The organism is Psychrobacter sp. Pi2-52, from assembly GCF_904846705.1.
Lineage (GTDB): Bacteria > Pseudomonadota > Gammaproteobacteria > Pseudomonadales > Moraxellaceae > Psychrobacter.
The window spans coordinates 57,672-115,342 of record NZ_CAJHBS010000002.1 but is presented as its reverse complement, the minus strand read 5'-3'; the positions used below and the strand labels follow the sequence as shown (position 1 = coordinate 115,342).

General features: G+C 40.7%; 45 protein-coding genes (1 of these 45 only partly in view). 10 read left to right on the top strand and 35 right to left on the bottom strand.

The annotated features are described in order from the left end of the window. A protein-coding gene (gene bamE, locus JMY00_RS01730; RefSeq protein WP_057758247.1) for an outer membrane protein assembly factor BamE crosses the window boundary here: on the top strand, nucleotides 1-325 show its 3' portion. 95 nt of this gene lie to the left of the window's left edge; the window shows 325 of its 420 coding nt (coding positions 96-420); its start codon lies beyond the left edge, outside the window; the stop codon is at nucleotides 323-325. Between the two features lie 33 nt (nucleotides 326-358). Here the strand turns inward: bamE and JMY00_RS01725 are convergent, their stop codons facing one another. The 4 genes from JMY00_RS01725 to JMY00_RS01710 all read right to left on the bottom strand — a co-directional run bounded on the left by JMY00_RS01725 (nucleotide 359) and on the right by JMY00_RS01710 (nucleotide 3,532). Further along, a complete protein-coding gene (locus tag JMY00_RS01725; RefSeq protein ID WP_228707032.1) occupies nucleotides 359-730 on the bottom strand; it encodes an RnfH family protein in 372 nt (123 codons plus the stop codon). Further along, nucleotides 718-1,851 (bottom strand): hypothetical protein, encoded by a 1,134-nt coding sequence (locus JMY00_RS01720; protein ID WP_201578892.1) that lies wholly within the window; start codon nucleotides 1,849-1,851, stop codon nucleotides 718-720. The genes JMY00_RS01725 and JMY00_RS01720 overlap by 13 nt, the downstream gene beginning before the upstream one ends. A 358-nt stretch (nucleotides 1,852-2,209) precedes the next feature. After that, entirely contained in the window at nucleotides 2,210-2,878 is a 669-nt protein-coding gene (locus JMY00_RS01715; protein WP_101205531.1) for a c-type cytochrome, read from the bottom strand. 318 nt (nucleotides 2,879-3,196) lie between these two features. Continuing rightward, entirely contained in the window at nucleotides 3,197-3,532 is a 336-nt protein-coding gene (locus tag JMY00_RS01710) for a c-type cytochrome (RefSeq protein WP_201578891.1), read from the bottom strand. 404 nt (nucleotides 3,533-3,936) lie between these two features. Between JMY00_RS01710 and yihA the strand changes: the two genes are divergently transcribed. Further along, a complete protein-coding gene (yihA, locus tag JMY00_RS01705; RefSeq protein WP_201578890.1) occupies nucleotides 3,937-4,722 on the top strand; it encodes a ribosome biogenesis GTP-binding protein YihA/YsxC in 786 nt (261 codons plus the stop codon). Nucleotides 4,723-4,846: 124 nt separating this feature from the next. Here yihA and JMY00_RS01700 read toward each other — a convergent pair whose 3' ends face one another. After that, on the bottom strand, nucleotides 4,847-5,554 hold the full coding sequence (locus tag JMY00_RS01700) for an HAD-IA family hydrolase (RefSeq protein WP_201578889.1): 708 nt from the start codon (nucleotides 5,552-5,554) through the stop codon (nucleotides 4,847-4,849). A gap of 133 nt (nucleotides 5,555-5,687) precedes the next feature. Beyond that, the gene (locus JMY00_RS01695) at nucleotides 5,688-6,698 is read right to left on the bottom strand and encodes an RluA family pseudouridine synthase (RefSeq protein WP_201578888.1); all 1,011 of its coding nucleotides are present in this window, start codon (nucleotides 6,696-6,698) and stop codon (nucleotides 5,688-5,690) included. Nucleotides 6,699-7,888: 1,190 nt separating this feature from the next. Between JMY00_RS01695 and JMY00_RS01690 the strand changes: the two genes are divergently transcribed. After that, on the top strand, nucleotides 7,889-12,055 hold the full coding sequence (locus JMY00_RS01690) for an Rne/Rng family ribonuclease (protein ID WP_201578887.1): 4,167 nt from the start codon (nucleotides 7,889-7,891) through the stop codon (nucleotides 12,053-12,055). Between the two features lie 116 nt (nucleotides 12,056-12,171). Here JMY00_RS01690 and JMY00_RS01685 read toward each other — a convergent pair whose 3' ends face one another. Further along, nucleotides 12,172-13,113, bottom strand: coding sequence for a DUF808 domain-containing protein (locus tag JMY00_RS01685; protein WP_102090795.1), 942 nt, complete (start codon nucleotides 13,111-13,113; stop codon nucleotides 12,172-12,174). 403 nt (nucleotides 13,114-13,516) lie between these two features. On the opposite strand from JMY00_RS01685, the gene JMY00_RS01680 reads away from it, so the two are divergent. The 5 genes from JMY00_RS01680 (at nucleotide 13,517) to JMY00_RS01660 (ending at nucleotide 19,481) form a co-directional block, all read left to right on the top strand. Beyond that, on the top strand, nucleotides 13,517-14,371 hold the full coding sequence (locus JMY00_RS01680) for a DsbC family protein (RefSeq protein WP_201578886.1): 855 nt from the start codon (nucleotides 13,517-13,519) through the stop codon (nucleotides 14,369-14,371). A gap of 418 nt (nucleotides 14,372-14,789) precedes the next feature. Further along, the gene (locus JMY00_RS01675; protein WP_101205523.1) at nucleotides 14,790-16,130 is read left to right on the top strand and encodes a homoserine dehydrogenase; all 1,341 of its coding nucleotides are present in this window, start codon (nucleotides 14,790-14,792) and stop codon (nucleotides 16,128-16,130) included. 109 nt (nucleotides 16,131-16,239) lie between these two features. Next, nucleotides 16,240-17,421, top strand: a complete 1,182-nt coding sequence (locus tag JMY00_RS01670; protein ID WP_201578885.1) for a thiolase family protein — start codon at nucleotides 16,240-16,242, stop codon at nucleotides 17,419-17,421. A 398-nt stretch (nucleotides 17,422-17,819) separates the two neighbouring features. Beyond that, nucleotides 17,820-18,668, top strand: coding sequence for a PRC and DUF2382 domain-containing protein (locus tag JMY00_RS01665; protein ID WP_201578884.1), 849 nt, complete (start codon nucleotides 17,820-17,822; stop codon nucleotides 18,666-18,668). A 246-nt stretch (nucleotides 18,669-18,914) separates the two neighbouring features. After that, entirely contained in the window at nucleotides 18,915-19,481 is a 567-nt protein-coding gene (locus tag JMY00_RS01660; RefSeq protein ID WP_201578883.1) for a DUF2382 domain-containing protein, read from the top strand. Between the two features lie 124 nt (nucleotides 19,482-19,605). On the opposite strand, the gene JMY00_RS01655 is transcribed toward JMY00_RS01660, so the two are convergent. Together JMY00_RS01655 and secA are read right to left on the bottom strand one after the other, a co-directional pair. Next, the gene (locus tag JMY00_RS01655) at nucleotides 19,606-20,139 is read right to left on the bottom strand and encodes a hypothetical protein (RefSeq protein WP_201578882.1); all 534 of its coding nucleotides are present in this window, start codon (nucleotides 20,137-20,139) and stop codon (nucleotides 19,606-19,608) included. A gap of 240 nt (nucleotides 20,140-20,379) precedes the next feature. Next, entirely contained in the window at nucleotides 20,380-23,181 is a 2,802-nt protein-coding gene (gene secA / locus JMY00_RS01650; protein ID WP_201578881.1) for a preprotein translocase subunit SecA, read from the bottom strand. A gap of 461 nt (nucleotides 23,182-23,642) precedes the next feature. Between secA and mutS the strand changes: the two genes are divergently transcribed. Continuing rightward, a complete protein-coding gene (gene mutS, locus JMY00_RS01645; protein WP_201578880.1) occupies nucleotides 23,643-26,750 on the top strand; it encodes a DNA mismatch repair protein MutS in 3,108 nt (1,035 codons plus the stop codon). Between the two features lie 97 nt (nucleotides 26,751-26,847). Next, nucleotides 26,848-27,171: a ferredoxin FdxA gene (fdxA, locus tag JMY00_RS01640; protein WP_010195798.1), complete on the top strand. Its 324-nt coding sequence runs from the start codon at nucleotides 26,848-26,850 to the stop codon at nucleotides 27,169-27,171. A gap of 110 nt (nucleotides 27,172-27,281) precedes the next feature. On the opposite strand, the gene JMY00_RS01635 is transcribed toward fdxA, so the two are convergent. The 26 genes from JMY00_RS01635 to JMY00_RS01510 all read right to left on the bottom strand — a co-directional run bounded on the left by JMY00_RS01635 (nucleotide 27,282) and on the right by JMY00_RS01510 (nucleotide 57,537). Beyond that, a complete protein-coding gene (locus JMY00_RS01635) occupies nucleotides 27,282-28,175 on the bottom strand; it encodes a glycosyltransferase family 2 protein (RefSeq protein WP_201578879.1) in 894 nt (297 codons plus the stop codon). Between the two features lie 7 nt (nucleotides 28,176-28,182). Then, nucleotides 28,183-29,166: a glycosyltransferase family 2 protein gene (locus JMY00_RS01630; RefSeq protein WP_201578878.1), complete on the bottom strand. Its 984-nt coding sequence runs from the start codon at nucleotides 29,164-29,166 to the stop codon at nucleotides 28,183-28,185. Further along, nucleotides 29,129-30,289, bottom strand: coding sequence for a UDP-galactopyranose mutase (glf, locus tag JMY00_RS01625; RefSeq protein ID WP_201578877.1), 1,161 nt, complete (start codon nucleotides 30,287-30,289; stop codon nucleotides 29,129-29,131). Before glf ends, JMY00_RS01630 begins: the two co-directional genes overlap by 38 nt. Next, the gene (locus JMY00_RS01620) at nucleotides 30,273-31,346 is read right to left on the bottom strand and encodes a glycosyltransferase (RefSeq protein ID WP_201578876.1); all 1,074 of its coding nucleotides are present in this window, start codon (nucleotides 31,344-31,346) and stop codon (nucleotides 30,273-30,275) included. The genes glf and JMY00_RS01620 overlap by 17 nt, the downstream gene beginning before the upstream one ends. 4 nt (nucleotides 31,347-31,350) lie before the next feature. Next, nucleotides 31,351-32,145, bottom strand: coding sequence for a glycosyltransferase family 25 protein (locus JMY00_RS01615; RefSeq protein ID WP_201578875.1), 795 nt, complete (start codon nucleotides 32,143-32,145; stop codon nucleotides 31,351-31,353). 30 nt (nucleotides 32,146-32,175) lie between these two features. After that, nucleotides 32,176-32,925 carry a glycosyltransferase gene (locus JMY00_RS01610; RefSeq protein ID WP_201578874.1) on the bottom strand — a complete coding sequence of 250 codons (750 nt, stop codon included), beginning with the start codon at nucleotides 32,923-32,925 and terminating at the stop codon, nucleotides 32,176-32,178. Then, nucleotides 32,915-33,835 carry a glycosyltransferase family 2 protein gene (locus JMY00_RS01605; protein WP_201578873.1) on the bottom strand — a complete coding sequence of 307 codons (921 nt, stop codon included), beginning with the start codon at nucleotides 33,833-33,835 and terminating at the stop codon, nucleotides 32,915-32,917. The genes JMY00_RS01610 and JMY00_RS01605 overlap by 11 nt, the downstream gene beginning before the upstream one ends. Nucleotides 33,836-33,894: 59 nt before the next feature. Continuing rightward, complete coding sequence (locus JMY00_RS01600) at nucleotides 33,895-35,694, bottom strand: ABC transporter ATP-binding protein (RefSeq protein WP_201578872.1); 1,800 nt, start codon at nucleotides 35,692-35,694, stop codon at nucleotides 33,895-33,897. A 43-nt stretch (nucleotides 35,695-35,737) separates the two neighbouring features. Next, a complete protein-coding gene (locus tag JMY00_RS01595; protein ID WP_201578871.1) occupies nucleotides 35,738-37,006 on the bottom strand; it encodes a sugar transferase in 1,269 nt (422 codons plus the stop codon). Nucleotides 37,007-37,137: 131 nt separating this feature from the next. Next, complete coding sequence (locus JMY00_RS13660; protein ID WP_201578870.1) at nucleotides 37,138-37,512, bottom strand: prepilin-type N-terminal cleavage/methylation domain-containing protein; 375 nt, start codon at nucleotides 37,510-37,512, stop codon at nucleotides 37,138-37,140. A 181-nt stretch (nucleotides 37,513-37,693) separates the two neighbouring features. Beyond that, on the bottom strand, nucleotides 37,694-39,559 hold the full coding sequence (locus tag JMY00_RS01585; RefSeq protein ID WP_201578869.1) for an O-antigen ligase family protein: 1,866 nt from the start codon (nucleotides 39,557-39,559) through the stop codon (nucleotides 37,694-37,696). A 76-nt stretch (nucleotides 39,560-39,635) separates the two neighbouring features. After that, complete coding sequence (locus JMY00_RS13725) at nucleotides 39,636-39,992, bottom strand: prepilin-type N-terminal cleavage/methylation domain-containing protein (RefSeq protein WP_201578868.1); 357 nt, start codon at nucleotides 39,990-39,992, stop codon at nucleotides 39,636-39,638. A gap of 264 nt (nucleotides 39,993-40,256) precedes the next feature. After that, complete coding sequence (locus tag JMY00_RS01575; protein ID WP_201578867.1) at nucleotides 40,257-40,718, bottom strand: type IV pilin protein; 462 nt, start codon at nucleotides 40,716-40,718, stop codon at nucleotides 40,257-40,259. Then, a complete protein-coding gene (locus JMY00_RS01570; RefSeq protein WP_277350408.1) occupies nucleotides 40,712-41,230 on the bottom strand; it encodes a type IV pilin protein in 519 nt (172 codons plus the stop codon). Before JMY00_RS01570 ends, JMY00_RS01575 begins: the two co-directional genes overlap by 7 nt. Further along, a complete protein-coding gene (locus JMY00_RS01565) occupies nucleotides 41,231-45,232 on the bottom strand; it encodes a hypothetical protein (protein ID WP_201578866.1) in 4,002 nt (1,333 codons plus the stop codon). 22 nt (nucleotides 45,233-45,254) lie between these two features. Continuing rightward, entirely contained in the window at nucleotides 45,255-46,094 is an 840-nt protein-coding gene (locus JMY00_RS01560) for a PilX N-terminal domain-containing pilus assembly protein (RefSeq protein WP_201578865.1), read from the bottom strand. Then, nucleotides 46,091-47,128, bottom strand: coding sequence for a PilW family protein (locus tag JMY00_RS01555; RefSeq protein WP_201578864.1), 1,038 nt, complete (start codon nucleotides 47,126-47,128; stop codon nucleotides 46,091-46,093). The genes JMY00_RS01560 and JMY00_RS01555 overlap by 4 nt, the downstream gene beginning before the upstream one ends. Further along, nucleotides 47,128-47,697 (bottom strand): type IV pilus modification protein PilV, encoded by a 570-nt coding sequence (pilV, locus tag JMY00_RS01550; protein WP_201578863.1) that lies wholly within the window; start codon nucleotides 47,695-47,697, stop codon nucleotides 47,128-47,130. Before pilV ends, JMY00_RS01555 begins: the two co-directional genes overlap by 1 nt. Beyond that, a complete protein-coding gene (locus tag JMY00_RS01545; RefSeq protein ID WP_201578862.1) occupies nucleotides 47,697-48,197 on the bottom strand; it encodes a prepilin-type N-terminal cleavage/methylation domain-containing protein in 501 nt (166 codons plus the stop codon). The genes pilV and JMY00_RS01545 overlap by 1 nt, the downstream gene beginning before the upstream one ends. A gap of 324 nt (nucleotides 48,198-48,521) precedes the next feature. After that, complete coding sequence (locus JMY00_RS13570) at nucleotides 48,522-49,358, bottom strand: ComF family protein (RefSeq protein ID WP_240990616.1); 837 nt, start codon at nucleotides 49,356-49,358, stop codon at nucleotides 48,522-48,524. Nucleotides 49,359-49,433: 75 nt separating this feature from the next. Beyond that, on the bottom strand, nucleotides 49,434-50,882 hold the full coding sequence (locus JMY00_RS01535; RefSeq protein WP_201578861.1) for a phospholipase A: 1,449 nt from the start codon (nucleotides 50,880-50,882) through the stop codon (nucleotides 49,434-49,436). Between the two features lie 385 nt (nucleotides 50,883-51,267). After that, on the bottom strand, nucleotides 51,268-53,391 hold the full coding sequence (gene dsbD / locus JMY00_RS01530; protein ID WP_201578860.1) for a protein-disulfide reductase DsbD: 2,124 nt from the start codon (nucleotides 53,389-53,391) through the stop codon (nucleotides 51,268-51,270). 47 nt (nucleotides 53,392-53,438) lie between these two features. Beyond that, nucleotides 53,439-53,987 (bottom strand): protein-disulfide reductase DsbD N-terminal domain-containing protein, encoded by a 549-nt coding sequence (locus JMY00_RS01525; RefSeq protein ID WP_201578859.1) that lies wholly within the window; start codon nucleotides 53,985-53,987, stop codon nucleotides 53,439-53,441. Nucleotides 53,988-54,232: 245 nt separating this feature from the next. Further along, nucleotides 54,233-54,670, bottom strand: coding sequence for a type II secretion system major pseudopilin GspG (gene gspG, locus JMY00_RS01520; protein WP_102078113.1), 438 nt, complete (start codon nucleotides 54,668-54,670; stop codon nucleotides 54,233-54,235). 519 nt (nucleotides 54,671-55,189) lie between these two features. After that, nucleotides 55,190-56,392, bottom strand: a complete 1,203-nt coding sequence (gspF, locus tag JMY00_RS01515; RefSeq protein WP_201578858.1) for a type II secretion system inner membrane protein GspF — start codon at nucleotides 56,390-56,392, stop codon at nucleotides 55,190-55,192. An 83-nt stretch (nucleotides 56,393-56,475) separates the two neighbouring features. Next, nucleotides 56,476-57,537, bottom strand: coding sequence for a hypothetical protein (locus JMY00_RS01510; protein ID WP_201578857.1), 1,062 nt, complete (start codon nucleotides 57,535-57,537; stop codon nucleotides 56,476-56,478). Nucleotides 57,538-57,671: the final 134 nt, after the last annotated feature.

The following is a 57,671-nucleotide window of genomic DNA, read 5'->3' as shown; positions in this document are numbered from 1 at the left end:
TACTGTTGCTATGTCTGGCTGCTCATTATTGAGTGTTTATAAGATTGATTTGCCACAAGGCACAGCGATTACGCAAACCCAAGCCCAGAAGCTAAAAGTGGGGATGAATCAAAACCAAGTTCTTTATACTCTTGGTAGCCCTGCGATTCGAGATACTCTTGAGCCTAAACGCTGGGATTATATTTATGACTACAAAGCAGGCACTGAAGGTAGCCGTAAAGGCATCGCAGATGTTAAAAACGCCAGCCAGCATTTAGTTGTTTATTTTGATGATAATGGTTTGGTCACGCGCATCGAAGGTATTGAGAGTCTGCCAGCATCATAGTTAGCGAAACCTATTGGCTTAGATAGTTAACGGTTAGCTACGAGATTTATTTTTGCGCTGAGACATAGGATCAGCGCTTAAACTGCGATATACCTCGATACGGTCAAAAGGCTGTAACAAATAGCTTAGTGGCTGTTTCTGTGCATAAATCCCTACATGCCAACGTTTCGCAGTTGGCGTGGTGATATCTATTACTTGCTCACACCACTTTGCCAGTTCTGCAAACTTTTCAAGCCATCCCGCTTGTGCCAATGCTTCATGCAAACTAGTACCTTGTCTAACCTGCAAAGCTAGATAATGCTGGCGCTGCTCATTTTCAGCATACGCCAGATATACGGTCATTAGATTGGCTTGCGTAGACTGTGGCACACTGTTGTCACGACCTTCGACTGTTAGCTCAACCACTGCATCACCCAACCTATCAGTGCTAGCAGTAATGCTAATGGTACGACTAAACGTATCGCCACTCGCCACAAGTTATAAACTGCTTCATTACTAAAATTTAGTGACTTGCGTAGATGGCTAATCTTCATCTGCCAACCCGCAAATACTGATAATAATAGTACAGCAATGCTACTAATAATGACCAAGATGCCAACTAACCATGCTGTCGGAATCGCAACCACTAATAATAACGCTACAGCAAAAGTGATTATCAAACTAACCAATAATCCAAACTTATGTGTTAACTGTTGCGTGCTGTAATGTAGTAAGTAACTGGCCACAAATAACACCCCGCCCCAATATAACAGCTGTCCAATTGGTGGTAGCGACATACCATTAGTAAATAAAGCCACTACTCCTATCAGCAGTTGCAACACCCAAATCGGTAACACTAACTTGGTTGCACGGTACTCACGAGTAGCAGCTCTATTGTTTGCTTGCTGATTGGTTGCTTCTACCGCTGTGACTGTCTGCTTACTCACCAAGTTCTGACCGAACCAGTATAGTCCTGTACCCGCACCAACACTGACTAATGCTAACGCGACGGCGCGAGCCCATTCAGTCAAACTGATATCAGTCATAGCAAAACCAGCATTGGGTACACCGTTTGCGAACCCTAGCAGCAATCCTATTACCATCAATCCTAAACCAATGGGTAAAGGCGCAACACCCAGCAAGCTTAAGAGTACCGCGATGACCATCAGGCCTGCAGCAACTGCGAAGCTAGGTACATCGGGTACGCTATTTAGCTCAGTTAATGCAGACAATATACCCGTACTTGCGCCAGATATAACCAATGCTGCAATCACAATAGAGACTAATGCCGCTAACCAACCAAAGCTACGCCAGATCGGACTGACATCTGCTTCACGAGTGAGCTTTTGCATACCCGCTAGAGGGCCTTCAACGCTACGATAGGCCAATGCTATCTCAGCGTAAACAACTGGCAGCGCAACCAATACCATGGCTAATAGCCATAGTAACCAAAAGTCAATCTCACCAATTGACGCAGGTGCAAACCAACGAAATAGCAATAACGGCAGTAGCGCCGCGATAAAATAAGAAGCATAACGGATCATCATAATTTCAATCCAAACGATCTAATTAATACCATTCACAAAAACTGGATTGGCAAACAAAACAAGTGCCATTACCATGCATGGTAGACTGAACATGTTTGACAAGGCTAATCGTATTTTGAAAATCGGTATAAAGTGAATAACGATAATTTATAATTATACAGAGCAACGACTGGCTTCTGTAAATGAATTCAGCTAAATACTGTCTTAATATAAGGGACAAACAGTTATAAAAAAACCCCGAAATCGGGGTTTAGTCATTCAGATATAATCAATATGCGATTCAGTACTTAGTGACTTTACTTAATAGTCTTCTATGCAAAGCAAAGTATGTATCAGATACTGAATTAGTGCGACTCAATTAGTGAATAGCACTTACATAGTCTGACAGGATACGAATGTCACGATCTGATAGTTTCGATGCAACCGTTTGCATCATACCCATCTCGCCTTCTTTGGCTGCATCATTGACTCGTTTTTGATCATCGCTATCGATATCATCAACACGTCCAGCGGCACGGAATAATTTTAGCTGAGTAGCAATATACTGAGCGTGCTGTCCGCCTAGCTTTGGAAATGCAGCCCAAGTATTACCTGCAGCATCTGGACCATGACAGCCGGCACAACCAATAACACCGCGCGACTTATCACCGCCCAAGAATAGCTTAGTCGCTTCTTGGTTGGTTGCAGGATTGCCGTAGCCAACGCCCCAAGGCGCTTGACTGGCGTAATAGCCTGCTACGTTTGCTAGGTCTTGTTGAGACAGATTAGCAACTTGTGACTGCATGATACCGTTTTTGCGATAACCTGCTTTAAAGTTGACTAGCTGTTTATATAGGTACTTTACGTTTTGGCCGCCAAGGTTTGGCTGTGCAGGAACAATGCTGACGCCATTAAGACCATGACAAGCGGCACAAACGGTTTCTGCAACTTTTTGACCTGCATTGACGTCATATTCAGGAACAATAATAGCAGCTTGTACGCTGAAACTTGCAACGCATAAGCTGGCAGCAGCGATTAACTTTTTCATTGATACAAATCCTACTAGCTCGGCGTAAGCATTATTTAGAGTGATTGCACTGGTAAGATACCTGATATAGCCGCCTCTTTAATCATGAGAATGGCGTATATTTTGAGGTCTTGGACACAAGCAGTCTGAAAGTACTTACTAACATCAGGGTTTATTTTCGATTATTATAGCAAGACTTTGTATCATTTGCCTACTTAATCATAGTATCCATCAGTTTTCTGGCAACACAATATATAATATGCCGCAAAAACAAAAAGCGCAGATAGGTTGTTAACCCAGCGCTTTATTTTATATGTTCAAATGATATCTATAAGTCGATTATTTGCTCATATATTCGATAAGTTTACGATAATCGTCATCACTACATTTGTCGCAAAGACCACCTGCTGGCATCTGCGGCATACCACCTTTGACAGACTTAATGAGTGTCGGCATACTTTTTTGTTTAATCAGCTGTTGCCATTTGGCACTATCACCTTTTTTGATGGCATTTAACGCCCCACTATCGTGACAGGCTGCACATGAGTTATTATAGGTAGTGGCGATATCCGCCGCACTTGCGCTGCTAAACATAATGCCAATTAATAATAGTGCAGCACTGCTAGCCGTTATAGCGCGATAACTCGTGCTAAGAAGTTTACTGATTGAAAACATAGAGCACCTCCTCGTGATATTTCACGTGTCTCATCAATCGTTCTATTAAACGTCTCTCGTTAAACATTGTAACAATATATGTCATATAAACATAGGGAATTTGGATATGGCTTTGTTAAAGCTGAGAACTTGTCTTAATGACTGGCCAACTTTAATGTTATCCTACTATTTATATGATGCTAATCGCAGTTATTTCAATAAGTAAGACACGGAATAGTATAGAATAGCCAGTAATATTAAATAGCTACTTTTATGATTTGCACATAACTGTATTGATAAAGAACAGCGTTTTAACTTGATTTACCTATTGCCTTACCAATTATCTGACTGTATCGATGACTTGAGTCATCAGCTAACTAAAATTTTATAATCGCATCCAATTTTTTAAGATTAATGAGCCATTTATGAGTACCCCGTTTAACGATGTCGCCGCTGAACATGCCTTGTTCAATACCAAATCTCGTCAGAAAATTCAGCAAACTGAATTTATGATGTCAGCACCTACCTTTCGTCTCTGTCCGCCTGACATGGGATTGGAAGTCGCTTTTGCAGGTCGCTCAAACGCTGGCAAATCATCAGCCATCAACGCCTTAACCAATCAGCGTCAATTGGCTCGCTCGTCTAAGACACCTGGACGCACGCAGATGATTAACTTTTTTAGTATCGGTGATACTGACAGACGTTTGGTCGATTTGCCTGGTTACGGTTATGCAGCTGTTCCGCTAGAGATGAAAAAAGAATGGCAAGTTGAGCTAGAAGAATACCTGGTATCACGCTCAAGCCTTGCAGGTCTGGTACTGATGACAGACATTCGTCATCCACTTAAGTTTTTTGATGAGCAAATGCTACACTGGGCAAACGATGGTGAGCTACCAGTACATATTTTGCTGACCAAAGCAGATAAACTGAAGTACGGTGCTTCTAAGAACGCCCTCCTTGAGACTCGTAAACGCCTGAAAAAACTGGGCTTAAACTGTACCATTCAGTTGTTTTCAGCCCTTCGAAAAGAAGGTCTCGATGAGTTGGCTGGGATAATGGGCAACTGGTATGAGTATCAGCTTGATGCAGACAAAATCATCGAGTCTTCTTTTGCATTGCTAGAAGGCGCTGAGTTAGAAGATGCTATTGAAAAAGAAAGCGTTGAAAAAGAAAGCGGTGAAAAAGAGAGCATTGATAAAGAAAACAAATAAATATCGTTGTCTTTAGCAAAAAAGGGTTTATCGCTATTACGATAAACCCTTTTTTATTCCCTGTTTATTCACTCATTATTATTATCGGTATACTATAAAAACAACGAGAATGATAAAAGTAGCTCTACCCGCATAACAAGTCTACTAGCGCTTGTGGAGTATCAACTTGATAGGTTGGATTTTGTGCAGCAAGCTCTGCACTCGTTGCCGTACCATAGTTCACCGCTATACTGGTCATGCCCAATGCTGTTGCCATTTGAATGTCATAGATACTGTCGCCGATAAACACAGCATCAGAAACCTGCTGCTGCGTATAATCCAAGATATCGGTCAACATCTGCGGATCAGGTTTTGAGCCTGACTCATCAGCACAACGCGTAATCGCAAAATAATCATGGCTATCTGAGGCATCTAGTACACGATCTAGCCCTTTTCTTTTTTTACCAGTTGCTACGGCGAGCGTTTTGCCTTGCTGCTGCAAAGTTTGCAACATATGCTCTATCAGCTCAAATAGCGGCGTACTGTGACTATTGGCAATATAGTACTCTGCATAGGTTTGCTGAATCTCAAGCAACTGCGCATCGTTTGCCTGCGGATATAAAATCTTAATCCCATTCATTAAACTCAGACCAATGATATCTTTTACGGCTTTATCAGTCGTTTTAAACCCGTGTGCTTCGCCAGCTACATGCATAGAATCAACAATCAGGCCGATTGAATCCATTAGGGTGCCGTCCCAATCAAAAATAATCAACGTCTTATCAGACAGATTGTGTTCTGCTGATGGTTGAGTATTTATGATGCTTTCTGAAATTGTAGCTGGTTTGGTCATGGAGTCACCTTAATGAATATCAATAATAAATAGCAGATACTAAAACGTCACGGTGGCTTATTCGCAAAAATAAGATATCGTGACGTTTAGGGAAATACAAAAATAGTTGGGCTTAAAAATTTATTCTGAAAAACTATTCAGGTAGTTTCGTTGCTTCTGGTAGCCAATCTGCCATATCGTCTGGCAATGGCGCAGTAATGGTCTTGTAGCCTGGAATATCTAAGCGCCATGCATGTAGACACAGACGATGGACACCTGATTTATCATGGACGTTATATTTGTCATCACCCAAAATGGCATGACCGATATGTGCCAAATGCACACGGATTTGATGAGTGCGACCCGTCAATGGCTTGGCTTCAATTAAGCTGACTGGCTGACTATTAATCATAAAGCGATCATGGACAATGATATCAGTCTGGCTTTCTTTCGCTTGTGGATCTTGGCTATCTACTTTTACTCGGCGCTCACCACTGGCAAGTGTATAACGTAGCAATGGCGCATTGATACGATGCTCATTAAGCGCAGGTTGACCTTTGGCAAGACATAGATAGTGCTTTTGAATGGTCTTGTCTACCAAATGCTGCTGCAATACTTTGAGCGTTGAGCGTTTTTTGGAAATCATCAGTAGCCCTGATGTGTCTTTATCAATGCGATGGATTAGCTCTAGGTATTTTTTACCCGTCACTTCACGCATCGCTTCGATAACCCCAAAGTCCAAGCCGCTACCGCCATGCACAGCGATACCAGAGGGCTTGTTTAGCACTAACAAACCGTCATCTTCATAGACCACACGAGCCAGCAAGCTTTTGGCAAATTCGGTACTAATAATTGGTTTTTCACGCGTTGCTAGCTCTACAGGGGCGATACGTACCACATCTTCACGCTGCACTCTATCGTGTGCTTTACAGCGCTTATTATTGACGCGTATCTCATCTGAGCGAATCATTTTATAGATATGTGATTTTGGCAAACCTTTTAGACGGTTTAACAAAAAGTTATCCAAACGCTGGTCATGTTGATGGCGCGTTACTTCGAGGTAGTTCACCTTACCGAAGTTGCTAATCTCATCGTCAGCGCTTTGTGGGCGTGTTTTGCTATTAAAAATAGCAGGGGCTTCATGGGTAGTAGCGTCGTCAGTCATTTTTGAGTTTGTCATTTTTAGTTAGGTATTTACACAAAGATTTGCTATAGTTTAGCATGTTGAGCGACAATTAAGCAGAGGCGACAGCAATAATCATTGTTGTTACAAATAGTTGACCACCATTTTATTGCTTGTTAGTTTTCCACTACTTGCCAGTAAAGAGGTTGACGCTATTTATCCTGCTGACCTGACACGTTTCATCTGATTTTAGGGCGCGTTATTTATTTAGAGGTATTACTTACCAAATATAGCCCTACAAATTAAAAATACTGTACTGAATGTTATTCGGTACCATAAAATAAATAGTGACACTAAATACCTTCGCGTTAATAACGCTGATAATAAATCAGCTTATTAACCGATTACAACACAACACTGACTCACCAATTGCATGACAACGACCGTAATCGATAACCAATCATTATTTAATGACTATTTATCTGATGGTTCTTTATGCCAGCATAGTTGAGCAAGTATGGGTAGCTTAGCGTTAGGATCGAAAAGTATATCGATAGCTGCCTAAGTATTGGTGGTCAAACAGATGACGATAACAATGTAAATACGATACCACGCTGACAAGCTGGTCCATTACTCTGTTTGCCAAGTACGCCCCGCTGATAACAAAAGCTGCGACACCTAACCTTGAGACACCCAAGATATTATTGACGTTAGACAAAGAACGATAAACAAAGAGTAACCAATTGCTTCGCCTGAACAAACAACCGCTGAATGACGCCACTATATAGTAGCAATCATGACCGCGATATTATTGTTAGACTTTGATGGATGAATGGCAACAGCACCACGCCTTTTTAATATCAGTATTTTTTAGAGATGTAACTGACCCTCGCCCACGCTTACAACGTGCGCTGAAATCACTACCAATAGAACGTACTGAAAATAAGAGCGCTTTGACTCGCTGACCCAATCATATATGTACCAAGTTTACTGATGATAAAGTATAAGTACCATAGCCTTACACCCTATATTACTGATATTAACGTGAGCGCCGCTCATTACTTCAGGTAAAAAAAGAAGCCATTGAAAAAGCCCATGTGCTTTATGAAACCCACGATTTACGTTCTACCGTTAATGAACATCTACACACGCTAATCACAATATTAGCCACACTTGCCACTATGTCCTAAAGACTGTCTTATCGTTGTTATGCGTACTCATAGGATACAAATATGAAACGCATTTTGATCAACGCCACTCAAAACGAAGAGATTCGTGTCGCCTTATGTAAAGGCAATCATCTGTACGATTTCGACCTAGAAAACCGTACTCGCGAGCAAAAAAAATCTAATATCTATAAAGGCCATGTGACCCGTGTCGAGCCATCGCTCGAAGCAGTATTCGTCGAATACGGTTCTCAGCGCCAAGGATTTTTGCCAATTCGTGAAATCTCTGCTGAATACCTAAGCGGCAACCCGCGTGACGAAAACATCAAAAAGCTGATCAAAGAAGGCGACGAGCTAATCGTCCAAGTCGAAAAAGAAGAGCGCGGTAATAAAGGCGCTGCCCTATCGACGTATGTGTCTCTTGCTGGTCGCTATCTAGTATTAATGCCAAACAACCCTCGCGGCGGTGGTATCTCACGTCAAATCTCGGGCAAGCTGCGCGAAGACATGAAACGCATGCTGAGCAACCTTGATTTACCAAAGGGCATGAGTGTTATCATCCGTACTGCTGGTATTGGTAAAACTCAAGAAGATTTGCAGCACGATTTAAATCACTTGCTTAACATTTGGCAAGCCATTCAAGAACAAAACCAAAAATATCCTTCGCCGCGCTTGGTTCACCAAGAAGCGGGCGTTGTCACACGTGCTGTTCGCGATTATTTGCGTGACGATATTGCTGAGATTTGGATTGATAACGAAAATGCTTATATTGAAGCGGCTGGGTTTATTGATGCGGTAATGCCAAAACAAGCTGAAAAGCTACGCAAATATACTGATTATGAGCCGATGTTTTCGCGCTTTAATATCGAAAAGCAAATCGAAACCGCTTATCAACGTGAAGTTCGTCTGCCATCAGGTGGCTCAATCGTTATTGACCAAACAGAAGCACTGGTCTCTATTGATATTAACTCAGCTAAGTCAACCAAAGGTTCAGACGTTGCTGAGACCGCTTACCATACCAACTTAGAAGCAGCTGACGAGATTGCTCGTCAGCTTCGTTTGCGTGATATGGGTGGTTTGATCGTTATTGATTTTATTGACATGAATGACAGCAAGCACCAAAAAGAAGTAGAAAAACGCCTAATCGACGCGACCAAATATGACCGTGCGCGCGTTCAGTTTGGTGATATCTCTAAATTTGGTCTAATGGAAATGAGCCGTCAGCGTCTACGTCCTTCGTTAGAAGAGTCAACAGGCTATATCTGCCCACGTTGTCACGGCAACGGTATGATTCGTGACTTGCGTTCATTGTCGCTATCTATCATGCGTCAAATTGAGCAAATCGCTCTTAAAGAACGCCAAGGTGAAGTACAAGCAGAAGTCCCAACAGACATCGCAGCATTCTTATTAAATGAAAAGCGCGATAGCTTGGTTTACCTTGAGCAAGACAGTGGCACGCGTATCACTATTTTGCCACACGCGCATTTAGAATCACCAAATTTCAAGCTTCATTTCAACCGTGATGGCTTTGCACCATCGAGCTATGAACGTATCACTGACACTCAGCAGCAAGAGCACAGTGACCTTGGCTACAACGTTGACTGGCAGACTGCTGAAAAAGAGCGTCCTGAACAACAGCCTACTCGTCAGCCTCGTAAAAATACAGATGATAAGCAGAACCGCTCAAACACTCAGCCGAATGCAGCCACGCAAGCACAGAACGATACGGTAAATCATAGCAATGATCGTCGTAATCATAAAAACACCAACGACATGTCGCTTGCACATGCACCGCAAGCTAATAAAACTGCTAGTGTTGCCGCTCCAGTAGCGCCGCAGACACAGAGTGTCGAAGCTACTGCTCAACCAAAAGCCGTTGCGTGGTTATCAAACCTATTTGCTCAAGCACCGCAAGCCACTACGACGCCTAGTGTCAGTAGTCGAGATGCCGCTGAAGCAATCGAAGCGCTAGTAAACACTGGCGCGCAAAGCTTAGGCTCGTTTGGTCAAATTGATAGCAATGCATTGAATAGTGCCGCTGCAACTGGCGAGCAGCCAACTCAACAAAGCAACAGTCAGAAAAACGACGGCCAACAGTCAGATAACAACGCTAATCGTCAACAGGCGCGTCGCAATGACAGCGATACTGACGACAGCAGCAATGAAGACAGAAGAAGACGCAAGCCGCGTAAGTCTAGATCTTCTAAGCCGCGTCAAAGAAAAGAGACAGCTGACGAGAATACTGGCAACGTAAACAGTAGCTCAGAAAATACTAGCTCAAACAATGCTGATGACAAATCGTCTGATACTCAAGACCAAAGACAGCAAGACAAGCGTCAGAACGATAACAGACGCACGAACGATCGCAATCGTAATAACCGCCAAGATAGCAGTCAACAGAACAGCAATCGTAACGCAAGCGAGCGCAGTGATGCTGATAACGAAAACAGCTCTAAAGCAGATGAGCAAACTCGGACTAAGCGTAAATCGCATAGCCAACGCGGCTCACGCGGTAAGCTAGAGCGCGGTGAGACACTAACGGCTGACAGCGTTAAGCAGGGCAAACAGCAGAACGCTAGAAACAACGATGCTGCCAGTAGCAAAAATCAACATAGTGCACGTCGCAATCAGGACCCTAACGAGGTCGTGCTACAGGTCAATGAAGCGCCAACTGAGCTAAAAGCGCCTGAAGTGGTTCATCTATCTTTAGATGATAGCAAAGCTACACAGGCTAAAAATCAGCCTAGTGAGAAACAAAGCGCAACAAATAACGTAGCAAAAGATGAGCGTTCAAACGAAACCGCTGCTCAAAAACCTACTGATAAGCATAGTAGCAATGAGCAGAACACTGATAAGCAAAACACCAGTGCTTCGAATGCTGTTAAGAAAAATGATAACGCAAAAAGTACGGTGGAAACCCATGCTAATCAGGTAAATGACGATAAGCGTGAATCTACCGAACAAGCTAAGGTTCAAAACGATGCTCCTAAGCATGAGCAGGCTGCTGAAGAAAATAAAGCACCTGTGACGGCGGAATTACAGTCGCCTTCTACGAGTAACACCGAAAGTAAAGCAGAAGCTCTAACGTCAGTAACTACTGACGTAGAAGAAGCTAAAGAAACTCAGGCTCCAAAACAGCAGGAAACCAAGACTGCTGAAAATGTGAGTAAGAGTGATGAAGCTCAAAATACTCAGGCTGATAGTAATAGTGCAAGCACAAGTAGTGTGAGTAACTCAGCACTTGAGCTAACCCATGAAGCACTATTTGGCGCACGTTACGTGACTGCTGAGAAATTTGGTCAAGCGAGTAACGATCCACGTGTAGTACTTGCTAAGCAAGCCGCTCAAGCGGACAAGCCAGCTGCTACTAATGTGTCAGCAATACGTGGTACGGTTGGTGAGTTTATTCGTACCACGCTACCAGAAGCTCAAACGCGCTTAGCAGAAGAAGGTATTATCAACTGCTTTATCGCGACTATTGCGTTGCATAATGAGCAATCTCAGAATGCTAATAATAGTTCTGATGCTGCTAGCCAGAGCTTTGACTTTAGCAACTATGGCTATCAACCATTGGCTGCCGACTACCTCGCACGCTTTGAAGTGATGACCAAAGCTGTCAGTCAATTCGCAGCGGCACAAGGTAAGACAGACGTTGAACCACGTGCTATCACTAAGCGCGCTAGCAATGATCCACGCGGACAGCACCCTGATTATCAGGAACCCGCTGTATTGAGCATACCTGCTGAACAAGCTACCGTCGAGCAAACCGATAGCGAAGTCGATGCGCATGACGTTGAAGCAACTGCCCTCGCCAATCAGACACAGACAGAAAACGTCAGTGCTGATAGTGAGCAATTGCTAGAAGTCGAGCGTGCTCAGTCAGAAGCTAAGGATGCAGAAGTCGAAACTCCTGTAGAACAAACTGTCAATGAGGTAGAAGATGCTGCAGAAAACATAGCTGCAGAGACTGAACAGACGATTGAATCGGTAGTAGTAGAAGCTACTAAAGAGGCTAGCAAAGAAGACAGTCAAGCAGCTAAGTCTAAGACGACCATAGCCAGCTATAAAAACATGATCGAAAATGTGGCTGAGCAATTGCTGCCACAGACCGGTATGTTTAATCTGACTACGCCAAAAGTACCAAAGGCGCGCAGTCGTAAGCCTAAGACGGAGCATAAGAAGCCGACGCAGGCTGAAAAGCTCGCATCTGATGATACAGATAGCGATAGCTAGTTACATAAGCTCAAATGTAAAAGCCCCAAAGCTATTCGTAGCTTTGGGGCTTTTTATTCTAATACAGTCAAACTTACTTGCTAATTCAAACGAGAGACAATAAAAAGCAAATAAGCTTAATGTGCAGAAGACGCTGTGTCATCTTTACCACGCATTTTGCCAATAGTAGTAACAATAGCTACCACAATAGCGCCAACAATCAGTCCGACCAATCCATTTAACAATGACGCGGTTAACCCTTCAAATACCCCAGTAAGATGGGCAATGTCTTCTACACTGTGATGCAAAAAGCCGATACCGTGAACGATAATACCGCCGCCCACCAAGAACATCGCAATCGTGCCCGCTATAGATAAAAACTTCATAAGCTTTGGCGCAGCCGCAAGCATAAACTCGCCAAACTTGCGCTTACTATCACCTGCTTGTGAGTTTTCAATCAAATGCAGACCCGCATCATCGATCTTTACGATGCCTGCAACTAAGCCGTAAATACCGACGGTCACGACAGCAGCCACTATCGAAAGTACGATGCCTTTTTGGACAATATCGCCACCAGCTGCTGTAATTGCGCCTAAAGAGATAACAATAATCTCAGCTGATAAGATAAAGTCTGTACGTATGGCACCTTTGATTTTATCCTTTTCAAACGCGACCAAATCTACCGACTCATCTGCGTTGGCTTTTAAACGAGCATTTTGCTCTTCATCATGAGGCAACAACTTTGGCCAAAACTTGTGAATGACCTTCTCAGCCCCTTCATAACTCAGGTATAACCCTCCGATCATCAATAGCGGAGTAATTAACCACGGTATAAAATAACTGATCAATAGTGCCGCTGGTACTAAAATCACTTTGTTTACGGCAGAGCCTTTGGCAACTGCCCAAATGACGGGGAGCTCACGATTTGGCTTAACCCCTGTGACCTGCTCGGCATTGAGTGCTAAATCATCACCAACTAAGCCCGCGGTTTTTTTGGCAGCGACTTTGGTCATGACGCTCACATCATCCATTAAGACGCTGATGTCATCGAGTAAGGTTAATAAACTGGCACCTGCCATGTGTGCTCCTTAAAGCAAATTTGTTAAAGTAAGTCGTTCTCAAATAGTTTATACACGCATTTTATATAGATTTTTATAGAAACAATGCGATTAGTCCTAGATTACAAGTTCAAGCAACTATGTTACATAGCACAAATGTATCTTATTTTTTGAATTTATGTTGATAGCCATTCTTCAAAGTTGGCTCTACTGTTACTTCTTGGCTGCCTTCCCTTTGCTATTATTTGGCGTAAATATGGTAATATGAAGGCTGTTATTACCTATCTTTTATTATCAATAAGTTATAAAAACTTCTTCAATGTTAGACCTTTAAAACACTGCCAAGACACATTACTATATAGAAAAGTTTATAGCGTTTTTATAACGAACTCATGATTAGGCGCGACGCCTATAGGAAACCCGTATGCCGTTCCCCACTATCAAGAATACCACCTTGCGTAATCCTCTTTCTCGTACCGTTCTATCTCGTTTTATGATGAGTGCGCTGTTAGTTGGTATCGCTGCTGGCTGCTCAAACAATGCCGCTGATGCAACCAGCAATACCAGTGTTGTAAACGCTGCACAGACAAATGCCACTGCTACTAAGCCTTCAGCTGGTAATGATGCAACCGTGGTGAAAGCGTTACAGGCAAACCTAAAAAGCTCTGGTATCGAGGAAACTATCGTTTCAGCTGTACCGACAGATATGGATGGTATTTATTGGGTGACCGCTGAAGGTCTACCTTCTTTCTTTACTGATAAAGCTGGCAAGCATATTATTCAAGGTCAGATCATCGCTGTGGGTGATGCCGCTCCAGTTGATATCAGTGCTGCCCTAGTTGCTACGACAGCACAAGAAGCGCTAAAAGCAGTCGATAAAAAAGACATGGTGATTTATCCAGCAAAAGGCGAAACCAAGGCCGTTATTTATGCCTTTACCGACGCAGACTGTGGCTACTGTCGCAAACTACATTCAGAAATGGATGATATCAATGCGCGCGGTATCGAGGTTCGTTATCTGGCATGGCCACGCAGTCAAGAGTCTGTACCAAAGATGGAAGCGATCTGGTGTAGTCAGGATCGCAAAGCTGCAATGGATCAAGCAAAAATCGGTGCCAATGTACAAGCCCCTAGCTGTGCCAACCCTGTACAAGAACATATGGCTCTAGGCTCAAGACTTGGTGTGCGCGGTACGCCTGCGGTATTTACCGAAACAGGACAACAAGTAGGTGGCTACTTGCCTGCAGCAGAATTGGCACAAGCAGTAGGCGCTAACTAATCATTTGAGTTATCAGTATTAGTCACTCATATTAGAGCGACTAATATGAGTAACCAAGCATAAATAACATATACATATGCCAAACAAGATTGAAGCTACCGCTTTTTTATAATCGTCAGCTGATATAACCTTGATGATGTTGTCTTTATAATCTTAGCCTTTATGACATGAACCTTCAGAACATTGGCTTTTATGAGATTGTATAGACGTCACAATGCCTTGTCGGTATGATACGATAAAGCGCGATGCAAAATGAGCAACACCCTTTTTATTTGAGCTTTTTTTATTCAACTATGATGAAGTAGATAGGCAGGCAGTACTAGACAATGCGCACAGACATTCTGTTTGATGTCGCAGACTCATTTGACACTGTCACCGCTTATACTGACTTCATTGTATTTAACCTCTTGAGGATACTGTGAGTAATTCCATCAAACTAGCGATACTTGGTCTGGGCACCGTCGGAACGGGCGTGATCAATCTGATCAATGACAATTTAAATGAGCTAAAACGCCGTAGCGGACGCGACATTATTATTACCGAAGTCGGTACGCGTCGTCAGCGTGATGATATTGATACCAATATCATGCAAAACAGCGATCTGATGGCAATTGCCGCAAGCGATAACGTCGATATTGTTATCGAAGTGATTGGTGGTACCACCTTAGCCAAAGACGTCATTATGCAGGCCATTAAAAACGGCAAGCATGTGGTTACGGCAAACAAGGCTCTACTCGCTGAACACGGTAATGAGATTTTTGCTTTCGCTGAAGAAAACAATGTGCATGTTGCTTATGAAGCAGCGGTAGCAGGCGGTATTCCCATTATCAAGGTAATGCGTGAAGCACTTGCTGCTAACAAAATCGACTGGCTCGCGGGTATCATTAATGGTACTGGTAACTTTATCATGACCGAAATGCGTGATAAGGGTCGTCCTTTTGCTGACGTATTGAGCGAAGCGCAAGAGCTAGGTTATGCAGAAGCAGATCCTACTTTCGATGTTGAAGGTATTGATGCCGCTCATAAATTGGCGCTACTCGCCTCTATCGCTTTTGGTATTCCGCTACAGTTTGATAAAGTCTACTGTGAAGGCATCACTGGCATTACTCTACAAGACGTGAACTATGCCGAAGAGCTTGGCTACCGTATCAAGCATTTAGGGTTTGCCGTACGCCGCGATAGCGAAAACGATGGTGACGCAGGGGTTGAGCTACGCGTACATCCAACACTTATTCCACAAGATGCGCTATTGGCTAACGTCAATGGTGTGAAAAACGCAGTACTGGTCAACTCACATCCACTTGGTCAGACGCTCTATTGCGGCGATGGTGCTGGTGCTGGTGCAACCGCTTCTGCAGTGATGGCCGACGTCATGGATTTGGTTCGTGTACTGGGTAGCAAAGACCGCGACGATCAGAGCAACACTGGACATCATGTCCCGCATTTAGCATTTATCCCTGACCAGCTATCAGACACGCCTATATTGCGTGCCGATCAGATGGTAACTGGATACTATTTGCGTGTGCATGCCTATGATAGCCCAGGTGTATTGGCAGATATCACACGCATCCTAAGTGATGCTGGTATCAACATCGATGCAATCCTGCAAAAGCCAGCACATAAAGTAGGTCAAGTGCCGGTGATTATTCTGACGCTACCTGTGGTCGAGAGTCAGATGAATCTTGCTATCGAAAAAATTGAAAAGTTAGAGACCATTACTGATAAAGTAGTACGCATACGATTAGATGAGCTAGCATAAACCACATACTGAAGAAGACAGATGCTTATAATATAAGCAAAAGCTAGCCAATCGGCATCTGATTTCTTGGTAGATACTTAATCAAAACACACAACAAGGAATAATAACGATGTCAAATGATGCAATTGTAATTCTAAACGGCGCACGTACACCAATGGGCGGCTTCCAAGGCGCCCTAAAAGATATGAGTGCTACCGAGCTGGGCGCCGCCGCTATCAAAGCTGCTGTCGAACGCTCAGGTGTTAGCGCTGACAGTGTTGATGAAGTCATTATGGGTTGTATCTTAACGGCAGGTCTAGGTCAAGGCCCTGCTCGTCAAGCCATGCGTAAAGCAGGTCTACCGGATGCGACTGGTGCTGTCACGATCAATAAGCTTTGTGGTTCAGGCCTAAAAGCCGTCATGCAAGCACACGAGGGTATCAAAGCGGGCAGCTTCAACGTCGCTGTTGCGGGTGGCATGGAGTCAATGACGAATGCACCGTATATCATGCCAGGTTCACGTGGCGGCTATCGTATGGGTCATAAAGAAGTCAAAGATCATATGTTCTTAGATGGTCTAGAAGATGCCGATACTGGTAAGCTTATGGGTATGTTTGCTCAAGAAATGGCTGATGAAAAAGGCTATACACGCGAGCAAATGGATGAGTTTGCTATTGAGTCATTAAACCGTGCGCTGACTGCTATCAAAGACAACCACTTTAAAGATGAGATCGAGCCTGTTACGTTTGCAACGCGCAAAGGCGAGCAAACTGTTGATACCGATGAGCAACCTGCCCTTGCTAATGCTGATCGTATCCCTACTTTGCGCCCAGCATTTGCTAAAGACGGTACGATTACTGCCGCAAACGCTAGCTCAATCTCAGACGGTGCTGCAGCTGTTGTCGTTATGAAAGAGTCTCAAGCGAAAGCCGAAGGACTTGATTATCAAGCTCGCATTGTTGCTACTGCCTCAAACTCACGTCACCCAAGCGAATTTACTATTGCGCCAATCGGTGCCATCGAAAAAGTATTAGCAGGTGCTGGCTGGTCAGTAGATGATGTAGATCTGTGGGAAATTAACGAAGCCTTTGCGATGGTTACTATGGCTGCGATGGACGAGTTAAAACTTGACCATGCTAAAGTAAATATCGAAGGCGGTGCATGTGCCCTTGGTCATCCAGTAGGTTGTTCAGGTGCTCGTATTCTAATTACACTTATCAACTCTCTAAAACGTACTGGCGGCAAAAAAGGTATCGCAACGCTATGTATTGGTGGTGGTGAAGCGGTAGCCGTTGCTATTGAACTTGCTTAAATAAAGCAGGTCTAACTGACTTAAAGTAAGTTAGCTAAATAATATTTTGATAGACATTCGTTATCGGGAAACCGCATTGCTAATGGTAATGCGGTTTTTTTGTGTCTGCTTTCTTTCGATGAATGTTGAATATTACTCTGTGTAAAGTCTCGTTAACTTCTACCCCCTACTATGTTATGCCACTTACAGCCTATTACACGCAATTACTGCAAGTGCACATTTTGCTACCTTGCTCATATATCTCATCAAAAATCACGGTGCTAGGATAGCTACAAGTTGATAGGGAAGCTATTCACTTGGTTTACCGTTAACTGTAATAGATATGGTTTTACTAAAAACTAATAACAACACCAACCATTACATTATAAAAAATAAACTCGCAAAAAAGGAATATAACAATGAGTCAACTAATTCGTTTAAAAGATATTCAAGCTACTCATCAAGACTTAATTGGTGATGACTATTATGACCCAACGCACAAAACTGCTTACGGTATCAATGAAGAAAAAATCGGTAAAATCGAAGGTGCCTTAGTAGAAGACACTACTGGTCGTATTCGTTACTTAATCGTAGATGCAGGCGGCTGGTTTAGTTCAAAAGAAGTACTGGTACCAGCAGGTTTAGCCCGTATCGTTGGTGATGATGTCTTCTTTGATAGCTTGACCAAAACACAAGTAGAAGCCATGGAAGTATACGATCACGATTACCAGTACAGCTATAAAGAGCAGTACGAAAGAGATCGTCAAGCATTTACTGCTGATACACTCCCTGTAGAAGATCGCGTTGATATTGCAGATCACTCTTACGACGCACCAAATACGCTAGAGCTATTAGAAGAGCGTCTGACAGTCAACAAAGACCGTATCGTTGCTGGGTTAGTAAAAGTAGGTAAGCATGTTGTCACTGAAGAACGTAATGTCGATGTAGATCTAGAAGAAGAGCATGCCAATATCCAACGTACTAGTGTAGATCGTCCAACCGACCGTCGCATTGGTGACCTCGATGCTACCGAAACAGTTGAAGTCGAACTGCAAGCTGAACGTGCTCGTGTTAGCAAAGAGACCTATGTTTCTGAAGAAGTAAATGTCGGTAAGACGACCGACCATCACACTGAGACTTTGATTGAGACCATTCAACGCGAAGAGCTAGATGTTGATGGCGACGGCAACGTGGTTGACCGTGAAGGCAACTTAGTAGACCGTGATGGTATCACAGCAGAAGATGTACGCCATGCTCGTGGCATGTAATATGCTAATACGTCATAGTTTAATAATGTAAGTTTCCTATATCGTCATTAAACTATGATAGTAACAAGTAGCTAAGCTCATCTGTTTAGCCATTAAGATCAGAGCATGTCTCTGGTCTTTTTTGTATTCATAACATGAGTGAATGGTTTATAGTATTCAATGTAGCTACTTAATATATGTGGTTAATTAACATATATGTTTTAAATTATTAGAAATTCATCATTTTATAATTATAAAGGAATAACAATGACTACTGAAAATGGAAACAGCCTTTACCAAGATAACTTGGACAAAGAACAAAATATCTCAACGAAGCAAGCAAATAATACCGTCAATGTTGGACACTTAGAGCTATTAGAAGAACGCCCTGTGATTAACAAAGAACGCTTGGATGTGGGTAAAGTAACCGTCACCAAGCATTCACGTACTAAAACTGTCGAAGTGCCAATCGAGTTGGTAGAAGAATACATCACCATTCGTACTGAGTACCATGACGCAGAGAGCCAAGATTTACTCTCTGGTAACTACGATGAAAAAGACATATTGCGCCACGTCGAGCCTTCTTTGGATAGCAAAGCCGTAGTGACCATTAATGGTAAGCAAATAGAGATTGGCGATGCACCGATTGATATTGTGCTATCTCGCCAAGTGGCTACTATTACCAAAGACACCTACGCTATTCAAGATATCGAAATTAACAAAAGCACCCATGTGCATACTGATAGCATTCAAGTAGAGCTCAAGCATGAAGAGTTAGATGTGACTGAAGAAGGTCTGTTGGCTCATGGTTCTGATACAACTCCGTTAAAATAAGCGTTGATAGTTTAACCACTACGAACTTGTATGATTGATAGAGATTATGTCACAACATAAAAAAGCAACGCTATCTTAGCGTTGCTTTTTTGATGCCTATCACTTACTCAGTATTGAAGACCAACTATGAGGCTTCATTACACTCGAATGTATTAACATTTGACTCATCTGCACCCGCAGTACGCATGACGCCAGTTTTACGAGCTTCATGCCCTACACGCCACTGTGTGAATCCTTGACCACCATCAATTGCGGTCGCCACTTCAAACACTTCAGGATTACTACCTTCATTGGTTTGGTTCAACGTTACTGTACCCATATCGGTTGCGACAACAACTTGATTGGCATCTTCTTTATAAGTCGCCTCAACTTTCAATTCAGGTGTACATAGATATGACATTTGCATCACACCGCTGTTTACTGAAGCAGTGGTATCACCTTCTACTTCGTTAAGTGAAGCGTCTTCGGTATCGACGACGACATCACTAGGTTCAGCAGGCTCCGCTGACATTGGAACAGACTCTTCTGTATTAGCACCGTCTTCCATGCCCGACTCTGGCTCTGACTGTTGCTGACAAGCACTGACCGTCAAGGCACCAGCCAACAAACCTGATAAAACTACTGAGCTGCGTACTTTTTTTAAGAATTCTACACTCATGACACTCTCCCAAATAAATATGTTAAACACTATAGCGTGTCCATAAATTCACGCCTATGCTGAATTTGTAAGTAATCAATACAAAGTGTTTGTTGGTCTTAGTCTAGCAAGTTTTAAGTTTGCATGAGTTATCTAACAGATATAAAAAAGCCCCTATCTACTTAAGATAAGGGCTTTTCAGATGAAGGCTTGCTTTAACAGCCTTTCAATACATAGCTATTAAATTATTATGACTAACGACTAGATTTTACCATGACACTGCTTGTACTTAAGACCTGAGCCACAAGGACACGCTGCATTACGACTGATATTCATGCCTGCATATGGGTTTGGTTCATTAGCATTACTACCGTTACCTGCGATAGCAGCACCAACGCCAGCTGCCGCAGCACCGCTGTTTAGATTGCGGCTTTGTGGTTGCGGCTGAGCAGCTGAACCACTCGCATTGCTATCCAAGTTATCTATATCGTCATGCTCAAACTGCATTTGCATATGGGCAGCGTTCTCACGTTGCTGAATTTCTAATGCTTCTAGTTCTTCCTTGGTTGGGATATGAACACGTGATAAGTCTTGTACAGTCTCAGACTTAATCGCACCAAGCATCATTTGGAACAATTCAAACGACTCACGCTTATATTCCTGCTCAGGGTTTTTCTGTGCATAACCACGTAAATGAATCCCTTTACGTAGCTGATCCATCTGAGTTAAATGCTCTTTCCAATGCTTATCTAGACTCTGTAGCATGAAATGACGCTCAAGCTGAGCGGCGTCTTTTTCACCCATCTGCTCACGGCGACTGTGATAACGATCTATCGCTGTTTGAACGATTTTCTCACGCAGACCTTCTTCATCTAGACGACGATCCTCATCTAGCCAATCGTTAATCGGCATCGAGATTTTGAACTCGTCTTCTAACTCGTCCTCTAAGCCGTCAATATTCCACTGATCATCAATAGAGCCAGGTGGAATAAACTGATTGATCATCGCGTTATACACTTCATGATGCATCACTTCGATGGCTTCTAATAAGTCCATTTCTGCTAATAAATCATCACGCTGACCATAGATAACTTTACGCTGCTCATTGGCAACATCATCGTATTTCAATAGATTTTTACGGGCATCAAAATCGCGACTCTCAACTTTACCTTGCGCGTTTTCGATCGATTTAGAGACCATTTTATGTTCGATGGCTTCATCTTCTTTGAGGCCCATCGCACGCATCATATTGACCACGCGATCGCCTGCGAAGATACGCATAAGATCATCTTCGAGCGATAGGAAAAAGCGTGACATACCAGGATCACCCTGACGACCAGCACGACCACGTAACTGGTTATCGATACGACGTGACTCATGGCGCTCAGAGCCAATGATATGCAAACCACCAGCTGCTACGACTTGGTCATGTTTGACTTGCCATTGAGATTTTAGACGCTGCATCTCCTCTGGACTCACCGCATCGATATCTTCAATAAACGACTGCCAGTTACCACCAAGGATAATATCCGTACCACGGCCTGCCATGTTGGTGGCGATCGTGACTGACTTTGGACTACCTGCCTGTGCAATAATTTCTGCTTCACGCTCATGCTGCTTGGCGTTTAGAACGTTATGCTTAACACCTTCTTGGTCAAGCAAGTAAGACAACTCTTCACTGGCCTCAATCGTCGCTGTACCAACCAGTACAGGCGCGCCCTTGGCTTGAATTTCTTTAATTTCGCGAATGATGCCTTTGTATTTGCCTAACTTGGTTAAGAAAATCTGGTCATCCATATCGATACGAGCAATCGGCTCATGCGTTGGAATGACAATGACATCTAGATCGTAAGTAGATTTGAACTCGGCAGCTTCGGTATCAGCGGTACCTGTCATACCAGATAATTTGTCATATAGACGGAAATAGTTCTGGAATGTCGTGGTTGCAAGCGTTTGGTTTTCTGCTTGAATCTCAACGTTTTCTTTCGCCTCGACTGCTTGATGCAAGCCTTCTGACCAGCGACGACCAGGCATGGTACGGCCAGTATTTTCATCAACGATGACCACTTCGCCTTCATCGACGATATAGTGAACGTTTTTGACAAATACGTGATGCGCACGGATGGCCGCTTGAACGTGAGCCAGAAGTGGCAGACGACTTGGGCTATATAAGCTTTCGTTTTCACCCAGCTCACCGACTTCGATTAAGAAGCGCTCGATTTTCTCGTAGCCTTTTTCGCTGATCTCAATCTGGCGGTTCTTTTCATCAATCCAAAAGTCTTCTTCTTCGTTATTCTTATTTGCTTCTTCGTCTTTTGAACGAATCAGCACAGGAATAATCGTATTAATCAGCGCATACATGCGTGATGAATCTTCAGCTTGACCCGAAATAATAAGCGGCGTACGAGCCTCATCAATCAAGATCGAATCAATTTCATCGATAATACAAAAGTTTAGCGGGCGCTGTTTTTTCTCAGCAAGACTAAAGACCATGTTATCGCGCAGATAATCGAAGCCGTACTCGTTATTGGTACCATAGGTAATGTCGGCTTGATAAGCTTCGATTTTTTCTTGTGGTGGCTGCTGTGAGTAAATCACGCCAACAGTCATACCCAAAAAACCAAACAACGGACGGTTTAGCTCAGCATCACGCGCAGCCAAATAATCGTTGACCGTGACTAGATGAACCCCTTTACCACTGATCGCATTTAAGTACATGGCCAAGGTTCCCATTAGGGTTTTGCCTTCACCAGTTTTCATCTCAGCGATTTTACCTTCGTGCAAGGTGATACCGCCGATCAGCTGCACGTCATAGTGACGCATGCCGTTGACACGCAATGATGCTTCGCGGCAGACAGCAAAGGCTTCTGGCAATAATGCATCTAAGCTTTCGCCTTTTTGATGTCTGGCTTTAAATTCTTCAGTTTTTTGTTGTAGTTGCTCATCAGACAGGGCTTGTATTTCAGCCTCTCGTGCGTTGATCTTGCTGACCACTTTACGCATGCGTTTTAATTCGCGGTCATTTTTGGTGCCAACCACACTGCCTATAATCTTTGATAACATAATTTTTTGACCTATGGAATATTCGATAATTAGTGCGCATTAGCCAAAGCTTAGCTCTCTGCCTTGTCATCACCCGACTAAGTACTACCTAATTTAGTATCGCCCAATTAAGTGTGCCGTCATTATATATGGTTATGACGCTGATGGATACAAGGGCAACGAGTAGATATTTGCCACAGTAAAAACCTAGTAGGACGTGTTAAAATAGCGAATACCTTGTTAAATTTCTTAGCTTTTTCAGCAACTTTATTATTTTCCACATTTTGATTTTTATACGCTTGCTATCGCTACGTCTTGGCTCAAAGTTTGTCGTGGAGCCCTTTATCTACAAGTGACTGGCTTATTGATAAAGCCAAAACTCAAAGCTATCTATCAAGCTCGTATATAAGACAAATCACCCTTTAGCACCCCTATCATAAAATACTCATTACCACTCATTAAAGCACTATAAGAGACTCTGCATGACCGTAAAGCCATCTGTACAAAATCAGTCGTCAACTCCTACTTCATCAGAAAAACCCTTATCAAAACAAGAAAACTCTGACTGCTTAAGTATAGGCGATGCCGTCTATAACCTAGCAGACCATACGCCGATGATGGTGCAATATCTAACCATGAAAGCCAACTATCCACAAGCATTGCTCTTGTACCGGATGGGTGACTTCTATGAGCTGTTCTTTGATGATGCTAAGCGTGCGGCACAGATATTGGATATCACATTGACGCGCCGTGGTACGGATAAAGCAGGTAACACGATAGCCATGGCGGGCGTGCCCTTCCATGCAGCCGATAGCTATATGGCACGCTTGATCGCTGCTGGTCAGACAGTAGTCGTATGCGAACAAATTGACGAATCGACAACTGGCAGTGGCAGTGCTAGCAATAAGTCCAATGTCCCTGCGATGGGCGACAAGCAAAAGAAAGACAAAAATAAATCTGCTGCTGGTAGCATCATGCGCCGCGAAGTGGTCAAAACACTTACAGCTGGGACCATCACCGATGACGCATTGATTGCACCTAATCATACGCCGACTGTGGTTGCCATCGATATAGCGACTATGAAAACGCAAGACCATAGCCAGACTTTACAAGCAGCCGTTAGCCAGATGGATTTGGCTGCAGGTACACTGACTACCCAGACATTAATAGCAGATAAAAACGATATAGATGGTCTGCAAACTCAAATGCTTACTGTATTAGCACGTTTTGCGCCTAGTGAATGTATCATTAGTGAAGCGCTTATTGATAGCGTTGGCGACAGCATTGGAAGCAATGATACAGAGTGGCTACTGTGGTTACGACAAAATATGGACTGCCCTATTATAGAAGTCGCTGCCAATGATTTTCATCGTGAGCATGCCAGTGACACGCTTTGTCAGCAGTTCGAAGTCCAGCGTCTCGATGGGTTGGGCATTCATGAGGCTCCACTTGCACAAACCAGTTGTGCTGCGCTTATCCACTATGCGCGTCAAACTCAGCAACGCCACGTGCCTCAAGTCAACCAACTCATTGTTGAGTACAGCGATGACTATTTGATTATCGATGCCAATAGCCAGCAAAATCTCGAGCTATTTACCCCTGTTAGTAGCAACGGCACTTCTTTAATATCTGTGCTGAATCATTGTCAGACTCCGATGGGCAAGCGTTTACTCGTGCAGCAAATGAAACGTCCACTGCGTCAGCATTCACGTATCAATATGCGTCTAGATGCGATAACTTACTTGCTAAGCCCAGAGAGTGACTCAATTGAATCAAACCGAGATGTAAAAGATAGCTTACTGGTTACACGTTTACGAGAAACGCTGAATACTATTGGCGATATTGAACGAATCAGTAGTCGAATCGGGCTAATGAGTGCCAAACCTCGTGACTTACGTAAGCTTGCCGATGGTATCGCTAGCAGCGCACAGCTGACTACTCTATTGACAACATCGGGTATCAGCCATGAAGACGCTGGTCTATTGCCGATGTTGATGCAGCAATTGCCCGCTCAACTGCCAGCCGTTCAAGCGGTGGCTGAGTTAATCGAGCGCGCTATTGTCATTGAGCCACCTGCACATATCCGTGATGGTGGTATGTTGGCAGCGGGCTATGATGACGAGTTCGACCGCCTCACTCATCTCCATGACAATATTCAAGTGACATTGGACGAAATGGTAGAGCGAGCCCGTCAGGACAACCAACTACCTAGTCTAAAAGTAGGGTTTAATAAAGTCAGTGGCTTTTACTTTGAATTGCCCAAGATGCAAGCAAAAAATGCCCCTGCCCACTTGATTCGTCGGCAAACGCTCAAGAGTAGTGAGCGCTTTATCACTGATGAGCTAAAGGAAGTCGAGACAGAATATCTAAGTGCCCAGTCCTTAGCGTTGGCTCGTGAAAAGCAGCTGTATCAAGAGCTGCTAAATCAATTGAACCAACATTTGGCTGAACTACAACAGTTTAGCGCGGCTATCGCCCAAATCGATGTCCTGAGTAATTGGGCGCAGCTTGCGACGATTTATCATTGGCAACGCCCAGTTATGGGAGGAGCTTCAGAAAACCAAAATAAATCTATAGTCAAAAATCAGACCCATATTAATATCCGCCAAGGTCGTCATATCGTGGTCGAAGCGGCCTTAAATCAAGCGAACGCGAACAATCGGAACGGTAATTCATTAAGTACAAACCATTTTGTCGCCAATGACTGCGTGCTGGGTAGTGCCAATGCTGATGAAGGACATCCTGAAAGATTACTCTTAATTACTGGCCCTAATATGGGTGGTAAGTCTACCTATATGCGTCAAACGGCGCTGATTGTTTTGCTTGCTCATTGCGGGAGTTTTGTACCCGCAGAGCATGCACATATTGGTGACATAGATCGGATATTTACCCGTATAGGCTCCGCGGATGATTTAGCTGGTGGCAAATCTACCTTTATGGTTGAGATGATTGAGACGGCCAATATTTTAAACCAAGCAACGAACAAATCACTGGTATTAATGGACGAGGTCGGACGCGGCACCGCTACCACTGATGGTTTGGCAATCGCTCACGCCTGTGTCAACCGTCTAGTTGATATTGGCTGCCTGACATTATTTGCCACTCATTATTTTGAGCTGACGCAATTGGGACAGACAAGTGACGAGATTCGTAATGTCCACGTCGCCGCCAGTGAAATTGATGGTCAGTTACTTCTCCTTCATCAGATCAAAGATGGCGCTGCAAGCTCTAGCTTTGGACTACATGTCGCGAAGATGGCAGGTATTCCCACTCAGGTCTTGGATGATGCCAAGCGCTATTTGATAAATCACTTACATCTAGATGGCCTAAAAGCGAATAATCAAGAAATCATTGATGATAAAAATGACTTAGCTAAGTCAGTAACGGATAAACAGTGGGAATCTAACAATGATGTTGTTCTAGAACCACAAAGTAGTTACGCTATACAATCACCAAATATAGCGGGTAATCTAAAGCAAAATCAGTTGTTTAGCATAGAAGACGAGCTGAGCATGATTGATCCTGATAGCCTGACCCCCAAGCAAGCGCATGATTTGATCTATCATTTGAAGAAAATCATTAGTCATTAAAGGGAATTGTCAAATCGTAGTAAAGGCGCTAAAATACGCTTTATTTTCGACTATTCTATTTAGCCAAAAGCCAAATCAATAACAGGTAGACATTACTATGACCTTTGTCGTTACAGATAACTGCATTCTTTGCAAATACACCGACTGTGTAGAAGTCTGTCCTGTGGACTGCTTTTATGAAGGCCCAAACTTCCTTGTCATCGATCCTGATGAGTGTATCGATTGCGCACTATGCGAGCCTGAATGTCCGGCCAATGCGATCTTCTCAGAAGATGAGGTGCCGAAAGACCAAGAGATGTTTACTCAGCTAAACGAAGAGCTAGCGCAAAAATGGCCGAACATCACTGAGATGAAAGGTCAAATGCCAGAAGCTGAAAAGTGGGATGGTGTGGAAGGTAAGATTCAGTATTTAGAGAAATGATAACTTCTCTAAAACGGCTCAGTACATTTATATTGAATCGTGAAAAAAACACCTAATGGCAATAAGCGATTAGGTGGTTTTTTTATGAATACTGACAAACTTGCTAACACCTATTTTTCAGTAAAATGTACAGCACACTTTAGAGCTCTCATAATTTCTTTTACAACTTTCCAGTTTCTTAGCCTGATACCATAGACCATCATTGAACCTATCGCTAATAAATAAGGTTTGTTTCGAACAAAAATATTTTCACCAAACTTGAAGTGAATATAAAAAAGATTGCGAAACATGTAGAATGCTTTCCACGAATTTATAGCACTCTGCTGATCAAAAGGGAGCTGTCTAATTAGCTTAGCATCTCTAACTGCTTTAATAGAGTAGCCAGCTCTTCTTGCTCGTAAAGCATAATCCACATCATCATAAAATATAAAATACTTGGCTTCAGGATATCCTATGATATCAATGACCTCACGTTTAATCATAAAACCCTCAAAGGCCACGTTATCCACCTCTATAGTCGCTGGCATATCATTTCTATTTTTATACTTATCACATATTGCCTGTCTTTTAGGATTCAAATAAAAAGGGTTAGATAAGTTGTACTCTATGGCTGCTCTTTCGACCAGCTGCCCATCTTTATACTCTCGTACTGCAATCATACAAGGTTGATCCACTGCCATCAGCTGCTCTATACAATGAGAATCAGCAAATACATCATCATCCATGATAAATATCCACTCATAACCCAACTGGTGAGCCTGTTTTATACCCGTATGAAACCCACCTGCTCCCCCAGTATTTATCTCATTATGAATGACTGTAAGCGGTAAACTTCCTGTGTAACTATCTAAAAAATCTGCGGTTACTGCATCGGTCGAAGCATTATTAACGACTATCAGATTATCAATCGCGTACGTCTGTTTTTCTAATTTTTGCAAACATCGCGTCAAAAGCTGCAAACGATTATACGTCACAATGACTACTGCTAGATTCTTTTCGGTCATGTTTTCTCTATTCAAAGGTTTTACCTATAAACTGACTATGTTTAGAAAAATCATTTAACCAACCTGCTAACAAACCATACACAGAGAACTTCAATTTTTTCAGAGAAGGCCGAGTGAAGCTATAGAACCATATAGTTTTTATAATAAATAATAAGGCATGTGAGTTTCCATGATATTTTTTTAGATTAGCCGTATTATTTCGACATAAGCAGTAAAGTTTAATTTTTGAATCAGTATCATTAAACTGCATTTTACCAAAAAACATAAAGGTGCCTAGACTAGGTGCTGTTGGATGATAGAATTCTATATCAGTAATCGTTGCTATTCGTGCCCCTGCTTGATTGGCACGTTTAGTATATTCAATATCATCTCCCCAAATAAAAAACTTAGCTAACGGATATCCTATAGTGGAAGCTAGTGAAGCTCGTAATAATACGCCGTTAAAGGGAACGAGTACATCTACTAATACATTTTTATTTAAATTTATCGCTTCTAGCTGATCTTTATTGCGAATTATCTTTTTTGTAGTAGGTAAGGTAATTGGAAATGACAATGACATCTTATCTTGATCACTTAGTACCAATGGTCCATAAAAGTCAAACTGGTCTTGATATTCTAAAAGTGCCTCAAGACAAGTCTCCGAGGGATAGCCATCGTCGTCCATCAACCATATCCAGTCTACATCAGACTGATGGGCTATTTTAGTGCCTTCATAAAAACCTCCTGCACCGCCTGTATTGGTGTCAAGCTTATGATAAAGCAGATTAGGTTTATCTAAATATCCTGACTTTTGTAAAAGTTCATTCGTGCCATCGGTACTGGCATTGTCTATAACAACTATAGTATGCACAGGCAAGGTTTGCTGGTCGAGGCCATTCAGAGTTCGTAGTAATAGCTCCTTTCTATTAAAAGTAACCACTACAGCACATATCTTAAGATTCGACTTCATGATCTTAAATAACTGCTTGATAAAAAGCTGCTGGCTTTTCATCTTTTTTAAAGCTATATAATAAAGCTTGGGCAGTCTCTAATGCTTCTTTGATAGTGACATCCATATCTAAATATCGATAAGTTCCTAACCGTCCAACAAACGTTACACCATCACTTTGTTCAGCCATATTAAGATACCGCTGTAATAGCTGCTTATCATTCATTAATCGTATTGGATAATAAGGGGTATCTTCTTTACCACATGCTCGGCTGTACTCCTTGTAACAAATGCTCTCACTATGCTCTTCCCAAGGAGCAAAATGCTTATGTTCTGTAATGCGTGTATAAGGCACTTGTTCATCGCAGTAATTAACAACAGCATTCCCTTGTACATCACCCTCACCATAAAATGGCTCAAAATCTAACGTTCTATAAGCTAACCTACCAAACTGATGATCAAAATAAGCATCTAAAGCACCAGACCAAACCATATGGTCAAACTCTCCTTTTATCTCTTCAAAATACTCAGTCTCTAGTTTTAGATCAATATTTTGATGGTTTAATATATTTTCGACTATACTGGTATAGCCATTTTTGGGTATACCTTGGTATTTATGATTAAAATAATTGTCATCGTAATTAAATCTTACTGGTAGCCTGTTAAGAATACTGGCGGGTAGATTGCTTGGCTCTGTACCCCATTGCTTAATAGTGTAGTATTTAAAAAAAGCTTCATATAAAGGTTTACCAACGAAATGAAGGGCTTGCTCCTCAAACGTTTTAGGCTCACCAATACTTTTGTCTGCTTGAGCTTCTATAAATGCCTTAGCATCATTTGGGTTTAAAGTTTTAGAAAAAAACTGGTTAATAGTATGTAGGTTAATGGGTAATGAATATACTCTATTACCTGTAATAGCTTTGACTCGATTGACATAAGGCATCATCTCACCGAAGCGGTTGATGTACTCCCATACAGTTTCGTTATCTGTATGAAAAATATGTGGACCATATTTATGAACCATGATGTCAGTCTTTTCATCTCTATAAGTATGACAGTTACCCGCTACATGATCACGACTGTCAATTACAGATACTTTGTGACCTGCCTCAGCTAGACTACGTGCAATCACTGCTCCAGAAAACCCTGCACCTACTATTAACACCTTCTTATGATTTTCTAACATAAATAACTTTCAACTTTTCCATAATATCTAATAAAAAACGAAGGACATTAAAACTGTAACTTCTCTTAACTAAAATTATTCTTGCATAAACATAGCTACCAAAATTATATCCAAAATATTTTTTTAAAAAGCTATATGTACTATATCCATTAACATAAGTATCTAAACTGATGTTTTGGCTATCGTATATACTCATTATTTCTTTCAACTTCTTCTTATTATTGTTGAATTCTAAGAATTTATTACTATATATATGAGGCATAACATGAAACCAAACAGCAGAGGAAAATAATAATAGACTTACTTTGTTTTTATTATTGCTCATAATTATTTCATCTACTACTTCATACAGTACATTTACTATTATATCCAATTTTTTCTCATCTATCGTAGAGCTAGCTGAGAGATTCCTATTAGTTCTATACACATAACAAATATCAGGAAACCAAGCGTAGCTATCAGTTCTCAATAATAAATGGTAATTCCACAAAAAATCCTCAGCCACTATTAGATTAGGTAAAAAATTTATATTTTCCTCTAAAAGCTTTTGACGCTTGATTAGTTTATCGCAGGGGTGACTCATTAATACTCGGTAAGATATCAATACTAATAAATCTATAGTTAAGCAAGATCCATATATGGGTTGTAACCCAGTAACTTTATTATGAAACAACCCATTATGATAATAAGACATATTGAGAAAGATTAAATCAGGGTGTTCAGATTTTCTTAAAAATTTAAATAAGTTAGCTGTAAAACTCTTGCTAGGAAGGTAATCATCACCATCTACGAACCATATATAATCACCTGTAGCATTCATTAACCCACGATTTCTAGCAGCTGACACCCCTTGATTAGACTGATGTATGACGTTGATAAAACTATAACGAAGACTATAGGAGTCAGCAATACCACCTGTTTTATCACTGGAGCCATCATTGACTACAATGACTTCAATATTATCATTAGCTTGATTCACTATACTATCTAAACATACTGCTAAGTATTTCTCAATATTAAAAGCTGGAATAATAATAGATATCGATATTGGCATCATGATATTATTTATATCTTTTAATAGGTTTGATTTTTAAAGCAGTAAACCAAAGCGCCCTAGTGACATTAAAAAAAGGAGTCTTTTTAACTAATTTAGCTATTTGATAGACAACATCGTCTTGTCTATTGTTGTCTCTTAAACCTTCACTCTCTATCATTGAATTAAATCTCATATCTACTGTCACAACAGAAGGAAATAGTCCATAGATGTTTATAATTCTTGAATCTGATGTAACCTTATCGATCGGATGTGTTATTTTTTCTTCTTCAAAATAATTTAATAATTTTCTTGCTCCAATGTTAGAGATCAAGTACCCGAAAGTTCCAAGCCCACCTTTCACTACTCTACCTAATATGAAGCTTTTGTCTACCTTTATACTATCCCAGTAACTTTTGATTGATTTAATCTCATATTCCTTATCAAAGCCTTTATTATGTCCTAGTAAAACTAACTCACAACTTTCATCTAAAGATAAAATCGGTTTTATAACTTTGTTAAAATCTTTTCCAATAAGCACATCATCTTCAAGGATTATTGCATAAGATATATTTTCATCGACAATTTTTTGATATATTTTTTTATGACTAAGCGCACAACCAACCTCCCCTAATAGTAGCTCTCTGCCAAATAGCTGCTTGGCTTTTTCTTGATTACAATATTGACTGACTTCAGACTTAGAGAGGTCTTTGCCATTGACAGCATCAATGAATATTGGTTCTATTCCTAGTTTTTCACATTGAGTGGTTATACTTTTCTGTCTATCGATAGAGTCTTTGAGACTGACTACATAAACTTGCATCTAATATTCTCACTATAAGTAGTTCTAGGCTTATTTGATTATTTTTCTTTTAATTATGATAAGTTTTTTAAATATATCTTCATTTAGAGTGCTTATTAGTAGATGCTTAAGCTTAGTCTTAGCTCTGATACGAAAGCCTAACCACGTTGCATCATAATGATGAATACAGAAGGTAGCGCTTGATGTGTTAATGATCCCTGTCTGATAATCTTTAGCAATAAAGCATGCTGATGGATAGAGACAAAGATAGTCTTCAATACATTGAAACTCATCTTTAAGCTCAAAACCTTGCTCAATGACAATGCTATCTACTATTGAATTTATAGTAACGGCATTACTTTTATCATATTGTAAGTGCTTAAAACTGGATAGTATGTTTTCAATCCATACAGCGTATGGCTTAGACCCAATAACTCCCATTTGTGTATGTACTTCTTTGGAATCAGAGATAATATCCAGTGTACTGACTTCAAATCCTGAAAAAGCGGTATGCTCTAACAGTGGGGCAAAATTTTTGAGCACCTCTACGTCTGTATCTAAATATATCCCACCTTCATAATATAAGGCATGCACTCGGCATATATCAGCTACAAATGCAAACTTTCCATCCGCATAAGCATCTTTAGCATAAGGATAAATGTTTATATCAAAATTATTTTCATTCCATAATTTTATTTCAAACTCTGGTAAATATTTCTTCCAAGTTTGCATATAATTCTTGGCGGAGTTGGGAAGCTCGTTTGGTCCAAACCAGCAGTAATGAATAACTTTAGGTATCATTAACTTCTCCCGAGCTAAAACCTCTAAACACTCTATTTACTTTTTCTTTAGCATACATCAAACCACCCAGACCAAACCCCAATATGAAATACTTTTTATTTAGAGACGAGCGGTAAATACCTAATATCGGAGCTTTTCCTAAGAGTTTTAATTTAATAGATACAGCATCATTTTGTATTCTTTTGCTGATTTTTTTCTCATGGAAATTTAGCTCATTAAAGTATATTGAGTTACTAAATGGATTCTCTAGTACAAGTTGCTCATATTTAGAAGAAAGTCCATCTACTTGATAGTCTCTAATTTCTAAAATACTATTTAGACAATAAAAATTATAAGTTTGACTTATTCTGTTATAAAGAACTGCTTCAGTAACAAAAGACTCTCCGACTGCTATAGGAAATTTATAATTTTTCAATATTGTTGTTTGAAATAAAATACCTTTATCACCTATAACTGAATGTTTGTGATATAAATCGTACATATTTGAGAATTTAATGGGTGGCAATTTTGTACCAATCAGATTACCTTCTAAGTCACAATCTAAAAAGACAATACCTGCACAATATTTTTTCTCACTGTCATCCAGCAAGCACCATGTCTTGTCTAAATCTTCTAAACATTCACTCTTAAGTTGGTCATCAGAATCAACACACATAAAGAAATCTGACTCAGTATTAACGATACCGGCATTATAAGCAGCTTGCTTTCCTAGATTATCTTGATAAATATATCTAATCTTAAAGCTGCTTTTAGACTGAATTTCTCTTATATATTTCTCTGTAGAATCTATAGAACCATCATCAACTATTAACCATTCAAAATCTACCATCGTTTGCTTTTCAAGTGATTCATATAGGCGTTCCAATGTATGAGCTCGATTATAAGTAGGAGTAAATATAGTAAATTTCATCTCAATTCTCTTTATCTTAAACGTCTTTTTTATTCATTTCTTGAGCCTTATATAAATACTCAGAGCTGAGCTAAAGCCTTGAATATTTTAGAAGAATAAGACAATTCTTGATAACTACCCTTATCGATTATATAACCATTTTCCATAACGTAGATAATGTCACAGTTTTTAACTGTTGTAATCCGATGAGCAATCATAATTAAAGTTTTGCGTCCTTTTAATTCATTAATAGCCTGCATAAACTCATGCTCAGTCACATTGTCTAAAGCTGCTGTTGCTTCATCCATTACTAATATCTGTGGATTATGATATAGAGCACGCGCAATACCAATTCGCTGCCGTTGACCACCAGACAACTTAATCCCACGCTCACCAATAACTGTGTTAACACCTTCTCTTAACCCGTTTATTAACTCTCCTAGCTGAGCCGTCTTTATTGCTAAAGCGACCTGCTCATCATCTATTTCCTTTTTTTCAATACCAAACGCTATATTGGATTTTATGGTATCGTCTGAAAGATAGATATCTTGAGGTATATAGCCTATTAACTGTTGCCAAGATTCTTTGACATCCTTTATTAGATTGTTGTTAACTCTAACTTCGCCTGTATCTGGATCTAATAAACCAAGTATAATATCAATTAATGTGCTCTTACCAGAACCTGAAAACCCTACAATCCCTATACTTTTATTAGCTTCAACCGTTAGGCTGAGGTTTTTTAGGGTCTGCTCCGTAGAGATATAGCTAAAATGGACATTATTTAATTTCAGACTCTCAAAATTACTAATAGGTTGCGGGCTATCCGGAATATTTATTTGAGACCCTTTAAGACTTGCTGCAAGCAAGTCATGCATCAGACTCTTGACAATTCCTTGAGAATATTTCATAGAATTAAGAGAGTTAAGAATACGATTCATAGAAGGAATCAAACGCATACCTGACATACCAAATATAGATAATGTCAAAATTAACTCTTTAGTTGGTTTTCCATTAAATAACATCAGCATAGCAAGGCTTAACATTACAGTAACAATTGCTGTTTCTAAAAAAAATCTTGGTAGGTTCTGAGATAGTTCGTAGTATTTTCTCGCTGTTGTCATGTCACTTATGGCGCTATTAAACCTTCGAATAAAAAACTGTTCTTTGTTTAAGATTTTAGTTGTTTTAAAGCTACCCAATCCTTGCAATACTTGCTTGTTCGCCTCTGTCCTACTGCTTGATATGACCTCACCTGACAAATGTAAGCTTTTACGTATACACATAAATATTATAATGACGGTTAAGCCTAACAAGGTAAACACATATAAACTTGACAAAGGATTGATAAGTAACAGAAAAACTAAAAGCAATAATACAATAATGCACTCAGAAATTAAAATAAGCATCGGGAATAAGAAAGCTTGAACTAAATCTAATGTTTGCTGGTTGATATTTTTTATTATCTCACTGGTATTTCTATTAATATGATTTATATAGCTCTCTTTTAAATAGTTATTTAAAAGGCTCGACGATAGTTCTCTATATATTTTGTAATTAAACCCAATCTGGAACCTTAAGCTACATATAAAGAATAAATTCTTAATCCAGTAAAAAATAATAATAATTGCTGTTAAAAATATATATAAACCATTTAAGTTATTAATTATCTGATAATCAATAAGTACTGAATATAGTTTTTCGAGTAAAACATAACTTTCAAACCTTTCTGGATTTAATAACAAAGCTAAGTATGGCAATATAATACCGATACCCATTACTTCTAAACACCCACCAATAAAAAATAAAAAAAGAATCAGCAAAAAATTCAACTTATCTTTTCTGTCAAAAATATGACTTATTTGACTCATTAACTCAATCAAAACTTATACACCATTATCTAAACTATCAATTGTTAAGAGCAAGCTACTTCGCCCCAAACCCAGTAATCATCGTCTGTATCGTCTTAATCACGATTAATAAGTCTAATGTTAATGAAAAATTCTTAATATAAAAGAAGTCATGCTCAAGCTTGACCTTAGTTTCGTCCTCATCACTCGCATAACCGTGCATTACTTGTGCCCATCCTGAAATACCAGGCTTCACAATATGCCGATAACGATAGAAAGGAACGGTTTCATTAAACCGATTAACAAAGTCCAACTGCTCAGGTCTTGGGCCGATCAGGCTCATCTCACCTTTTATCACATTGACAAACTGTGGCAGCTCATCAAGACGTGTTTGTCTAATAAAGCAACCAACCTTTGTCACTCTTGAATCAGTATCAGTCGCCATTCGCGCGCCGCTTTGCTCAGCATCGGGTAGCATACTGCGAAACTTATACATGGTGAACAGTTTACCACCCTGACCTATGCGGCACTGCTTGAATAGTATAGTGTTGTTACTACAGCGACTTTCCCACTTTATGGCTAATGCGATGAGTAACACTATAGGGATGACTATCGGTAAGCTCATAATGATAACTGCTGTATCTATGATACGTTTTATCAGCAAGTAGCTCTGTGACGGCAGAAGTGATCCTAGGTTATTCTCATATAAATGCTTAATAGGCAAGCGACCCGTCATTGATTCCGAAACCTGTAAAACGTTGTAAACTGGGGTACCTTGCAAAGCAATTTCAGCTAGTAATTTATCCCAATCTCCTGATAAATTTTTATCTGCAAAGTCAGCTACTACTGCATGAAAAGGCAGACGGTCCTGGCTAACAAGTTGAAAACACTTAGTAAGCTGTATCCAATGTACGTCCTTTATTTCAAGTAAATTCTGATAACGACCAATAGGCACATAACCTATTATCATTTGAGTTATTGAACGCAAAAAAACTTGTGACAAAAAACAGAAAATCAATCCTATTGCTGCACTTAGAGATAAGTAATAGACAGAATATGGTACACGAAAAATAAGTAGTATTAAGCCTACTATTAATCCGCTCGCTAATAACGTAGGTAGTACAGTTACCATAGATTTCTGTCCTGGAAACTGAGTGAGCCGCTCCAAACCTATTAAACTTAATATCAAAGCAAAGCTACTAGCAATAACACTATTGACCTGAGTTTTTAGAATACTATCTGACAAAACATATTCCCAAAACAATATCAATGCAGGTAGTAAACAAACAATAAACCATCCTGCTAGGACTCGTATACTTAGATATTGCCAAGGATGCTGCTGCATATTAATTATGTACTCTTTCAAAATAACAGTATTTTTTACCTATATTTTTTAAATAAATATAATCAAATATATAAAGTTAATAAGATAGTAATTTGCTATCGACCTTGATTGTTGTAGACAGGAATTTGTATTTAGTTAATAGAGCTTGTCACCAACTGACAAGGTGTTCCTTTTGAGATATCACATTTTATACGATCATTTATAGAGGATTTAGAGACAGCATATATTATCTGTTGTGTACCTAATGTCCAGCCTGTTGCGTCCGTTATAAACTGACAGCTACTTATACTTGGTGCAGTCGGTATTGATCTATCATCTTGATCATTAATAGCCAGAAAAACTTGATTGCTATATAGTTTTGTTTCGGATAAGCAGGCATCACGCTTCACCCTGTCAGCGAAAAATTCATAGCTAGGTATAGCTATTGAGGCAACTATACCGATGATAGTGATTACGATCATCAATTCTATTAAGGTAAGCCCTGACTGACAGTATCGGTTATTCATATTGGTTTTAAATACTATATTGATAATAATTCATGATCATATATATACTCTGAGAATATTTATAACTTTATGATCACCTCCAGTATACACATCAATCTAACAAAGCAGTGAAAATCAATAGCAATGTATAATACAGAACCTTATAGTTTGAATACTGTGCAAACAATGAGCCGCCCTTGGGTTAATTTATAATAGGTATTTCACAATGATTCTTCTGTAATGTATACATCTGTGAAATAACCGCCTTTTCACATAGTTGCACTGTATACTGCTGCAAATAACCTAACTCTGCTGGGTATTTTTGAGTTAATCGTATCAATCCTGGCAGTACACGGGGATAGTATAAGGCAGTCTTATCTAGCCATAGCTTAGCCTCTTCAGTTCTACCCATTTTCTGTAAATATATGATATGAGCTGCTGTATGAGTGTAATAGGGAAATACAAGCATGTTATCGACGAGAAGCTTATCAGACTGCTGCAGTTGATCAGTAGTTCCAATATCAGGATTAACTTGTAAAGCAGAAAGTTTATCTGCGTATTTATTATAAAAAGGAATATATTTTCCTTGCTCTCCTATTGCCAAACTTTGAGCATTATATATTCCTCCTCCCATAGCAAAGGCCTTGTTTACCTGTCTTTCATGATCTAATAAAATAATCACCACAAATAGCATGGTTAATACAGAATAGGCTATACACGCTGTTTTCAAGCCGTATTTATTATAATTCGTAGAATCTAGAACTTTTGCAGCACTTGTCACATCCTCTTCATCTACAGTTATTCGCCTAACTATCAAAAATAACATAATTGAGAATACGATAAGGAAGTTACTGTGCCATAAGGGAAACTCTACCATACTATGAATCAAACTAATTACGCACATCATCAATAAACCAAAGGTCGTGACATCTGCTGCGTATTTAAAAAATGCTCTGATAAATATATATGATGTAGGCAATATAAGTAATAAGGTACCAAGTAGCCCTACCTCTGCTAATAATTGCAGCAGCAAATTATGACAATGCGAAAAAAAATTGTTTTCTCTAGGATCTCCTATAGTAGCAACCTGATCATGATACCAAAATGACTGAAAACCATAAGTGCCCCAACCTTGACCTATCATAGGTGCGTCTAAGAACATCAGCCATGCTTTTTGCCATTCAAGCCATCTTGGTATATAGGCATACGCACTATTTACTAAAATTCTATCGGTACCGCTACTAACGTTAGAGGATAAAAATATATTTGTAATGAAAGGAACTATAAACTGGGCACACAAAGCGATAGCTAATGCAATTACGATATTACGTGAGAATGGTTTAGTACTAATATTTTTGGTTACCATCCATTGATATCCCACCATAATAGATAGCCCAATTATATATAGAATGACTGTACGTGAGCCTGCGTGTGCCATAGCTATAGAGCAACATAGGATCAGTAACCACATTTTTGATGAAGATAATTTACCTATACTTTGTAAGATAATGCTTGCAATAAATCCCCACATAATAATGTGACTAAAGTTATTACGTTGACCGACCTGCCCTCCCTCTCCTGCAAATAGTATCCAACCGACCCTATCCCTTGTTTCTGGGTCTATAATCGCCAACTGGGTAGTATATAGAACCAATTGAACCACAGTAAGTATTACCACTCCCCATAGCACACCATAGGTGATAAGCGCGGCATGATCTTTAGATATACTGAGAAAAGCAGTCAGCAGTAAAGCTAATAAAACAAAAAAACCAGCTGAGTATACAGAGCTAAATATATATGGAAAGTCTAGCAATATGGCTTGTATAGGCAAATATACAGCAAATGATACAAGGCACATCGCCAAAATCGATACTTTAATTTTTTCTATATTGAAAAGTAAGTAAGTAAGTAGTAACGTACCCAACATCATTACTGTAATATCCATATAAAAATCTACATATGGAGGATAATACCAAGGCAGTAAAAACGGCAAAGTCAACATTAAAGTGATTAACCATTTTATTATTGTAGGTTGACCTTGTTTATTTGATAGCTTACTTAACTGCATACTTCAAACCTAAGAAAATAAAAAAAGCCGACAATAGCCGACTTTTATAAAATATAAACCATTATACCCTAAAATATTACGGCGCTACGGCACATGTACCACCACCAGCAACATTACAAGTAGTAGTTTTTGCACCAGTCTTAGGTGTAAATACAACCGAAGCAGTAGTGAGGTCAATTGTAGCAGGAGTGACCGAAGCACATGCACTGTTATTATAATCGGAAGCGACCGTAACAGTACTAGCACCTTCTGGATCCTGTAAGTCTACAACAACTGTATTGATCCATGACTTGGCCTCAGCCAAACATGCACGCTCTCCTGAACGTTGAGTATAGTTCTGGTAAGCAGGAATAGCGATCGCAGCCAGAATACCGATGATAGCAACAACGATCATTAGTTCGATTAAGGTAAAACCTTTTTGAGCAGTGTTCATAAGAACTCCTATTAGATAGATAGACTAAACAGTAATATCTTTCTGTCTGCCTGAACATAGACAAGATATTTGTTTCTTACCTTAATCGGTGCATATATTATGCCAATTTTGTTTTTTCGAAAAAATCAGTCTGTCGATGAAACTATCACTAGGGTAAAACAGTTATTGTTACCTATTACTCACTCAATTTTATTTTTAAGGTGACATTTATTGGTTGTTGGTAATTTTGACTGACAATTTTTGTCGCCATATTTTGAAGATTCTTTAATTCCATTCATTATCGAAGCCACATTTTCGGTCTGAACCACTGCCTCGGCATTTTTCACCCTCAAAATTGAGAGTAAGCATGCCATCACCTTCCATTTGAGTACCTGATATAGGATTAGCAGTAAGCGTCCAGTTTCTTCCATTTAAATTAGAGCCACTCACAGGTGAGATGCTGACATTATAAAGGGCGGTACCAGTACTGGGAAAAGTAGTACCTGCACCACTGACAGTATTACTGAATATTTCACTGAGTGGAATTCGATCATAACGCTTATAGGTAATTTTATTGGCTTCTATTCTTGACGCTATTTGCTGCATTTCAGCCATCATATCGATGCGCTTACCCTTTTCTATATAGCCCTGATAGCTTGGATAAGCAATCGAAGCTAGTATACCAATAATAACGACTACGATCATAAGTTCGATCAGTGTAAAACCATTTATACTTTGCTTTACCATGGTTCACTCCCTACTCCGCAATTCTGTACCGATCCAGCCGCTACCATTATATTGCTGGCTTTAGAGGCACATTTTACACCTTGGCTAGTGTAAGCCAACATAGGGTTATTTTCGACTAAACTACCAGCACGCGGTGTTGCTACCATCACCCAGCTGTTCGCTGGTGAGGCTACCGACAAGGATACAGCAACAGGCGTGGTAGCTGAGCTAACATGCTTTACTCTTACTGCATAATTATGATTAGCAGCTGTGCTGCCGCTAGGTACATAGACAGTATCAGCCTTAGAGGACCACCCTCTGCTGGGTGTAAAGCCCCCATATGTCAGGGTTTTTGCCCTCCAGCGTTCGAGCTCCATACTCAACCTAAGCATATTCGACTCAGCTTCACTTTGTGCATTTTTGCGCACATACTGCCTATAAGACGGAACGGCAATCGCGGCAAGAATACCAATTATCATGACAACTATCATCAGTTCAATGATAGTAAATCCGCGCTCAAAGGGTCGACGCACTTATCGCTCCTTCCATTCCATGGGATCTAGCTGCGAGTCTGTCACTACTTTACAGCTGGTACCCTGACAATTTAATTCTTCAGTAATAGGATTGACGACCAATTCGGTTTTACCGCCGCCACAATTCCCACCTGGACAAGAATTTTCTAGTACTACGACACTATTTTTTACATCACCATCAAAATTACCATCTGCAATAATATTATCAACAATACCTATACCTGCGTTAGAGACATAACGTGTTTTTCGAACTGCCCAATTTCCAGTAAGATTACCATTGTTGTCTAACCCTTTACTCAAACATACACCGTAAGGAAGACATAGCTGCTCTCTCTGAGTACGCCCAGTCACACCTGCAGAACAAGTCCCTGAAGTATCTCCCACATTAGGATTGTAGACAGTGGTGAATAATAAACCCGCTATCGCATCCGGCTGGTTAAACATCTTGAGAGCTCTATTATTTGTCGAAATGGACTGCGTACCATTGGTATTAGTATCAGACCACATCGTTAATGGGATATACCAACCAAGCTTTGTATAGTTGTCCATTGTAGTTTTGATTGTATTATCATTGGTGAACTCACCAGAGCTATTGGTGGTGAGCTCTACTAAATTTGCAGGTGTCACTGCCGCTGGCTGCTTTAGAGTCAGCGTCACGTTTGCACATTCATCAACGGTAGTATCTTGAACGTCATAACAAAACAAATCAGGACGCGCAATATCTTGATCTACAAAAGTATAGATGCGATCGGCTACGTTTCGTTGTGCTGTGACAGGCGAGCTTCTATCACCCGTACCTACAGTCACTAGGCCCACAATATCAGTGCCTTCACCTAATCTAGTAAAGGTTACTAATGGCTTCTCATAAATTCGAGGTAGTGCATCAGTTCCACTAGATGCAGCATTAGTCCCGTTAGCGGATAGATCAAGTATTTTTGTGACTCTTTTAACAGAGAAGTCTCGAGCATCCGTGGCGCTATTAATATCTACTCGCCATACTTGCCCACCTAAGTCAGCAAAGACCAATTGATCCGTTAGTCCATCATAATTACGATCTAGGGCACGAATTTCAGTGACTACACTATGCTTCATATCTGGTGCTTGCGTGAATTTGCTGTTTCCAGCACCATTATTATCGTTACTGGTCCACCATAATAAATCACCATTACCTGAGGTAGTGTCAAAGCTATTTTCGTTGGTTGCGTCCGGAGTAGTAGACGTTGTTTTGTCAATTTTTTCTTGACCGACTTGCACCATATAGACACCGTTGCCTTGAGCAGATGTCTTACCATTACAACCTGAAATGATATTAGTGGTAACAGCAGAACCAAGTTTAAATTTAGGATCTTCATAGCATCGATCATAGCCACCAGCTAAGAAATTCACCATGACTCGCTCACCACCTTTCATGATATACCCTATACTAGGCTCAGCAAAACTAAGCCCCATTTTTGCATAGGCTTTTTGCTCATTTGTATTGGTAGTAGTATTAGCGACAGTATCATTTTTAATACCTTTTGCAGCCGAGCTACCATCAATAGCATAGGTAGAACCGACTGAATATATCATTTTAGGACTGGTCAGATCAGATAGATTGAGGCCGTAATACATAGACCCACCCATTCTCAACCCACCAAACGCAAAAGATTGTAATGCCTCTACTTTCGTACTTGAATACTTATAATTAGTAAATACTGTCCAAGGCCCATCAACACCGAATATAGTGTCATTAGCGACTCTATCAGGATCAACAAAGCTTGCTCCTTGTTGATCTAGAATGTGTTTAGGAATAAAAGTAAAGACTTCTTCGCCTACTTTATTTGCACCATAGTCAGTATCTTTAATAACATGCAGAGCACCATCAAGTGAACCGTAAAGTACGTAATCCTCACGTTTGGTATTGTCGATTGAACCATCTGTTTTCAATTCTGCTTTTTTGGAAATCAACTGTGGTAGAGAGTGCAATACCCCACCTAGTTGCTTTTTAGAACGATCAAATGCCACACCAGTTGCTTGTGAGTCATTCACAATTAATGAATTTGATACTGGATAGCCTAAAAAGTTTAGTAACTGCTGCTTTTGAGTATTTGAGTAAGTGCTGTTTAAAGCATTAAATCCAACTGGCTTAGCCAAATTAGTTAGAGCATTAGTACTAAGGCTCTTTAAGTCGCCACCTTGGTTAACATAGAGCTTACGGCTATAGTTGTTTTCGTAAATATGCTGATATGTACCGCCTATCTGAGGTGTCCCTTTATCAGGTCGTCTAGCATCTACACGACTTGTATCTATGATAGTGTTATAGAGGTCAGAAGTATTTAGGGCAAATACGCCATCCTTGTCAGTAAATACTGCTTTATTATCTTTATCTACTAAGGTTCCATTTTTTATATTATATTTTTTAAGGTTTCCTTTCCACAGTTTCTTAGGTGACAAAGGATCTGGATCAAGAATAGGTAAATAAGCAAATTTACGTGAGGTAGAAACGTTTAAGTCATCTAGAGGTACTGCCATACTACCTGTAGAGATAGGAGGAATAACAGTCGTTAGCCTACCTGTCAAAGATTTGACACTACTAACGATATCTTCTGCACTCTCTGCATAATAAAAGCCACCTTGACCATTGATGCCTAGATTACATAAATTCCTAGCATTAACATCGTCGCTTGCATTACAGTCTACATTGGTCGTCGCATTCTTGATGCTATTATATACTGAACCAAAACCAACCGTAGCCGTCTTAATGGCAATACCACTAGGATTAGAAGTATTCAATAGTTTATTAGAAAAGTCAGCCATACAATCCCAACCAGAACTTCCACCACTATTACACGTTACTGATAAAGCTCCTATACTTGAACCTACTGGCTTTAAAGCATTATTCATCACTGTTTTGGCAATTGTTGAACTAGAAGAGTTAGGCTCACCATCAGTCAAGAAATAAATACCATTACCAGCACAGGTGGCATCGCTTTCAGGGAGAGGTTTCTCGTAGTATCTTTTATTGGCTGTCTTCGTATTATCCGCAGAATAAGGAAAACCACTATATGCATAGTTCGTAACAGTCGTGTCTATTAGTGGATAAGGAAAGATATTATTGCTCGTAATCAGCGGATCGTTTGCAGCAATTATTTGTCTATAAAAATCGGTATATACATAGTATGCCCACCGGCCCCGGCCCTCAATATCTCTTTGAGTTGCATAAACCTCATGACCGTCTCTATCTAAAGTATCAGTATTTAATTTCGATACACTTTGCCAATTCGTACACTTTATAAAGTTATTACTTGGGCTAAGCGAGCTTTTATCTATACTCTCCCAAGCCGTACACTTCTGATCTCCATCCGAGGTGTTGTCTAATCCTGTATATCTATAGTTTTTAAATGTATCTTTGTATAAAGAGAATGGTGTATCTACAATACTGTTAGTTGTTGTACCCATCATATAGGCACCAGCTTCGGCATAGGCTTGAGCGGCTGGCGTACCACCATTAGCAGAAAGTGTCGCAATGAAAGTGTCAATATCTGCCTTGTGGATTGCATCAAGCTTTTTAGCAGGTATATCAATATGACCGTTACTTGTATCTCCACTACCAGAACGAGGATATGTGCCAATACCAAGTTTAACAACACCCTGGAGGTCAGAATCTTTAACTAAATTAGAAACCCCCATTTTTAAGTTATCAATACGGCGATAATATTTATTACTTCCTATTTTACAATAATATGTTGTATAGCCATAATCATCTTCTGTGTAATAATAATATCTTCCACCGGAATATCTGTACTGACAACCACTAGGTGAGTCAATCGTATCCATACTTCCTGAGACATCTAGCATCAGAGTAATAACTGGCAGCGCTTGTTGTGGGCCTTTGTATATTTCTAAGTCCCCATGACGCTGCAAGCTGGCCTGAGCAGCAGTAGAGATCATAAATGACGTGACTGCTATCGCTAGCGTTTTAAGCTGCCATGAAGCGACGGTATTAGTAAGTATGTTATTCATAGTATTTACCTTTTCTAAGGAATCAGCTTAAGCAGCGTACGCCAATAGGTTTAGATTTATAGGCTTGCATTTGAGTATTGAATGGCACACCAAGATTCTCCAGACAGGCATCAATACTACATGCTACAAACAATTCGGGACGCGTGGCATAGTCAGAGTTTTCAGACTTCACTTTATCTTCACACTTATCTTTTAGAGTATCTGTATTTACAGTTTTTAAGCAGGCATTGATTTTTGAAGTGGCAGCGTCTGAAAAAGCTGGAACCAGTGATGTTGCGTATACTTCAAAATTGGCACACTCAAAGGGTGTTTGTCCAGTTTGTGATACCTGATCATCTGTATAGGTCTTATCCCCCTCCAGACTATAAGGTAATGCTTCATTGGCTTCACTTTTAGCAAAAGTCATTTGCGTAACGGTACGGCTTTCACCAACATAGTCTTCAGAATTACCAACGTCACAAAATCCATCTTTTTTACCAGAGATATACCCCGTACCGTCGGATGTCTTTTCTGTTAATTTATTTTGATTAAAAAACCTGCTTGTCTTTGGTCTCACACAGAATATAATTTCACGCCCAATATATTGCTTACCAGGTCGCGTAACGTAACCTCTAACATTATCAATACTATTACCCTTCCCTAAAGAACGGTCTTCTTTTTCAAGTTTAGTAAACGCAGCATCGGTAGACTGAAAAGTTAACTTTCCAACTTGTGAAGCAGTTGCAAGTTTTAGATCAGTGCTACTTCTCTGGATAGCTATGGTACCCACCAATGTAATCAGTATAAGAACTAATAGAACAACTATAAGCACTGCACCTGATTCTACACCCTTTATAGAACTACCTTTAGATATAGATATCATGGCTTACCTCGTGCATTGCGAATGAGTGTGGTCGTTTCATATACATTTCTTAAGTATTTACCACTGTTAGCTGTTGCTGTACTGAGCTGCTGATCACGTTTATCTAATATATTAAAGCGCAAAGTACTATTTTCCTGGCGGGATACTGTTGGAGTATCTGAATGCATGAGCAAGCCAACTTGTACACTTACAATACGTTGTCCTGCTAAGGTAGTAGGATCTGTAGGAATAGGTCGATAACTAAATGTTAAATTTGAAGGGTCGGTAGCAAAATTATCTTGAGCAGTCGTTCCCAATAACACTCTAAAATAATCAACATTAGGAAGTATGATCATACCACTCCCTCTCAACTTAGCTAACTTAGGCGCTGTTATATCTATTCCAGTACCATTAGCATCAGCTTCGCTATAGGTATAGATAAGTGAAGCACATGCCAATCCATTCCGGTTTGGTCTCACTGTCGTATCATTGCGAACAAAGTAACGCTCTACGACATAATCATCTCTATTAATAGCCTCTCCATCACATGCAAACATACCATCTTGATAGGCTTGATATTGAATTGTCAGCTGATCACTATTAGTGATTCCTTTAATGTTACTAGCACTATTTGCTGAACCATTAGCAGAGAGTATATCGGTAGGCAAAGCCGTAGAACCATTTTTCAGTCCGTTGAGATTGGACTTAGACCATGGGCTCGTTGAGCCACTACTAGGTAATGTACCCGTTGGCCTTGTTAATACAACTCCACCCTGAGGTGTTAGGTGATTAAGATAGAACCCACTAGTAGCGTTTGAATTTGCTCCGTAATTTGCTCTACGAAGATGTTTACTAAAACCATCTATACCAAACACTGCATTGTCTTGAAGCTGCGATCCCGCTTTTTGTCGATTGTTATTCACGCTGCTGGTATAAAATATCTGTAACGCAGCTGCTGAAATCAAAAGCCCTAATATCAAAGCCACCATCAACTCTACCAAAGTAAAGCCAGTTTGATACGTTCTTAGGTATATAGGATAACTTTTACGATTCATTAAGTTACCTCCATAAACATGCAAGTTGCACCTGGATGATATATACCACCCTTAGTAATCGAGTTATCATCATTAGTTGCTTGTGAGGTTAAACAATCGACATCGTCATCTGTACCAATAGTTGGTGTGGTTTCCCCCCATGCACTGATCAAGCACCATGAATACATAATATTAGTTACATTCTCCTCACCAGTACTAGGGCAAGGACGTAAGTTAACTGTAAAGCCATAATTACCCATATCTTGAGTATATAAATAGGCTTCGGCGGCGGCTAATTGAGCTGGTGTACATACACTAGTATCCGTACCATAGAGGCCGCAGCTCTTACTGGGCGCATTAGCTACTGGTGTGTTAATTGCAGTCTCATAAGCTGTAATAGCTGTTGGATTGAGCCTGATTTTTTCACCCATATTTCGCATCATTACCAAAGATTGAGTACGCTCAAGTGATTCGTCGGTAGCTTTTATTGCCTGACCTTGCATAGCGGCGAAGCCTAGTACAGCGATCGCTAGAATAAGTAACGACACCATTACTTCAATCAACCCAAAACCCTGTTGCTTAATATTCATTAGCAATTAGTCCCCGAACATTCGAATGCTCTTTTATTATTTACCCGAATCCTGTGCGTATTCGTACTTGCTCTAGAATCACTTACATCAATCGCAATATCAGCTGCTGTACCTGCAGTATTATTTATCAGACCCTCTTTATTGATTACTAAAGCAGTACCTGTAGTAGGTGCAAAACTTAATAAACTATTATCATTAAGTTGATAATTTGCGATAGAGACATTTCGAATTGATAATGTAATTTGTTTATCAGTTTGTCTATAGGTCCAAGTCACACTACTTCTCGAAATAGCACTTTCAGCTTTCGCTCTCGAAATAGAAGTTTGAATTAAAGTAGATGTCGATTTTATCTGATTCTGCGCCAATTGATTATTGATATTCGGCGCTGCAATACCTGCAATAATGGCAAGAACAGCAATCGTTACCATTAATTCAATTAAGGTAAAACCTGAGCTTACGTTCTTTAGCTTAGGTAGTGGAGTGTTCAAAGATGCATTCACATCGTGTTCCTATTTAAAACTGCAATTATCTGTCTTTTACTTACGTCATATTGATTATGAGTATCTTATATTGTTACCTTACTACCATGATTTTCTACATATATTTATTTAATAACATGCAATTTTCATTCCACGATGCTAATAAACATTATCTAGAAATGACTATAGGCGCTTTCCAGTATCCTTGACTAATGTATTAGTTCACTAAAAGACTGCTTAGACATTTAGCTCATAGCAAAAAATTAATATACATATCTATAACAATATAGCGTTAAGGAAATATATTAGCAATAATTAGATATTACTGACAAAAATATACTAGGTTTAGGATTTGCTGCCATGGGCTAACACGTAAGCAGAAATTTGATAACTATTATGGCTGCTATCCTTTGCTGATTTTACTGTTGCAGGTGGAATGAACGCTCGCGCTAGTGCTTGTAAGCTTGCACCTGTGGTAGATACGTCATCAAATAGTAGTAAGCGTTTTGTAGGAGGGCTTTCGATTAGAGCAAAAGCGTTATCTAAGTTGCTAAGACGTTCAGCACGAGTCAGTCCTTGCTGACTAACTGTATCGTCAATACGCTTAACGCTTTGCCATAAAGGAATTTGCCAATGTTTAGACAATTGAGCAGATAGAATACTGACAGGATCGAACCCACGTTTGACCAATCGTTGACTTGTCGTTGGCATAGCAACAATCACGCTGTTATTGCGATGACAACCGTGTGGACGCGGTAATTGACGTATGGCATGTAACAGTAATGGCAATTTCGTCATATCCTCTTGATGCTTAAATGCTCGGATAGCTTGACGTATTGGATACTCGTAGTAAGTAGAGGCTTGGATAGATAGAGATATACTAGGAGCGATATCCACTTCAAAAGGTCTTGGTAACCAAGTGATATCGTTGTGACAGTGAGCACAAAGTAAACCACTGCTCAAATAGCTGTTTGCTTGATGAATGATATCAGTAAGAAAAGAGTGTTTCTTTAAGGCTGTCCGTGTAGAAGATGCATCCGATACATCATGTAGACTAGATGGGGCTTGATGGTGCAGTAGTTGAGATTGTGGTGTACTACGATAAATACGGCATAGTTGGCAGCGCATATCCATATACTCTGCCAACCACAGTCCAGTTTGATAAGGCGCTAAACGGCGCATAAACTATTATTCGTCATAACTTATAATAAATTTCATCTATGTCAGAACCTTTCTCAAATTGATGTCCTTGCTAAATTAGAGTCCTTTCCAATCGTTCAGTACGATACCAAACCCGATAGAGGTATTTTCATGATTATAATCAATGATCGACTCACCATAGCCTTGGAATAGCTGAACCATACCATTAACGTTCTCTGAGATAGGATAGATATAGTCGATTTGCGCAGCACCTTTATTGGTACCTGGATTGTAGCGCAAGGTACCGCTAATGCTCTGATCAGCCGGCAAATCATACAAGAATTTGATATCACCGTAGCCCATGTAGTCTTCGATATCTGGATTATCGTCATCGCTACTACTTTCGTTATTTACTCGAGCCCATAGGCGCGGTATGACTGAGAGTCTGCCCCACTCTGCGCCCGCCATGAGGTAAGCACGATTCCATGAACGTGATAATGGATCATCTTGTCCATTCGAGTGATGCACAGCACCTGCGCCCAACATACGCAGACGTCCACCAAAAGGCAGATCTGCTGTCACAGGTTGGGTTAAGAATATTTCAGGTTGATAATCAGTAGCACGGAATGGACGTGAGTTGTCTTCGTTATAAACTTGCCAATGTGATTCTTGAGTATAACCAAACCATAGATCAGCACTGGTATCAAACAAATCTTCTGCGACTTTTGTTTTTAGAGATAATTGGAATTTTAGCTCAGTTTCGCGTATATCATTAGAGTCAAAAGGATCTGTTTCTTGTGATGGTGTACTTGGATTTAAATTGGGATCGAAAGTATAAAATAATGGCAACAGATACGTCGGTCGATATGGTCTAACCGTCCAAGTACCACGCTCACTGTTTTTATCTAGGTCATAAGATAGACTGAGTGGCGAGAATTTTTCGATGTCTGTTTGAGTGACACCGACATTTTCTAAAATCTGTGCCTCACTATTCGTTTCAGCATCTACTTCTATGTTGCCATTTGCCTTCAATTTGCTAGCTGCTGTTTGCTGACTGGTCATTAAAATGGTATCTGCATCTTCAACTGTCGTACCACTCATCGCCGTTTGAGACTCAGCCAATATCACTTTTGGATTACCTGAGACCGTACTTTGAAAGGTCTTTGCCAAATCAATTGGTTGTTTGGTTGAGGTATAGCTTGGTGTCTTACCTTGTTCAGCTACTTTATCAAAACAAGCGAGGCGAGCAGCACTAGACTGGACTTGAGTACATTCAGAAAACAGCTTGGCTTGCTGGGCAATAAATTCTTTGCTAATTATTTTGCCATTTTGTGTACTCATATCAGAAGATATCGCACTGTTATCGAGACTCTGTGATAGGTCAAGACCCTCATATTCGAATGCAGCTTCGGGTGTTGGCAGTTCGTTATAAGTCTGAGAATCATCAGCAGCTTGTACTTGTATCGCGGTACAACTCAACGCAAGCGCAACTGCAATACGAAGAGGCATAGGTGCATTCTGGTAAGACGGCTGTTGGTGACGCTGAGTAATGGTATGGGCAAACATAAGTGTCCTTTATCTAACTAGCATTAGCGCTAGCAGAGTATATGAGGTAATTAATATGGCCATTAGCGTTGTCGCTAAAATAGAGTTGACTGAGACTATCAGCTAATCGCAGATGTTAGGAGCGGAAAAAATGACAATTAGTGCCCCTGCTGCATTGTTTCCTTATTGTAATGAAAATATAAGCACGATACTAGCTTTATCGATAGTTAAAATAAGCACCTATCAATATAATCTCTTATATAACAAATACTTAATAAATATTCTATAGCATGAATTTAATGACATTAAAAAAGCCAGCATACTTTTCTTAGTATACTGGCCTTGTTAGCATTCTTAAGAATTCTAGAAATATAACACTGTTTTCTTAAGTGTTCATTGTTGAATGTTAGTTGTTCAACGCCGATAACGTTTGCTCAAACTCTGAGCGGCCAATCTCACCAACTTGCTGATTTACTAGCTGACCATCAATATAATACAGTAGCGCTGGTGGACCAAAGAGTTGGTAACGAGACAACACGGCTTTTGAGTCTGCCGTCGTTTCAGTAATATCGAGCTTTACTAGTTGCCAATCTTGCATCTGTGCTGGACGATTATGAAACAGGTTCTTGTCCATAATGCGGCACTCAATACACCACTCTGCTGTCAGATCAACAATGACATTCGGATTGGCTGCGACAATGGCATCTAGCTCGGCAAGCGTCGTGATCGTCTTATCAGTGGTGCTATCACTATTCGCTGGTTGACCAGACGTTGACTGCACCATCATCGGTGCTGCACCCAATGACGCTAGTGGATGTAAGCTATCGTCATTGCCCAATGCAGCGCCAACTATTAGGCAAGCCGCCCAAATACCAGCGATAAGGCTTAGTGCTTGGGTCAGCATACGACCTTTACCTAACCAACTCCATGCCCATGTTGCCACGACCATAAACCACAATGCCCATACCATCAGCATGACTGGCGATATAAAGACGCGCTCAATCAATAGCAGTGCCACGGCAAACAGTAGTAAAGCAAAGCCTTGCTTAACCCAATTCATCCACTCGCCTGCCTTTGGCATAATCTTGCCTTGAGTAGCACCGATTAGGATAAGCGGCGCTGATAAACCAAAACCTAGCATAAATAAAGCGGCAAAGCCGAGCAACGGACTACCAATGGTAGAGACCGCCAATAATGCCCCAAATAATGGCGCAGAAACACAAGGTGACACGACTAGCGCTGATAAAAACCCAGCGATTAAACTGCCGCCTGTACTACCAAGCTTACTGTCACCTGCTTTGCTTAAGCCTTGCATCTTTCGACTGATCGCTTGTGGTAATCGCACACTGAAAAGACCCAACATATATAGTGCGAGAAGTATAAAAACAATAGCAAAGCTAATGAGAATAATTGGATTCTGCAGCCAACCAATAATACCTAAAGACTCACCGAATACTGCAATGACAGCGCCCAAAATACCATAAGCAGTCGCTACCCCAATCGCGTAACTGGTGGTCAAGATGACACCGCGTCTGACCGTTGGGTTTTGCTCACGAGCCACGATATTGGCCACAATAGGTAGCATGGGCAATACACATGGGGTCAGTGCCAAGCCCAAACCTGCCAAAAACAACAATAGCAAGGCAAGCCATGGATGAGAGGCTAAGCCAAAAGGATCGCCATCGACGAAACTGTTGCTCAAGGTATTTTCGCTATTGGCCGTCTCGCCTGTTACGCTGCTATTTGCTGCAGAAATTGTATTCGTCGCTGCACTACTATCTAAAGAATCATACTCTACAGCGCTGTCATCAATGAGGTCATAATCAATAGCCCCATCGTCTGTCAGTGCTTGCGCCTCATCAGGCAAAGCATTATCAAGTTCTACTGAATCAATATCTTCTGACGTCGCCGTCGCACTATTCTCTGAATCGGTCGAGCTCACACCACTCTCTGCTGATACCTGCGTCGATGCAGCTGCAATATCGACAGTCGTATTAATCTTTTCAGGTGGATAGCACAGTCCTGCTTTTGCACAGCCTTGCCAGCCGACGACGATAGCGGCGTCTTCTATATTCTTGCCACTATTGTTCGTCAGTGTGGTGGTAGCGACCATATTCGCTTGGTCAAATACCAGTACCTTGCCAAATGTTGAATCATCTATCGAATATGGTGTCTGGCTAAAGGTAAAAGGTGCAGCCGTCACGCCAGCGGGTAGCGTAAGCTTGATTTGCTTTTTATAGACGTAATGTTCAGGAGTGATATCGAAATTAATAGATAACCGCGTACCTGCTTTGACGGGGGTACTATCTGTACTTACCTGAAACGCTTGATCTACTGGCAAGAACTTTGACTTCGATGAGCTTTCACTACTACCAAAAAGGTCGCCTAACCCTGCCGCTTGTACCGTCGATGTCGTTGACAAACCTGTCAGCAATGAGCCACTAGCGATAGCAAGCGCTAAGATATGTGATTTTTTCGAATGAGTAGATACGCTAAATGATGAGGACTTTGGTGATATCTTGATGGACATGAATGGCTACCTATTATTACCGATATTTTAATCAATCTGCTCGATATTTATCTGCGTGTCGCAGCAATGTCTATCTTGGTTTTAACTTTTTCTGGTGGGTAGCATAGTCCAGCGGTTGCACACCCTTGCCAACCAATAATAACAGGCGCGTTTTTAGCGCCCTTACCATTACTCGTCGTCAGTGTCGTGGTTGCAATGACGCTTCTTTGCGTAAATACAGGAACCTGACCAAAGGTCGGATCATTGATTGATACTGGTGATTGATTGAAAGTGAACGGTGTGGCGCTTATTCCTTTAGGGAAGCTCAACGTAAGTTTATCCTTATAAACATAATGCCCTGGCGTAATTTCAAAACTGATCGACAACCGTGTGCCTTTGGAAGTCGCTTTGGTATTACTGACCACCTGAAAGGCTTCATCCACTGGTAAGAACTTTGATTTTGCCGAGGAGCTATTTTTAAATAAGTCGTTTAGCCCTGCTGCTTGTGCACTGACCGATGTCATTGACAGAACCGTTACTAATGAAGTGCTTGCAACAGTTAGAACCAATTTATAAAGGTTTTTAGAAAAGTATTTATTAGACTGTTGGATCAACATAGATGATTACCTTTGATTGCAGTTTGCGATGACTGTTTTGGTGAGCGCCTAGATATATTTATAGCACTGACTATCAAACTTGTACTGAACAGTAGGCGATTTATCTACTGATAAAAAATATCAACCAATAAGGGAATATTGGTTGATATTTATAAATTATTGAAAGTGCATGGATGAACGAATGTTTCATTCTACAAGGCTATATTAGTATCAGAATTTGTTCACTATACGTCTGTTATTAAGCTTTATAGCTGAGCATAAAGATCCGCATCTTGACCTTCACCACCTTGTTGACCATCAGCACCTAACGAAAACAAATCATAAGGTCGCCCTTCACTACCTGGTGCAACGTATTGCATCTCATTTTCCCAACCATCGGTTGGATAGCCACCTTTAATATACCCACCTTCAGGATAGTTTTTTGCATCAGCAGGCGGTGTCGTAAGCGCCTCTAACCCTTGAGCGGTCGTCGGATAACGTGAATTATCAACCTTATACATATCTAACGCATTTGAGACAGTGGCAAGCGCCGTTTCAGTTGTTTTCACACGGGCCTTATCACTTTGACCAACTACTTTTGGTACCACTAATCCAGCAAGAATGGCTAGGATCACAATAACGACCATAATCTCGATAAGAGTGAATCCTGCTTGACCAGACTTTTTTATCGCACTGCGCCGCATAGCTGAAGAAGCGGTCTTATGGTCAGTTACAATATTTGAATGGGATTGCATATTCTGAATAGCACTTTTTGGCGTCATATTTACTTGGAATTTGTCAGTCATAGTCATCGCTTTGGTCATCACAGTTATGTAAATAGTAAAAGTGGCGTTCTATTGTGGCTCTCATCAATGATATATCAATGAGTTCTGAAACTATTGTCACTATAAACCATGGTTTTATTTTTATCCAGCGCTGCGCCTAGTTTGAGTTTGCTATTTCAGCCGAAGCTAAATATTGAATGACACCAACTGTATGACTATTGATTCGTGCTTACTATAGCGCGGCGCTTATGTTTGCCATAGCAAAAATAGCGTTCGTTCAACAATATACAACAGTAAGCAAACCTTAAGAAAGCTAGTCCAAGGCTTAGCAAGCAAGTGAGGTGATATAAATAGAGTAAAAGAGAACTAAATAGAGGTTTTGGAGATTGGCAGCTAGCTATACATAAAGAATGATAAATCATCGGCTAGCGAATTAACTTAGCCTGCTAAATCGTTCATATTAACGATAGGTAGCATAACCGCCATCACAATAATCATAACTACTACGCCCATCAGCACCAGCATTAGAGGTTCAAGTAGTGATAATAAAGTACTGATAAAATTGGTTGCTTCTGCCTCCTGCATATTGGCGGCACGGCTCAGCATATTTTCAAGCTCGCCTGAGTTTTCTCCACTTTTTATCATCTGTACCATCATCGGTGGAAAGTAAGTAGATTTCTCTAGTTGGCTAGACAAGCTAGAGCCTTCTGTAACCCTATCAGCCGCAGTGATAATGGTTTTTTGGATATGCAAATTGGTCGTGACCGCAGCCCCAATATGTAATGCCTCAATCAATGGGACTCCTGAGCGTACTAGTATCGCAAGGGTACTAGCAAATCGCGCAGCATTTAACCCTTTCGACAATCTGGCGAGTATCGGCAATCTAAGCGCCACGCTGTCAATTGTTAATTTACCTGCTTGCGTTTGGGCAAAACGGTAGAATAAAAATGCGGTACTTGCCAATATCAATAGTATTAGCCACCACCACTGAGTAATGATATTCGATAGCGTGAGAACAATTTGAGTAATTAGAGGCAGCGCTTGCTCAGACTGCTCAAAGACTTTGACAATTTTGGGCACGACGAAGCTCATCAGTCCCATAATTACCGCTATTGCCATTACCATCAGGACAATTGGATAGACCATGGCCCCTTGGATTTTCTTTTGAAGGGCAAAACGGTTTTCGGTGTAATCTGCTAGCTGATTGAGGATAAGATCGAGGTGACCAGATTTTTCACCTGCAGCAATCGTAGCGATATATAACGGTGGAAAGCTAGCGGCTTGTTGCAGGGCACGTGCTAAGCTGAGTCCTTCCAAGACATGTGAGCGTACCGCAAGCATTAGGGATTTGATATGAGTCTTTGGAGATTGTTTAGCAACCGCTGCCAAGGTTTCCTCAAGTGGGATACCCGCTGCTAGTAGCACAGATAGCTGACGTGTCAGCAATGCCAGCTCGTATGCAGACGGTTTTTTGTAGCGGTTTTTGCTCTGACTCTGTCTGTCATTAACCGGATTGACTTCAACGGGTGTCCATTGCTTATCACGCAGCTGCTGGCGAATTTGCCGCGCAGAGTCCCCTTCTAGCAAGCCTTTTTGGACAACGCCATGGTCGTCAAGCGCTTTGAAATGATAGGCAGGCATGGCAACAGATATCCTAAGAGGCTTACAGGTAGACAGTTATAATTTATGACTTAATAGAAATTTATTAATTTGACATTCAACGCTTAGAGCAGTGGCGTTGAGTCATTACTATCAGGCATTAAACCTTGTAATAATAAGACATCCAAATGCTGCTGCTGTAGCTTTTTATCAAAGTCATTGACCTCAGCGATTAGCATTCTTTCAATACGTTTATCACTCGCGAAAACACTCAAGCGCGCACAAATAACGGCCAACTGATAAATGCGTTTTTTGCAATAACCGTCAAGACCTTGTAATAGCCTAACCATATGCGGGGTTTCAAGACTGGCGTAATCATAGTCAGCCACGACTTGCTGTCCAAGGGCTGTGACGCCATAAGTGATCGACAAGTGAGCACAATAATAACAGCTGAATAAATAACCAACCACATGACCAATATAATAGCCTCGATCGTAGGTAAAGCTACTCACGCCAAAATGTCCAAGCACATAACTATTGAGGCTACCTTGGTCGCGAATTGGCTTGCCGTGCTTTAACTTACCGACCGTAGCAAAGCACAATGGATTGCGACCATCTTGAGTCGTCAGCTGCCAACCGGCGGGCTGCTGTGCAGGCATATGACGCACGATATCTGCAATAATGTCATCGACCACATGCAGCTGCTGCCAGAGTCTTTCGAGCGTATCCGTATCCATCAACCCACGTTTATTAAGCTGCTGCGCAAGTAAATATTGCTGATATTCCGCGAATTGCGGCTTCAGGGTTTGTACTAAATAAGTAGGACGCGTATTGGCAGATGCCATGTATAACAGTCGAGTACGCTCATGCTGAGCACGATAAAGCGCCACACGCTGCGTAGCGACATTAGTTTCTTGAGCCACAGGTTTTGCAGCTACAGTAAGACTATCGGATGACTCAGATATTACTGCTTCAGTTGCTACCGCCTCGGCATCTGATAAGGTAAACATCGTCAATAATGCCGCCTTATCAGGTGTCTCTACCGACTCATTTTTCGGCGCATTTTTGCTGACATGCGGGTTCTCTATAGCAGTGTTTTTATCAACATTACTTTCTGTTTTAGCAGTTGTAATGGTCTCTTGTTGGCCATTGCTTCCTGCATTTAGCTTTGCGGTCGGTTCAGTCATAACATACCATCAGCAGCGAAAATAAACATCGTCTCGATCCTTTTATATGCCTATCGTATAAGGACATATAACGCGCTACAACATCAACGCTTTTGTCTCGACGACTCATCAACCCATAGTACCTGAACACAGAC

Coding starts and splice junctions, on each gene's coding strand:
- JMY00_RS01720 (WP_201578892.1), bottom strand. CDS start 1,851: ATGATGATCCGTTATGCTTCTTATTTTATCGCGGCGCTACTGCCGTTA.
- JMY00_RS01715 (WP_101205531.1), bottom strand. CDS start 2,878: ATGAAAAAGTTAATCGCTGCTGCCAGCTTATGCGTTGCAAGTTTCAGC.
- JMY00_RS01710 (WP_201578891.1), bottom strand. CDS start 3,532: ATGTTTTCAATCAGTAAACTTCTTAGCACGAGTTATCGCGCTATAACG.
- yihA (WP_201578890.1), top strand. CDS start 3,937: ATGAGTACCCCGTTTAACGATGTCGCCGCTGAACATGCCTTGTTCAAT.
- JMY00_RS01700 (WP_201578889.1), bottom strand. CDS start 5,554: ATGACCAAACCAGCTACAATTTCAGAAAGCATCATAAATACTCAACCA.
- JMY00_RS01695 (WP_201578888.1), bottom strand. CDS start 6,698: ATGACTGACGACGCTACTACCCATGAAGCCCCTGCTATTTTTAATAGC.
- JMY00_RS01690 (WP_201578887.1), top strand. CDS start 7,889: ATGAAACGCATTTTGATCAACGCCACTCAAAACGAAGAGATTCGTGTC.
- JMY00_RS01685 (WP_102090795.1), bottom strand. CDS start 13,113: ATGGCAGGTGCCAGTTTATTAACCTTACTCGATGACATCAGCGTCTTA.
- JMY00_RS01680 (WP_201578886.1), top strand. CDS start 13,517: ATGCCGTTCCCCACTATCAAGAATACCACCTTGCGTAATCCTCTTTCT.
- JMY00_RS01670 (WP_201578885.1), top strand. CDS start 16,240: ATGTCAAATGATGCAATTGTAATTCTAAACGGCGCACGTACACCAATG.
- JMY00_RS01665 (WP_201578884.1), top strand. CDS start 17,820: ATGAGTCAACTAATTCGTTTAAAAGATATTCAAGCTACTCATCAAGAC.
- JMY00_RS01660 (WP_201578883.1), top strand. CDS start 18,915: ATGACTACTGAAAATGGAAACAGCCTTTACCAAGATAACTTGGACAAA.
- JMY00_RS01655 (WP_201578882.1), bottom strand. CDS start 20,139: ATGAGTGTAGAATTCTTAAAAAAAGTACGCAGCTCAGTAGTTTTATCA.
- secA (WP_201578881.1), bottom strand. CDS start 23,181: ATGTTATCAAAGATTATAGGCAGTGTGGTTGGCACCAAAAATGACCGC.
- mutS (WP_201578880.1), top strand. CDS start 23,643: ATGACCGTAAAGCCATCTGTACAAAATCAGTCGTCAACTCCTACTTCA.
- fdxA (WP_010195798.1), top strand. CDS start 26,848: ATGACCTTTGTCGTTACAGATAACTGCATTCTTTGCAAATACACCGAC.
- JMY00_RS01635 (WP_201578879.1), bottom strand. CDS start 28,175: ATGACCGAAAAGAATCTAGCAGTAGTCATTGTGACGTATAATCGTTTG.
- JMY00_RS01630 (WP_201578878.1), bottom strand. CDS start 29,166: ATGAAAAGCCAGCAGCTTTTTATCAAGCAGTTATTTAAGATCATGAAG.
- glf (WP_201578877.1), bottom strand. CDS start 30,289: ATGTTAGAAAATCATAAGAAGGTGTTAATAGTAGGTGCAGGGTTTTCT.
- JMY00_RS01620 (WP_201578876.1), bottom strand. CDS start 31,346: ATGATGCCAATATCGATATCTATTATTATTCCAGCTTTTAATATTGAG.
- JMY00_RS01615 (WP_201578875.1), bottom strand. CDS start 32,145: ATGCAAGTTTATGTAGTCAGTCTCAAAGACTCTATCGATAGACAGAAA.
- JMY00_RS01610 (WP_201578874.1), bottom strand. CDS start 32,925: ATGATACCTAAAGTTATTCATTACTGCTGGTTTGGACCAAACGAGCTT.
- JMY00_RS01605 (WP_201578873.1), bottom strand. CDS start 33,835: ATGAAATTTACTATATTTACTCCTACTTATAATCGAGCTCATACATTG.
- JMY00_RS01595 (WP_201578871.1), bottom strand. CDS start 37,006: ATGCAGCAGCATCCTTGGCAATATCTAAGTATACGAGTCCTAGCAGGA.
- JMY00_RS13660 (WP_201578870.1), bottom strand. CDS start 37,512: ATGAATAACCGATACTGTCAGTCAGGGCTTACCTTAATAGAATTGATG.
- JMY00_RS01585 (WP_201578869.1), bottom strand. CDS start 39,559: ATGCAGTTAAGTAAGCTATCAAATAAACAAGGTCAACCTACAATAATA.
- JMY00_RS13725 (WP_201578868.1), bottom strand. CDS start 39,992: ATGAACACTGCTCAAAAAGGTTTTACCTTAATCGAACTAATGATCGTT.
- JMY00_RS01575 (WP_201578867.1), bottom strand. CDS start 40,718: ATGGTAAAGCAAAGTATAAATGGTTTTACACTGATCGAACTTATGATC.
- JMY00_RS01565 (WP_201578866.1), bottom strand. CDS start 45,232: ATGAATAACATACTTACTAATACCGTCGCTTCATGGCAGCTTAAAACG.
- JMY00_RS01560 (WP_201578865.1), bottom strand. CDS start 46,094: ATGATATCTATATCTAAAGGTAGTTCTATAAAGGGTGTAGAATCAGGT.
- JMY00_RS01555 (WP_201578864.1), bottom strand. CDS start 47,128: ATGAATCGTAAAAGTTATCCTATATACCTAAGAACGTATCAAACTGGC.
- pilV (WP_201578863.1), bottom strand. CDS start 47,697: ATGAATATTAAGCAACAGGGTTTTGGGTTGATTGAAGTAATGGTGTCG.
- JMY00_RS13570 (WP_240990616.1), bottom strand. CDS start 49,358: ATGCGCCGTTTAGCGCCTTATCAAACTGGACTGTGGTTGGCAGAGTAT.
- JMY00_RS01535 (WP_201578861.1), bottom strand. CDS start 50,882: ATGTTTGCCCATACCATTACTCAGCGTCACCAACAGCCGTCTTACCAG.
- dsbD (WP_201578860.1), bottom strand. CDS start 53,391: ATGTCCATCAAGATATCACCAAAGTCCTCATCATTTAGCGTATCTACT.
- JMY00_RS01525 (WP_201578859.1), bottom strand. CDS start 53,987: ATGTTGATCCAACAGTCTAATAAATACTTTTCTAAAAACCTTTATAAA.
- gspG (WP_102078113.1), bottom strand. CDS start 54,670: ATGCGGCGCAGTGCGATAAAAAAGTCTGGTCAAGCAGGATTCACTCTT.
- gspF (WP_201578858.1), bottom strand. CDS start 56,392: ATGCCTGCCTATCATTTCAAAGCGCTTGACGACCATGGCGTTGTCCAA.
- JMY00_RS01510 (WP_201578857.1), bottom strand. CDS start 57,537: ATGACTGAACCGACCGCAAAGCTAAATGCAGGAAGCAATGGCCAACAA.